The following is a 50,034-nucleotide window of genomic DNA, read 5'->3' as shown; positions in this document are numbered from 1 at the left end:
TCATCTCCCTCTCTTCCTTGCCCACGGAATCACCAATCCGATTCTGTGCAAAGCCCTCCTTGTGGGAGAAGGTGGCCGCGAAGCGGTCGGATGAGGGGTGCTCCAGCTGGGCATCGCCGTATTCCGTCCAACACCCCTCATCCGTCTCGGCGCTGCGCGCCGATCCACCTTCTCCCGCAAGGGGAGAAGGGAAGGCGCGATCTGGCCCTACACGCGGTGTCCGGAACCCGCTAATCTCGCCCCATGAATCAATACGCCAAGCTCAGGATCGGCCATTCGGCCTGTCCGCATGATTGCCCGTCGACCTGCGCGCTCGAGGTCGAGCTGCTTGACAGCAAGCGCATCGGCCGCGTCCATGGCGCCAAGGCCAACAGCTACACGGCTGGCGTCATCTGCGCCAAGGTCGCCCGTTATGCCGACCGCGTCCATCATCCCGACCGCTTGCTGAAGCCGCTGATCCGGGCGGGCGCCAAGGGTGAGGGCCTTTGGAAGGGCGCGAGCTGGGAGGCCGCACTCGACCTGGTCGCCGAAAAATTCATCGCGGCCGAGGCAAGATACGGCTCGGAGACGGTCTGGCCCTATTACTATGCCGGCACGATGGGGCTGGTGCAGCGCGACGGCATCGAGCGGCTGCGCCACGCGAAGAGGTACTCAGGTTTCTTCGGTTCGATCTGCACCAATCTGGCCTGGACCGGCTGGATGATGGGGGCCGGCGCGCTGCGCGGTCCCGACCCGCGCGAGATGGCCAAGTCCGACTGCGTGGTGGTCTGGGGCACCAATGCCGTGGTCACCCAGGTCAACGTCATGACCCACGCGATAAAGGCGCGCAAGGAGCGCGGCGCCAAGATCGTCGTCATCGACGTCTACGAGAACGCGACGATGAAGCAGGCCGATCTCGGCCTGGTGCTGAAGCCCGGCACCGACGGTGCGCTGGCCTGCGCGGTGATGCATGTGCTGTTCCGTGACGGCATGGCCGACCGCGCCTATTTGGCAAAATACACCGACGATCCACACGGTCTGGAAGCGCATCTTCAGACGAGGACGCCGCAATGGGCGGCTGATATCACCGGGCTTTCCGTCGATGAGATCGAGGCCTTCGCCCGTCTCGTCGGCACGACCAAGAAAACCTATTTCCGCCTCGGCTACGGTTTTTCGCGGCAGCGCAACGGCTCGGTCAACATGCATGCCGCCGCCTCGATCGCCGCGGTCACCGGCTGCTGGCAATATGAGGGCGGCGGCGCCTTCCATTCCAATTCGGGCATCTTCAAGCTGAACCAGGAACTGCTGGAAGGCACGCGGATGCGCGACCCGGCGGTCCGCCACCTCGATCATTCGCGCATCGGCCCGGTGCTGACCGGCGCTGAGGATGCGCTCTATGGCGGCCCGCCGGTGACGGCGCTGCTGATCCAGAACACCAATCCGGTCAATGTCGCGCCGGAGCAGCGGCTGGTGAAGCAGGGTTTTCTGCGCGACGACCTGTTTTCCTGCGTGCACGAACAGTTCATGACCGACACCGCAAAACTCGGAGATGTCGTGCTGCCGGCGACGATGTTTTTAGAGCATGACGACGTCTACAAGGGCGGCGGCAATCAGCACATCACGCTCGGGCCGAAGCTGATCGACCCGCCGGAAGGGCCGCGCAGCAACCATTTCGTCATCGAGGAACTCGGCAAAAGGCTCGGTGTTGGCGACAGGCCTGGCTTCGGCATGACCGAGCAGCAGCATATCGACATCATTTTGGGCAAGCGCGGGCTGGGCAGCTTTTCGAGCCTCAAGGAACAAAAGTGGCTCGATTTGCAGCCGGCTTTCGAAGCGTCGCATTTTATCGACGGCTTCGGCCACGCGGACGGAAAATTCCGCTTTCGCGCCGACTGGACCGGGCAGGCGGCGCCCAACCGGCCGCCGAAAAGCATGGGCCTGTTCGGGCCGGTGGCAAGCCTGCCGGAATTTCCCGACCACGTCGATCTGATCGAGGTGGCGGATGCTGCGCATCCGTTCCGGCTGGCCACCTCGCCGGCGCGCAATTTCCTCAACTCGACCTTTTCCGAGACGCCGGTGTCGAAGGCCAAGGAGGGCCGGCCGGAACTGCTTTTGCATCCGGACGATGCGGCAGCCTATGGGCTGGCCAATGGCGACCGCGTCGAGATCGGCAATGCGCGCGGCGAAGTTGTGCTGCACGCAAGATTGTTCGACGGCCTCAAGCGCGGTGTCGTGGTGGCCGAAGGCATCTGGCCCAACAGCGCCCACGAGCGCGGCGAGGGCATCAACGTCCTGACCGGCGCCGACGCGCCGGCGCCCTATGGCGGTGCGGCGTTCCACGACAACAAGGTGTGGCTGCGCCCGGCAAAGTGAAGCGTCGGAACGATATGCCCAACCAGCCGTTTTTGCGTGGCGGTGGAGACATGGTGATGGCAGAAGCGTTGGCAGCGCCGGCCCCCGTTGGAAGGACGCTTTCGCCCGGCGAACTCGTGACCACGATGGCGCATTTTCATCGCGCCGAGATTCTGCGCATGACGGGGTGGCGCGACCGCCTGGACCGGACGAGCAATTGGGCGATAACGGTCGTCGCGGCAATGTTGTCCATCTCGCTTTCGACGGCCAGCGCGCATCACGGCGTACTGCTTTTTGCCATGCTGCTTGTCCTGTTGCTGCTGTGGATAGAAGCGCGGCGATATCGCTTCTTCGACGTTTACCGGGCCCGCGTGCGCCAGTTCGAACGGCACTATTTCGCGCAGATATTCTCGCCGCAGCCGGACTTCGCGTCTGATTGGCTGTTGGTCGTCGGCGAAAGTCTGCGCACTCCAAAATTCCTCATTTCGCAACGAGCGGCGTTGGCGCGCCGTCTGCGTCGAAACTACATCCACATGCTGCTGATCCTGCTGTTAGCCTGGATCCTGAAACTGTCGACCCCCAGTCTTCTAACCGAAGGTGTCCGCATCGACTTCGTCAGTTCGGTGCGCGAGGCGGTTGCCGGCGCTGCTCTGGGGCCCATTCCCGGCCTGGTCATCGTCGTGCTGGTCGCCGCCTTCTATGCCGGTCTGCTGGTCACGGCGTTCCTGACCGCCAGCGACGACGGCGAACTCTCCTTTGGCGACGTGCACGTCTAGGGCGGCAGCGCAAAACCGGTAGATCTGCGATTCAGCTGTGCAGGAAATCGAACCGATCGGTTCGTTCTTGTTGACGCATTGTGCAAGACCAAGTGAACGTCGGCTCAGCAAACGGCCGGGCCACGCGGCAGAAATATTCGGCTAACGCATTGAGAAGAAAGTCAAAGATTGTGGCGAAGGAAGCCTTTGGCGGATTTCAAGCACCCGGTTCAGGGCGTAGCCGGAACATCTTTGTGATTGGAAACCGCTGCATGGCCAACCCACCTCGGTGTGGTCCGAGCGACGCGAAATCCTCCCAAGGCACGCCACGAGACGGACAACAACACTGAAAGTATGAAAGTACTGGAGTACCTGAAATGACCAAGATTGCTCTTACCGCTGCCGCCATCCTCATTGCCACAGGCAGCGCCTTTGCCGGCAGCGACCACTATGGTTCGGACGGCGTCAACCAGTCGGCCGCGCCTGTTGGCAATGCGGCTGTTGGAAATATCGACAGCACGTTCACGGGCTCGATTCGCAAGCCGTTTACGGCGGAGCACAATACCGTCAATACCAACGCGACGACCCAGCCCGGCACGACTGAACCGGTCGTGCCTCAGTCCGGCCGGGGCAACTGGGGCCGCTAAATCCTCAAGCTGCGGAACGCAAAGAGCGGCGGGCTTGGCCCGCCGTTCTTGCTTTTGCATATCAAGTCACAGCCCTCGTTTAGCGCAGATCCTTCGGCCAAACGCAGTGTGTCAGCCGCGCATCGCCGAGGGCCAGCCGCGCCCAGTCACCGTCGAAAACGAAGCGGGCGAGGGCTGCCGTCGGGAATTTTTCTTCAAGCTTTTTGAGTGCTGCGGCATCCGACCCGGCGCCGGCAAGTCGGCGCGCGAATTCCTCCAGGCCGGGATTATGGCCGAGCACCAAGAGACTGCTCGTTGCCGCATTTGCCTGCCGTACCTTGGCGAGAACGTCTGCCGCACTGGCCTCGTAGAGCGCCTGGACGAATTTGGCCGGCGTTTTCGCGGGCAGTTCCGCCGAAACCAGCCGCCATGTGTCGCGGCTGCGCAGCGCCGGCGACACCAGCGCCAGATCGGGCAGCCAGCCCTGGCTGGCCAGTTCGCGACCGACCAGCCGGGCGGCCTTCAGCCCGCGCCCGGAAAGCGGCCGGTCGAAGTCGATGAGGTCAGGATCGTCCCAGCTCGACTTGGCGTGACGCAGAAGAAGGAGTTGCTTCGTTGTCGTCATGCCAGCCTTGTCCTGCTCAGGGCGTGATGCGCGCCAGATGCTCGAGGTCGGTCTCCTCGCGCAGCGGATCGGGCGCCATGATCACGGAGGTGCTGTTGTCGGCATCGTCGGCGAAGTGGGCAAGCACGGTGCGGCCGCCTTCCATCCGCGCCTTGCCTTCGGCGACCAGCCCGAGCGCCAGCGGATAAAGCCGGTGCTCGGCCTTCAGCACGCGTGCGGCGAGCATGTCCTCATTGTCGCCGACCATCACCGGCACGGCAGCCTGGGCGATGATCGGGCCGTCATCCATATCCAGCGTCACGAAATGCACCGTGCAGCCATGGATGCGTATGCCCGCGCGCAAGGCGCGCGCATGCGTATCCAGCCCCTTGAAGGCGGGCAGCAGGGCAGGGTGGATGTTGATCATCCGGCCCAGCCATTTCTCGACGAAGCGCGCGCCGAGAATGCGCATATAACCGGCCAGCGCCACGATCTCGGCGCCGAACGAGGCAAGTGCGGCGTCGATTGCCCCGTCATGCGCTTCCTTGCTGGTATAGTCGGCCCGCGAAATCACCTTGGTGGCGATGCCGCGCGCCGCCGCGATGCCGAGACCGGCGGCATTGGCCCGGTCGGAAATGACGCCGACGATCTCGGCCGGATAGCCCGGATTGGTGGCCGCGGCGATCAGCGCCGTCATGTTGGAGCCGCGTCCCGAAATCAGCACCACCGTGCGTTTGCGCATGCTCATAGGCCGATCGCGCCCCGATAGATCACGCCGGCGTCGCGGCGCGGCACGATGCGGCCGATCGGCGTCACGCTCTCGCCGGCCTCCTGCAGCACGGCCGCGACCTGTGCCGCCTGGCCGGAGGCGACGGCGAGGATCATGCCGACGCCGCAGTTGAAGGTGCGCATCATCTCGTCGGGCGCCACGCCGCCGGTCTTGGCCAGCCATGAGAACACCGCCGGCACCTCGATGGCGTCGAGGTCGAGCTCGGCCGAAAAATCCTTCGGCAGGACGCGCGGGATGTTTTCCGGGAAACCGCCGCCGGTGATATGGGCCAGCGCCTTGATGCCATGCGTGTTGCGGATCGCCTTGAGGATCGACTTGACGTAGATGCGGGTCGGCTCGAGCAGCGCCTCGGCCAGCGTGGCTTCATCGTTGAAGGGCGCTGGATCGGTCCACGCAAGGCGGCTGGTGGCGACGATGCGGCGGACCAGCGAAAAGCCGTTTGAATGCACGCCCGACGAGGCCAGCCCCAACAGCACGTCGCCCTCGACGATGTCGTCGGTCGGCAGCAACTGGCCGCGTTCGGCCGCGCCCACGGCAAAGCCGGCGAGGTCGTAGTCGTTGCCGTGATACATGCCGGGCATTTCCGCCGTCTCGCCGCCGATCAGCGCGCATCCGGCCTGCCGGCAGCCCTCGGCGATGCCGCCGACGATCGCCGCACCCTGGTCGGGGTCGAGCTTGCCCGTGGCGAAATAGTCGAGGAAGAACAATGGCTCGGCGCCCTGCACGACGATGTCGTTGACGCACATGGCGACGAGGTCGATGCCGATCGTGTCGTGCTTGCCGGCATCGATGGCGATCTTCAGCTTGGTGCCGACGCCGTCATTGGCGGCGACCAGCACCGGGTCGGTGAAGCCGGCGGCCTTGAGGTCGAACAGGCCGCCGAAGCCGCCGATCTCGCCATCGGCGCCCGGCCGGCGCGTCGCGCGCACCAGCGGCTTGATCTTCTCGACCATGAGGTTGCCGGCATCGATGTCGACACCCGCCTCGGCATAGGTGAGCCCGTTCTTGCGCTTGCTCATCACTCTTTCCTGCTTTCCGGGGCTCTTCGCATGAACGGCTGCGCCTCGCAAGGATAACGGCTGGCTCAGGCACTTTCGGCATCACAAAATCGTGGACAGAGGGCCTCAGGCAAATCTCCAACATTGGCGATGGCGAAGGCCTTGAAGACAGCCAATCTCTCCCCACGAGTGAAGATTGGCAGCATCTGCGTCGCTCTGACTTGCCGTAGCCTCCCATCTCTATCATGTATCATCAAAACAGAAGCGACGGGACATGCGTTTGACCATCCCCAACATGATCACGATCATGCGTTTCGTGCTGGTGCCGGGCGTGGTGCTGGCCATGCTGCAGGGGCGCTGGGACTGGGCTTTCGCCGGCTTCCTGATCGCCGGCATTTCCGACGGCGTCGACGGCTTCATCGCCCGCCATTTCAACCAGTTTTCGCAGCTTGGCGCCTATCTCGATCCGATGGCCGACAAATTGCTGCTGGTCTCGGTGTTCGTGGTGCTGGGCTTCATCGGTGAATTGCCGCTGTGGCTGGTCGTCACTATGGTGTCGCGCGATGCGCTGATCGTCTGTGCCGTCGTTCTGTCTACCGTCATGACCCACCCGGTCGAGATGAAGCCGCTGTTCGTGTCGAAGGCCAACACCGCCGTCCAGATCGGGCTGGCGGCGGTGGTGCTGGGCGAACTGGCCCTCGCCATCGATCTCGATCCGCTCAGGCCGGTGCTCATATTGCTGTCCGGGGTCTTGACCGTGGCTTCGGCCGCGGCCTATCTCGTGGCTTGGCTGAGGCATATGAGCGGCTATGGCGAAGGCTCCAAACCGGATACCTGACCAGAACATCGACGCGGCAGCCGAAGCTGCCGCTGCCGATGCGGCCGCGTCTGGCGTGTTTCGGCGCCAAATCCGCTTCTGGCTGATCAGCGCCATCATCCTCGCGATCTTCCTCTATGTCTTCAGCGGCATCCTGCTGCCGTTCGTCGCCGGCATGGTGCTCGCCTACTTCCTCGACCCGGTCGCCGACCGGCTGCAGCGGCTCGGCCTGTCCAGGCTGATGGCGACGATTGTCATCCTGTTTGCCTTCATCGTCGTTCTGGTGCTGGCCTTCGTCATCCTCATTCCGGTGCTGGCTTCGCAGATGGCCGATTTTGCCAGCAAGCTGCCGGAATACCTGACCCGGCTGCAGTCCCTGATCACCAGCTTCGATCCGAGATGGCTGGAAGAGCAATTCGGCGTCGACGCCAATGGCCTGCGCGAAGGGTTGAACTCGCTGCTGACCTCCGGCTTCGGCCTACTGACCACGGTGTTCACCTCGATCTGGAGTTCCGGCGTGGCGCTGGTCTCGGTGGTCAGCCTGTTCGTCGTCACGCCCGTCGTCGCCTTCTACATGCTGCTCGACTGGGATCGCATGGTGACGATCGTCGACAGCTGGGTGCCGCGCGACTATGTTCAGACCGTCAGGGCGATCGCCAGCGACATCAACACCGCCACCGCCGGCTTTGTGCGCGGCCAGGGCACGCTGTGCCTGGTACTGGGCGCCATGTACGCCACCGGGCTGACGCTGACCGGCCTGAATTTCGGCATCCTCATCGGGCTGTTCGCCGGGCTGATCTCCTTTATTCCCTATGTCGGCTCGCTGACCGGGCTGGTGCTGGCTGTCGGCGTTGCCTTCGTTCAGTTCTGGCCGGACTGGACCATGGTCGCGGCGGTGGCCGGCGTGTTCTTCGTTGGCCAGTTCATCGAGGGCAACATCCTGCAGCCGAGGCTGGTGGGAAAAAGCGTCGGCCTGCATCCGGTGTGGCTGATGTTTTCGCTGTTTGCCTTCGGCGCGCTGTTCGGCTTCGTCGGCCTGCTGATCGCCGTGCCGGCCTCGGCCGCTGTTGCCGTCCTGGTGCGCTTTGCCATCGCCCGCTATCTCGAGTCGCCGCTCTACAAGGGCCACAGCACCGAACCTGTGCCGCCGCTGCCGGCGCGTCGCCGCGGGAGCGGTGGGCCGCGCAGTTGAGCCAGATGCCGGACAACAAGATCGACCCGCCGCGCCAGTTGCCGCTCGATCTCGGCCACGGAACCGGCTATTCGCGCGACGAACTCGTCGTCTCAGGCACCAACAGCCAGGCGGTGGCGCTGGTCGATCGCTGGCCGGACTGGCCGTCGCCGGTGGTCGTGCTCGCTGGCCCCGCAGGCTGTGGAAAAACCCATCTGGCGTCGATCTGGCGCGCCCGCGCCGGCGCAGTGAAGGTCGACGCCGGTCGGATCGGCGACTGCATGGCGAGCCTCGGCGCGCGGCCGGCCCTGATCGACGATGTCGATGCCGGTCCGGTCGATGAAGAGGGGCTGTTCCATCTGATCAACGCGGTGCGCGGGGCCGGCTCGACCTTGCTCTTGACCGCGCGGCGCTTTCCGTCCGCCTGGGGTGTCAGGCTCCCCGACCTCGCATCGCGGCTGAAGGCGGCGGCGATGGTCGAGATCCACGAGCCCGACGATCTCTTGCTGGCCGGTGTCATCGCCAAACTGTTCGCCGACCGCCAGGTCGAAGTCGAGCCGCACGTCGTGCAATATCTGGTGCGCCGCATCGAGCGCTCGCTGGCCACCGCGATGCGCGTGGTCGAGCGGCTCGACCGCACGGCACTGGAACGCAAGACGCCGATCACAAGGGCGCTCGCCGCCGAAACCGTCAGCGCCATGGATGAGGGGCAGGGCGAGTTCGAGATTTAGGCGGTGGGAGAACTTCCCTTCTCCCCTTGTGGGAGAAGGTGGACGCGAAGCGGCCGGATGAGGGGTGCTGGAAGAAATGAGGCGCTGGCGATCCTGTCGCAGTGCGCCCGATTTGGGCGAGGGTGTCCGCCAAGCTGGAACACCCCTCATTAGACCGAGCTTCGCTCGGCCACCTTCTACTACAAGGAGAGAAGGAAAAAGCTCCGGTCGGTGTCCCATTTCGGGAAACATTGACTGGCATCTCTCTTGCACATGCAAGCTTGCCGGCTAACCCCGGTCCTGATGCGTATCAAATCAGGTTGTAGGCTCGCCGGGAGATGAGGCGGTTGGGGTTCTCTTCCCGGCGAGCTTGCCTTCAACGAGGGGATAACTCAGCTCCCTACGCCCACCACCGCCGCTCGTTCCGCGCCAAAGCGCCTGCGGTAATCGCCCGGCGCCAGGCCGGTTACCCTGGCGAACACTTTGCGGAAGGAGCCGGGATCGTCATAGCCGACATCCCAGGCGATCTGGTCGATGGATCGGGTCGTCGCTTGCAGCATCTCACGCGCCTTGCCGACGCGCAGGTGCTGGCAATACTCGGTCGGCTTGAGGCCGGTGGCGTTGCGAAAGCGGCGCAAAAAAGTCCGCTCCTCCAAGGCCGCATGCTCCGCCATGGTGGCAAGCGTTACATCGCGAGCGCCTCTGGCCTGGAGCCAGTGCTGCACCTTGAGGATGGCCTCGTCGCCATGGTTCAGCTTGGGTGCAAAGGGGCTGTAGAAGCGTTGCTCGCGTCCCGGCGGGTCGACCAGCATGAAACGGGCGGTGTCCATCATCACGGTCGGCCCAAGCACCCGGTCGACGAGCTTCAGGCCAAGGTCGGTCCAGGCCATATAGCCGCCGGCGGTGATGATGTCGCCGTCATCGATGACCAGCTTGTCGGCATCGAGTAGGATGTCGGGAAAGCGCATCGCCAGCGCGTCGCGATAGGCCCAGTGCGTGGTCGCCGCACGACCCGACAGCAGACCGGCCTCGGCAAGCACGAAGGCGCCGGCGCAGACCGAGCCGAGCGTCGCGCCGGCAGCGTGGCGGGCCCTGAGCCAGTCGGCATAGGGCGCGGCCGCCTCGCGAGCGATCGGATCGCCCAGGGTCGGAGGCAAGATGACCATGGCAGGTCCATTGTCGGGGCCGGGCTCGCTGTCGAAGCTGCGGATGACGGTTTGGCTCGCTTCCTGCCACTGCCAATGGCTGACGCGAAGCCTCAGCGCGTCCGGCGAACGGTCGGCAGCCAGCCGGTTGGCCAGCTGGAACAGGTCGGTCAGACCGAGAACTGCCGCTTGCTGAACGCCGGGATACACAACAAGCCCGATTTCGACCCGATCACGCCCCGCATGCATCTGTCAGTTTTGCCACGTTCAATGTCTGTTTTGCCAATACTCACCATTACTCCGTTGCAATAGCTTGTCCACAGAAGGAACGAACCTTCCCCCCACCAAGCCAGCCAACTGCAGCAAGGAGCACGACGATGAGCACATTCACCACCCAGGACGGCACCGAGATTTTCTACAAGGATTGGGGCACAGGCCAGCCAATCGTGTTCCATCACGGCTGGCCTCTGAGCGCCGACGACTGGGACAACCAGATGCTGTTCTTCCTCGACAAGGGCTATCGCGTCATCGCGCATGACCGGCGCGGGCACGGCCGCTCGACACAGACCGCGACCGGCAACGAGATGGACACCTATGCCGCCGACGTCGCGGCTCTAGTCGCGCATCTTGATCTCAAGAACGCCGTCCATATCGGCCATTCGACCGGCGGCGGCGAGGTGGCGCGTTACGTGGCCCGCTACGGTGGCGAAGGACGCGTCGCCAAGGCGGTGCTGATCGGCGCGGTGCCGCCGATCATGCTCAAGACCGACAGCAACCCCGGCGGCCTGCCGATCGAGGTCTTCGACGGCTTCCGTGCCGCTTTGGTCGCCAACCGCGCCCAGTTCTACAGGGATGTGCCGGCCGGCCCGTTCTATGGCTTCAATCGCGAGGGCGCCAAGGTTTCGCAAGGGGCCGTCGACAATTGGTGGCGCCAGGGCATGATGGGCGGAGCCAAGGCCCACTACGACTGCATCGAGGCTTTTTCCGAGACCGACTTCACGGAAGACCTGACGAAGATCGACGTGCCCGTCCTGATCATGCACGGCGATGATGACCAGATCGTGCCGATTGCCGACTCAGCCCTGCTTGCCGCCGAGTTGGTGAGGCACGGCACGCTCAAGGTCTACAAGGGCCTGCCGCACGGCATGTGCACCACCCACCCGGAGATCATCAATCCGGATCTCCTGGCGTTCATCCAGGGCTGACGCTTCGCAAGCTTCAGGCGGGCACCCCGGGAAGTCCGGGCTGCCCGTTGGTCGCTTGGGTGCTTCGTCAGTCGCAGATGCTGTCCGGCGCAGGTGCGCCGGCAGCACGGCCGGTGATTTCCGGTGAATGGATGGTCGGAGTGGAGAGATTCGAACTCCCGACCCTCTGGTCCCAAACCAGATGCGCTACCAGGCTGCGCTACACTCCGAGTCCTTGGCGGCGTATAGGGTTACGGGCTTGGCTGCGCAACCCCTAAAAGACGAAAACGCAACAAACGGCAGGCCCGGGTCGAGAGCGGAGTCGGAAATGCCGGCCGGCGCAACGGTTTCGCGGCAGCGCCACCTCAGGCACCCAGGTTGCTGTCCAGCGGCACGCTGCCGTTAACCCGGATAAAACGTCCCCGCCGGGAAGAAAACGCCCGGCGCGATCTCGGTCGTCTTGTCCACGGCCGTCACCTCGCGCGATCATCGTCGGTGGCCCGCCGTGAAGGGGTACGGCAGGCTCGGCCTTGCCGCCGGCAGCATTGCGCAGTAATGACGGGAATACAGCGGCGGTGCCGCTTGCACGTAGCAACGAGGTGTTCATGTCCGCGCGCATTTTCAGCCCAGCCAAAACCGCGATGCAGTCAGGCAAGGCCAAGACCGGCCACTGGGTGCTGGAATTCGATCCCGAGATGCGCAAGAAAATCGATCCGCTGATGGGCTACACCACGTCAGGTGACATGCGGAGCCAGATCAGGCTCACCTTCGACACAAGGGAAGAGGCGGTGGCCTATGCGGAGAAAGAGGGGCTGGCCTATCGCGTCGAGGAGCCGAAGGAATCCAAGCGCCGCCAGATTTCCTATGCGGAGAATTTCCGCTATGACCGCAGGACGCCCTGGACGCATTGACCGGCAAATGCCGGGCAGCCGTCCCAGCGCATAAATTAGCCGGCCCTTGGCGTCGGCCAGCGGTCCCGTAGCTCAGCTGGATAGAGCACCGGCCTTCTAAGCCGATGGTCACAGGTTCGAATCCTGTCGGGATCGCCAGCATTTTCTGTGTCCAGCCCGGAGACATAGTATCGGCGATGCGCTGATCGGCCCGCGTCCTCGCCCGGAGGCGCGGGCTTTCATTTTTCAGCTTGGTGCTAAGTGCGACTAGCTCCAGGTGCCTCGTCGAGGAGATTTGGACCTTTACTCACAGGCATCTGGCCGTCGGGAGTAAGCTTGTCCACTGCGTCGGGCAGTTCACTTGTGAGCCGGTCGAGAAGTTCCTCGCGGGACAATCCGGTTTGCTCGGCGAGATCGCTCAACGTTTGCGGGTCGATCGCTTTCTCGACTTGGTCGCGCTGAACGGGGCGATTCGATCCTGTACCAACCCAAGAATCGACTTGATCGCCCGCACCCGCATTCTTGAGACGCTCCAGGATGTCGCCGAGCCCGCCGGTGGAGCCAGCGTTTTTGGCATCTGTCGAGTTCCTGCCGGCGATTAACTCGCCGATCTTATCCCTGTTCTTGTAGGCAAGCAGGCCAAGCAAGGCTATGGCGACTTTTCCTATATCAAGGCTCATTTCGCACCTCCTTCCATGAAGCACGGACAAGGCATGCGGCTTTGAAAGGTTCCACGGTTATTTGCTGCTGGGCTGGTTTTCAGTTCGGTTAAGGGCGATGGGGCTTCCCGGACAGGCCTCGCGCGGGCGGACTTGGTCAGCTGTGATTGTGGACCACTCGCCAAAACTGAGGAATGGCGGGTAGTCCTTATCAGCGCAGGAAGGGACGTAGCTGCGCAGATCTCGGTTCGTTCTTGGTCCAATCGTCAAAGTCCGGCCGATTCCCTGGCCAACGACCGTTTGCCAGGAACGTGATGGAGACGGCGAAGACCGCGGCGAGTAACCAGCGGGCTTGGTGGACGCCATTCTCCATCGGCTTCGTGAGCTCACAGCTAGCAACTGCTACGAGCAGCCGCAGTTCCGGGTGGCGCGGTGTCCGGGCTATTACGCGAAAACAGGTGAGACTTAGGTCCCGTCTCGAATCAGACCGAAGCCCAACCAAGGAACGTTTGCGGCTGCCCGAGGTTTGGTGAGCCTGGCGCGAAGACGATGCCGTTCAGCGCAATAGAGCTCACATAAAGGAGGCACTTATGAGTATGCGTCTTTCTACTGCAGCCGCGGGGCTTCTGTTGCTCGCTGGTATCGGCGCCGTTGCCGCTCAGGACGTCATCATCGAGCCTGAACAGGAGACCGTCATCAGGGAATATGTCAAAAAGCAGCCCCTGGCGTCGGTGAAAATCCCTGGAGTGGAACTCAATATCGGCTCAACCTTGCCCGAAACCGTCGAACTTCATGAAGTCCCCGACACAAAATACCGTTACGTGGTGGTCGACAACAGGACCGTTGTGGTTGACCCGGGCACGCGCAAGATCATCAAAGTCATCGAATGAGCTAAGCGACTGGACCCGCCGTGCCGAAAGGTGCGGCGGGAAGTCGAGCGACGAGGAATGTGATCACCATGTCGAACCGTGAGATTGGAGCGTCGCAGGCGCTGCGAATACGCGTGGCTGACCTCGCTGAGAGGATGCGCGGCGCCAGGATTACCGAGAACGAACTGAAGACCTTTCGAAAGGTCGCAGCAGTCCTGGAGGACGGCAAGGGTAGAATCGATGCCGACGATTTGATTGCCGCATCCTTCGTCGTCGATCCGCCGGACTGACAAGAAGTGCTGCAATGTCCCTGTCTCCCAGCCTATTCTCTGTTGGCCTGACTTTCCAATGCCCGCAGTGCAACTTCACCGTCATCAAGAACGGCAGGTGGTTTCAGGTCGTTTCCCATTACAAGTGCGAGGGATGCGGACGCGAGATCCGCATTACCTATCCCGACAAGATCGCGATCTTCCAGAAGCACGCGCACTTGGCCATGCCGCCGGGAGCGCGGTAGCTGTGGCAGATGTGCAGACCAACTTCTTCATTGCCAACCCCACATTGAAAGTGAGCTCGAATTGCCGGGCATGAGCGCGAGCGTAATGGTGACCTAGATAAACCAGGTCGCCACCAGCCCCAAAGACGCGGAAAAGATTGCGATCGTAGTAGCCCACCCCAGGGCGTTGGTTGTCCGGCTGTTGACCTTGTCTCCCATGATCCGCGGGTTGTTCGTCATCAGCATGATGAGAAGAAGCAGTGGCGGCGTGGAAAAGCCCTGCACGATACCGGACCAGACGAGCGCCTTCATTGGGTTGAAACCCAGGAAATTCAGGCCAACAGCAATCAGCGTGAAGGCGCCGATCGCGATATAGAACTTTGGCGCCTCACGCGGCTTGGCATGAAGGCTGTGCTCCCACCCGACCGCCTGCGCCAGATCGTATGCGGCACCTGTCGTCATGACCGGAACGGCAAGGAACCCGACCCCGATCACGCCGGCAGCGAACAGTACGCCGGCGGCTGCACCAGCGAGCGGCTTGAGAGCTTCGGCTGCTTGAGCGGCGGTCTCGACGTCGTGCTCACCGGCTTCATAGAGCGTAGACCCTGTCGACAGGATGATGAAGTACATGATGAGGTTGGAAAAAATCATGCCGATCAGGATATCGCGGCGGGAGCGGCGCAGTTCACCGTCCGTGGCGCCCTTGCGCTTCCTCAGCGTCGTTCTCCCCTCGGCAATCTCTTCCTCCACCTCCTCATTCGACTGCCAGGTGTAGAGATAGGCTGAAAGGGTGGTGCCGATGATGGCCACCAGAATGGACAGGAACTCGCGGCTGAACTGGATCTTCGGAACAAGGGTTCCCCACAGCACGGCTGCCGCATCCGGCTTCGCCATGATGGCCGAGCCGACATAGGCAAGCAGGGCCAGCGCGAGCCAGCGGAAGATGTTGCGTATGAGCGTGTAAGAGCCCCAAAGCTGGAGAGCAAAGATCGCGGCCGCGACTACAATCACAATGAGGGGGATCGGAACAGGAAGGAAGATGTTGATGGATGCAGCCATGCCGCCGAGATCGGCGGCTGCTTCGATCGTGTTGCCGATCAGCACGCCCACCAGGACAGCCCAGAGCAGCCATCGGGGATAGAAGTCCTTGATCGCATGAAAGAGGCCGCGGCCCGAAACCTGTCCAAGCTTCGACGAGAGATACACGACCGTGTACATCATCGGCAGCGTTACAGGAGCGGTCCAAAGCAGGTCCGGGCCAAAGCGCGCGCCGGCACTTGCATAGGTGCCGATCGCCGAGCAATCGTCGTCGGCGGCGCCGGTGATAAGGCCGAGTCCAAGTGCTCGCCCTATGCCGTCCTTCTTGTCTTCCCGTGGTGAAGTGGCGTTACGATCGCGCTGCGTCATTGCGGCCACGCCGCGCAAAGAGCGTCACGCGCAAGCACGAGAAAAACGTCGCGAGCAATTATCCTATAAATGTACTGCAGCACGGGAGTGGGTCTCATACCGGCAAACCTCTACCGCCGTTCCAACTCCGCAATCGGCTGCTTGTTCCCCGCGTCAGCCGAGTGTTCAGGGCATGATAGAGCCCACGATTTCGATGAGCTTGGGCGTCTTCCAAACCTTTCATCTTTTGACGGAACCCTACCCGGCGTTTTACGAGATATTCTGCCCGTGTGATTGTCTGTTGGCCGATGTGCGCCAATGGTTCGACGGCGCGCGCGTCACATCAATCTTTGATGTTGCCAAAAGGCTCGCTCGATCGGATTGAGTTCGGGTGAGTATGGCGGCAGGAATCACAGCTTGCGCCGGCTGCCCTTAGGGCCTGGGGCAGGGCGGATCTGAACGGGGCTTTTCCACGAATGACTTTGATGGGCGCGGCGGCACTGCTGATCCTGATCCTGACCTATGCCGGCGTCGCCGTCGGCAGGTTCCCCCGGCTTGCGCCTCGACCGGGCAGGCATCGCGCTGCTCGGCGGTGCGGCGATGATCGCCATCGGCGCACTCAGCCTGGAGGACGCATACCGCGCCATCAGTTTCGACACGATCACGCTGTTGCTCGGCATGATGATCGTCGTGGCGCATTTGAAAGTCTCGGGCGCCTTCCGTGCGCTCGGCGCCATTGCCATCGAGCATGCGCATGCGCCGTTCATGCTGCTTGTGATGGTGACGCTGCTGACCGGGGTGCTGTCGGCGTTTCTGGTCAACGACGCGATCTGCCTGGTCATGGCGCCGATCGTCGTCCACGTCACCCGCGTCATCAACCGAAACCCTGTCCCCTATCTGATCGCCACCGCTACGGCGTCGAATTGCGGCAGTGTCGCCACCATCACCGGCAACCCGCAGAATATGGTCATCGGCGCGCTGTCGGGGATTTCCTATCCGGCCTTTTCGGCGGCCCTGGCGCCGGTCGCGCTGTTCGGCCTCGTCGCCGTCGTCGTCATCGTGCGCATCGTCTATCGCGCCGAGTTCGCGCGCAAGGCCGAACTCAGCCCCGAAGTCTATCGCGGCCGCATGTTGCCGGGCCAGGTACTCAAGGCGGTGGTGGTCTGCATCGGACTGGCGATCGCCTTCTTTGCCGGCGTTCCGGTCGCCAAGGCGGCGCTCATCGGCGGGGCCATTCTTCTCGTGACCCGTGCCATAAAGCCGGCGCGCATCTACCGCGAGATCGACGGGCCGTTGCTGTTCATGTTCGCCGGCCTGTTCATCGTCGTCGCCGGCGCCGAGAAGACGCTGCTCACGCCCGACATCATAGCCTCGGCAAAAGGCCTCGGGCTGGACGACGTCTGGCGGCTGTCCGGCTTCACCGCGGTGCTGTCAAACATCATGAGCAATGTTCCGGCCGTGCTGGCGCTGCGGCCGTTCATACCCGGCTTGGAAGACCCCGAGCGCGCCTGGCTGGTCGTCGCCATGAGCTCGACGCTGGCCGGCAATTTCACGCTGCTCGGTTCAGTCGCCAATCTGATCGTCGCCGAGTACGCGCGGGTCTCCGGCACACCACTGTCGTTCGCCGCCTTTTTCAAGGTCGGCCTGCTGCTGACGCTGGTTACGCTGCTTGCCGGGACGGCGTGGCTGGCACTCGGGTTCTAGGCGGCACGGATCGTTGCGGCAGCACTGCGAGCCGATCATCATACGCTGTTTTGGGATCTCGCCCGAACAAGCGTCGAGGCGGCATGCCCCGCCGCCTCGATATAGTCGGGGTTGCGGTGGATCAGCATGATCGAGAAGGCGCCGTCCATGAGAAGGACGATTTCGCGCGCCAGGGTCTGCGCCTCCAAGGTGCCGCGGCCTGACAGTTCGCCGGCCAGCCATTTTTCGAAATTCGCCTTGTGTCGCGACCCGACCTTGATCGCCGGGTGCCCGGGCGTGGCGGCGAGTTCCGCGGCCGTTCGCAGGAAACCGCATCCTTTCCACTTGGGATGGCGTGCCACGCGTGCCAGATTGGTGAAGATCGCTTCGACCTTGCGATCGGGACCGCCTTCGGCGGCGTCGAACCAGCCCGCAATCTGCTTCAGGTTCGGCTGGTCGCGGCCATCGAGATAGGCAGCGATCAGGTCGTCCTTGCTCTTGAAATGATAGTAAAGCGTGCGCTTAGTGAGGCCTGCCTTTTCGGCGACGGCATCGACGCTGACGCGGCCAATCCCCTCGGAATAAAAGAGCTTCGTCGCGGCGTCGACAATGCGTTTGCGGGTAGGGCTGGGCGCTTGCGGCATAGGAAAGGTATACCGACTAGTGAATATACAAACAATCGAAAGCCTGATCCTTTCCTGCCACCGTATACGAGAAAGGAAGCCAAATGACCGAACTTGTCCTAGGCGAGGTTCGCGACGGAGTTGCCGTGCTGACCCTCAATCGTCCTGAAAAACTCAACGCGCTGAACTACGCCTTGATCGACCGCCTGCTGGCCATCCTCGACGCCGTCGAGATCGATGGCTCCATCCGGGCAGTCATCCTCATCGGCGCAGGCGAGCGGGCGTTCTCGGCGGGCGGCGACATCCACGAATTCTCAGCAAGCGTGGCGCTTGGCGCCGATGTCGCCTTGCGCGATTTCGTCATGCGCGGGCAGCGATTGACGGCGCGGCTGGAAGCGTTCCGCAAACCTGTCATCGCCGCCGTCAACGGCCTTGCCTTTGGTGGAGGCTGCGAAATCACCGAGGCCGTGCCACTTGCCGTCGCCAGCGAGCGCGCCTCATTCGCCAAGCCCGAAATCATTCTCGCCATGCCCCCGACCTTCGGCGGCACGCAGCGCCTGCCGAGGCTCGCTGGACGCAAGCGGGCGCTCGAATTGCTGCTGACCGGCGAGGCGTTCTCGCCGCAACGCGCACTCGAACTCGGCCTCGTCAACCAAGTGGTTCCACACGACGACCTGATACCGGTTGCACTGGATCTCGCTCAGCGTATTTCCCAGCACTCACAACTGGCCGTCGCCAGTATCCTTAGCGCAGCGACGCGCGGCCTCAACCAGTCCATCGCGGAAGGATTGCTGGTTGAGGCCGAACAGTTCGCCCGCATGGCGCCGACCGCCGATCTGCGCGAAGGGCTCGATGCCTGGATCGCACGCCGCAAGCCGAGCTATTCCGGTTCATGGACGCGCGTTGCTACTGGCGAGTGAAGCGCAAGTGGATTGTCACCTCGCTGGAGCCGGCGTCAAACAGCTGAACAGACGTCGGTAGTTCCGGAGGTATTGAAGGCGTTCGATCGTTCAGAAAGCCTGATCGGGCTATTTGGCGTGGGTGGGCCAAAAAACCCAGATCAGCAAAGCTGCCAAAGCCAGCCAGAGTGCCACGATGAAGAACATTCCCGTCCTGCTTTGCGGGCGTGTTTCGAGCGCGGCAGCCTGCGCTCGAAACTCGTCCATCAGCGACGGCGGAACAAGCCTTATGGCCAGGATTACGCCGAGCGGTACTATGACTAGGTCGTCGACATAGCCGAGCACCGGAATAAAATCCGGGATCAGGTCGATTGGCGAAAGCGCATAGGCGGCCACCATCCCCGCCACGAGTTTCGCGGACCAGGGCACCCGAGGATCGCGTGCGGCGAACCACAAGGCGACGACATCGAGCTTGATGTCGCGCGCCCGGCTCTTTGCCGCTTCCAGCCATGCTTTCATAGGGTTACTTTAGCACAGATTGTCGTCCGCCTGCATTCGAGCGGCGGTCGCTGGTCGTAGAAAGACTAGACCAGACCGTCCGTGGCGCGTCCCAGAGGATGCGCGGCGCTCTAACGCTCCGACGATTCGGTGCTGCCCGCCGGCTTCGAAACATAGGCGTCGAGAAAGTCCTGCGAGGCGACATCGTCGGCGAGGCTCCTCAGCTTTTCGGCCGCGGCCGCCCCCAAAGTCGCCTCGACGCGCCGGTTGGCCTCGACCCACACGACATATGCCTGCTGGTATCGCGCTTTTCCGAGTGGCGTCAGCACAGCATGTTTCGTTCGCCGATCATGGGCATCCTGGCGGACCTCGACCAGACCGTCGCGCTGTGGGAAACCTACGACGCCGCCCCCACCGCCCTGTTCGCCGCGACGCAGACCGGCGAGCCGGCGCCTCGCTACCAGGCGGCTTGACGCCGCCCGACCGCCCTTGCGCGCGCAGGGCGGTCCCGCTGGCACGGCTAGGGCGACGTCACCGTCAGATGGCCTTTCATGTTGGGGTGGAAGCGGCAGAAATAGTCGAACGCTTCCGCCTTCTGAAGGGCCATGCTCGCTGATGTCTTCGGCGGGATAACCACCTCCCAGCCGCCTTTGACGGTCGCCGTGTGGGCGAACACGTCCTTGTTGACCCACTCTATCGTATCGCCGACCTGCGCCTCGATGCTTGCGGGCGAAAATACAAGCTTCTCGATCGTCACCTCAATCGTTTCGGCCTTGGCTGGTGCGGCAGCAATACTCAACGCCATTGCAATCCACAGATGCCGTTTCGACACCGTCGGTGCTGTTCTCATTTCAGCATGCCGGCGACATGTTCGGCATGCTGTTCATGGCCCTGGAATAGCTTCAGGCCGGTCTCCAGCAGGCTCTTCAGTTTGGCATTCTCGGCCGAGGGGATCAGCAGAGTTTCGAGCGCGCCGTTGACCTGCTTGTGATAGGCAACCTCGTTGTCGACATAGGCCTTGTCGAACGCGGTGCCGTCGAGCTTGGCGAGCTTCGCCCGTTCCTCGGCCGCCGCCTTGGTTAGCGCCTTGCTGGTGGCGTTGTCCTCTGGCGTGACGTTGAGCTTCTTGACCAGGTCAAGCGCCTGTTTGTTCACGGCTTCATGGTCTCGCACCATGTCTTTGGCGAAATCGAGAATCTCCTTGTTCTTCGATTTCTTCAGTGCTTGCATGGCCGCCTCGACGTCAAGCACGCCGGCTGTGTAGGCGATGTGCGCGATCTGCGGGTCGCTCGGCTTGTCGGAGGCTTGCGCCGACGTCGCTGCGCTGAGCAGGAAAAGCGCGGCCAGTGCGGTGGTCGATCGAATAAACATGACGTTCTCCTTCGCCGGATGCGGTTGGCTCCGGGCATTTTCAGTTGACGATGATTGGATGCCGGAAGGGAGCAAACGTTCCCGGGAATTCGGGAAAGTCAGTCTGTAAAGCCAAGCCGCTGCATCACCGCGGCGGTCAGCCGTTCACACCGGCGGCCGGCGAAGGGGAAGGCATCGAGCAGCACCGGGCCGATCTGATCGGCCAGCGCCTTGCGCACGAGGGCGCGGGCGCGGTGCAGCCGGGTCTTAACGGTTTCGGGCCGCACATCAAGCAATTCGGCGGTCTCGTCTATGCTGAGACCTTCGATCACCCGCGCCACGAATACTGTCCGGTAGACATCGGGAAGGCGATCGGTCGCCCGTTCGACAAGCTCGAGGATCTGCCGTTGCGCCATCATCCGCTCCGGATCGTCGCTGGGATTGAGGGGGAACTTGATGATTTCGGCTTGTAGATTTTGCGGCATCGCTACCGTTCGCCGCCTTTTGCGCAAACGCCCAAGCGCCTCGTTGATGACGATGCGCGACAGCCATGTGGCGAGAGAGGATTCGCCGCGAAAATCCCCGAGCTGGGCAAAGGCCCTGACATAGGCCTCCTGCACGATGTCTTCAGCCTCGCCGTCGTTGCGGACGACGCTGCGGGCGATACGATAGAGTCGCTGGTTGTGCATTTTGATAATCGTGTGGAAGGCTCCGCCCTCGCGCGCCAGCGCACGGCCGACAAGCTGCATCTCGCCAGATGCGGCGGGCATGACGGTCGCAGATATGGCCGGTTTCCTCATCGCGAGCCAATCTCATGACCGGAAGCAAATCCTCCGATCGAAACATTGGACGGGCTAACCGCGAAAAGGTTCCCGAACATTTTTCCCGGCGGCCGGCACCGCTTACGCTGCCGCTTCCGCCAACGCCTTGTCGCCAGCTTGCGCGCGTGCCGTTGCGGCCAGCAGATCGGTCTGCGTGAGGAGGCCGAGGATGTGCTGGTTGTCGTCTACGATGACGACGGCGTGGCTGCGGCCGTCGGTAAGCACCGGCAGGAGGCCCATGGCCGGCGCGCTCGCCGAGGCAGTCGCCACGGCCTTTGTCACGCTTTTCACCGCTTGCGCCGCCCGCGCCAGTTCGCGCAGTCCGACGGCGCCGATAAGCTTGGCCTCCGCGTCGACGACCGGCAGCATCCGGATATTGTGATCGAGCAGCAGATGACGCGCCTCGTCGGCATCAGCATGCTCGTCCACGGCAATCACGTCGCGCGACATGATATCCTCGCACAGCAAGGTCCGGTGCGTGCGACGCACCATCGCCTGTAACTCCACCTGCCGCAGTAGCCGTTCGAGATCGTTGCGGTCGATGTCGAACGTCTCCTCCAAAGCGCCGAGCGCAGCATCGATGTCCTCGGGCCGGAAGCCGATACGCTCCTGCGCCGGTGGATCGATGGTGCCGTGGCTGTTCTTTGACGCAGCGGTGGTACCATGCGGGTAGGTCCGTCGCGTCAGCTTGTGAAAACCGTATCCGAGCGCCACCAGCACGATCGAGTTCAATGCCACCGGCACGAACGGAAACAGGAAGCCGGCGTCGATGACGGCCGGGCCGCCGAACACCGCCGTGAGAGCCGCCGCGCCGCCTGGTGGATGCAGGCAGCGTGTGAACGACATTGCGGCGATGGCCAACGATACCGCAATGCCCACCACAAGGACGGGCTCATGTATGAAACGCGCCACAATCACGCCGACGAGCGACGATATGGTGTTGCCGCCGATGATCGACCAGGGTTGCGCCAACGGGCTCGCCGGCACTGCGAACAAAAGCACGGCCGAGGCACCCATCGGCGCCACGAGCAGCGGCACATGCGGGCCGCTGCCGAGCACGAGGCCACCCATCGCGCCGGTCAGCGCAATGCCGATCGTCGCACCGAAACAGGCGATCATGCGCTCGCGCAGTGTCGCGCCGGCCAGTATGGGAGAAAAAAGACGAAAGGCCATGGGTGCTCTGGGGTTTATCCCACTCTGGGGTTGATCCCCGAGGAGTGTTGAACTTTGAAACGCCTTGCAATGACGCCAGACTGCTGAATTCGAAAGCCAAACCAATCCGAGAAATAGCGGATTTGGGAAATATTGTTGCGCGACGCGGGTAGATCAGGCGAGGTCCGGCCGCCAGCCGGAGCAGCTACACAGCGTGATCCGGCTAGTCTTTTCAAGAGGTTGAGCGCGTTTTCTGAATCGGTGTTGGAAGCTCGCTACCGTAGCTCAACCCGCCGCCGCAGTGAGGCCGCGCGCCAGATCGGCCTTCAAATCCTCGACATCCTCAAGCCCGATCTGCAGGCGGATGAGCGGGCCATCATAAGGACCCTTGGCGACGACGCGGTCGCCGAGGAAGACCGGCACAGCAAGGCTCTCATAACCGCCCCAGGAATAGCCGAGGCCGAATATCCTGAGCGCGTCGAGGAAGGCATGCTGCTGTTTCTGGCCGCCGCCCTTGAGCACGATCGAAAAAATGCCGCTCGAGCCGCAGAAGTCCCGCTTCCAGAGATCGTGGTCGGGATGGCTGGCAAGCGCTGGATGCAGCACCCGCGCCACGCCCGGCTGGCCCTCCAGCCAGCCGGCGATGGCCAGGGCGCTGCGCTGATGGTGGTCGAGGCGCACACCCATGGTGCGCAGGCCGCGCAGCACCTGATAGACGTCGTCCGGCCCGGCGCAGCAGCCCATCGTGTAAAATGTCTGGCAAAGCTGTTTCCAGCAGGCCTTGTTGGCCGACGCCGTGCCGAGCAGCACGTCGGAATGGCCGGCCGGATATTTCGTCGCCGCATGGATCGAGATGTCGACGCCGTGGTCGAGCGGGCGGAAGTAGAGCGGCGTCGCCCAGGTGTTGTCCATCATCACGATCGCACCTGCGGCGTGTGCCGCGCTGGAAATGGCCGGTATGTCCTGCACCTCGAAAGTGTTGGAGGCCGGCGATTCGGTGAACACGACCTTGGTGTTGGATTTGATCAACGCCGCTATACCGGCGCCGACATGCGGATCGTAATATTCGACCTCGACGCCTAGCCGTTTCAGCATCGTGTCGGCGAAATTGCGGGTTGGGTGATAGACGGAATCGACAATCAGGACATGGTCGCCCGCCGACAGGAAGGCGAGCAGCGGCACTGTCACCGCCACCAGGCCGGAGGGCACCACAATCGTGCCGGCCGAGCCTTCCAGTCCGTCGATGGCGCTGGCAAGGGCGTCGGTGGTCGGCGTGCCGCGCGTGCCGTAGGTGTATTTCTGGCCGCGTGCCGCCATCGTCGCCGCGTTGGGAAAGAGCACGGTCGAGGCATGCACGACCGGCGGGTTGATGAAGCCGAAATAGTCATGCGGATTGTTGCCCGAGTGGGCAAGCCGCGTGTTGATGCCCATTTCATTGCCGTCTTTTGCCATTGCGCTTCGCCTCTGATGAAGCGCTAGCCATAGTGCGGCGGCATTGGCCGCGCAACCGTTCGCCAACCGCCAGCCGGCGGACTGGTTGTGCCAATCGCTCCGATGGCTTTCCGGCGCGGCGCTGCCTCCCCGAAGACGGATTTTAGAAGCCAGCTCCGATTCGCGTTGGCCGGACCTCGCAGTTGCTGGCTAATTTTCGGGCGCGTTTGTCTGCAATTCAGGCATTTGCGGCAAATGGTTTGAAACTCTTTGGGTTTCGGTCATTTTCCTTGACCTCACTGTGATAATCGCCTTCGATGCAGTTCGTGAATGGGAGGCAGCGCGTCGGTTGCGATGCGGGTTCCGGTAATGGGCCGGAACGGGAAGCTGCGTTCACACGGAAAAAAAAGTCAGGTTCGCCTGAAAAAAACAGAAAAGGGTCTGTGGGTTATGAAACACATTGCAATCGGCATTCTGGGCGCCGCCGCGCTTGGATTGGTGGCTTCGGCCGCGTCGGCGGCCACGCTCGACGACGTCAAGGCCAAGGGCTTCATCCAATGCGGCGTGTCGACCGGTCTGGCCGGCTTCTCGGCGCCGGATGACAAGGGCGACTGGCAAGGCATCGATGCGGACTTCTGCCGCGCTGTCGCGGCCGCCGTGTTCGGCGATGGCACCAAGGTCAAGTTCACGCCACTCAGTGCCAAGGAACGCTTCACCGCACTGCAGTCAGGCGAGATCGACGTTCTGTCGCGCAACACTACCTGGACCATCAACCGCGATACGGCACTTGGTCTGAACTTCGTCGGTGTCACCTATTATGACGGACAAGGCTTCATGATCAACGCCAAGAAGCTGCCGGGGGTGAATTCCGCGCTGCAGCTTTCGGGCGCGGCGGTCTGCGTACAGAGCGGCACCACGACCGAACTCAACCTCGCCGACTACTTCAAGACGAACAAGATGGAGTACAGCCCGGTCGTCTTCGAACAGCTGTCAGAGGTCGACGCGGCCTATGACGCCGGCCGTTGCGATGTCTACACCACCGACCAATCAGGTCTCTACGGCATCCGGCTGACGCTGGGCGCGCCCGCCGACCACGTCGTGCTGCCTGAGATCATCTCCAAGGAACCGCTCGGACCGGCCGTGCGCCAGGGCGATGACCAGTGGTACCACATCGTCAAGTGGACCTATTTTGCGCTGTTGCAGGCAGAGGAACTCGGCATCACCAAGGCCAATGTCGAGGAAATGAAGGCCTCGGACAATCCCGAGATCAAGCGCGTGCTCGGCCAGGAGGCCGATACCAAGATCGGCACCGATCTCGGTGTCTCCAACGACTGGGTCGTCAACATCGTCAAGACCGTCGGCAATTACGGCGAAATGTTCGAACGCAATGTCGGGTCGGGCAGCCCGCTGAAGATCGCGCGCGGCATCAACGCGCTGTGGACCAAGGGCGGTCTGCAATACTCTCCGCCGATCCGCTGATCGAAATGTGATCCGGGAGGCAGATCGTCTGCCTCCCGGTTTCTCTTTCCAGGGGATGGTCGAATGGCATCGCAGGAAATTCTTCGCGAGGAGCCAAGCCGCGGCTCCTTCATCAATGATCCAAAGGTCCGCGGCATAGTCTTCCAGGCGGTGGTCGTCATCGTGCTGGTTGCGTTGGTCTGGTGGATCGTCCAAAACACCATCGACAATCTGACGCGCCTGCGCATTGCGTCAGGCTTCGGCTTCCTCAGGGGTCGCGCCGGCTTCGACATCAGTGACAGCGCCATCGCCTATTCGTCGGATTCGACCTATGGCCGCGCCATCGTGGTCGGCTTTATCAACACCCTCATCGTTGCCGCCGCCGGCATCGTCACCGCCACCATCATCGGCTTTATCCTCGGCGTCGGCCGGCTTTCGCACAACTGGCTGATCCGCAAGATCTGCATGGTCTATGTCGAGGTCTTTCGCAACATCCCGCCGCTGCTGGTCATCTTCTTCTGGTATTCCGGCGTGCTTTCGGTGCTGCCGCCGCCGCGCGAAAGCATCAATTTGCCGTTCAGCTCCTTTCTCAACCAACGCGGCTTTTATTTTCCACGAGCCGTATGGGGCGAAGGCTCCTGGCTGATCCTGGTCGCTTTGCTTCTCGGCATCGCCATGGCGTGGTTCGTCGCCCGCAAGGCGCGTCAGCGGCAGATGGCGACCGGCCAGCAATTCCCTGTGTTCTGGACATCGGCGGCTTTGATCATCGGCTTGCCGTTGCTGGCCTACGCGCTCAGCGGCTTCCCGCTGAGCTTCGATTATCCAAAGCAATCGACCTTCAACCTGACTGGCGGCTTTCAGGTCAAGCCGGAGTTCCTGTCGCTCTACCTGGCGCTGTCCTTCTATACGGCGGCCTTCATCGCCGAAATCGTGCGGGCCGGCATCATGGGCGTCAATAAGGGTCAGACCGAGGCAGCCGGTGCGCTCGGGCTGCGGCCGGGATCGATCCTGCGGCTTGTCGTCATTCCGCAAGCCATGCGGATCGTCATTCCGCCGCTGACCAGCCAATATCTGAACCTGACCAAGAACTCGTCGCTGGCCATCGCCATCGGCTACCCGGATCTGACTGCGACGACCGGCACGGTGCTGAACCAGACCGGCCAGGCTATCGAGTGCGTGCTGATCATGATGGTGGTCTATCTCGCACTCAGCCTGTTGACGTCGGCGGTCATGAACGTGGTCAACGCCAGAATGGCGCTGGTGGAGAGGTAGAGACATGCAGGAGCACGATCTTTCCTTCGTCCGCGTCGAAATGGCGCTGGCACAGTCGGCGCCTGCAAGCGAGCGCGGCCTGGGCGCCTGGATACGCAAGAACCTGATTGCGTCGACCGGTGACACGATCCTGACCATCATCGGCATCGTGCTGGTCGCGATGATCCTGCCGCAACTGCTCAGCTGGGCCTTCATCAACGCCCAATGGACCGGCGCGGACCGTACCTTTTGCGCCACGGCGGCACAGGGCGGCATCCAGCCGGACGGCTGGTCCGGCGCCTGTTGGGCCTTCGTCAACGCCAAGTTCGGCCAGTTCATGTTCGGCCGCTATCCGATCGATGAGCGCTGGCGGCCGATCCTGGTCGCCATCCTGTTCGTGGCGCTTCTGGTGCCGCTGCTCATCCCGAAGGTGCCGCGCAAGGGGCTGAACGCCATCTTGTTCTTCGGGGCGCTGCCGATTTTTGCCTTCATCCTGCTGGTTGGTGGCGTGTTCGGCCTGCCGCATGTCGAAACCCCGCTATGGGGAGGGCTGCTGGTGACGCTCACCCTGTCCTTCGTCGGTATTGCTGTGTCGCTGCCGCTCGGCGTCGTGCTGGCGCTCGGCCGGCGCTCGAAGATGCCGATTGTCAAGATGCTGTGCGTCATCTTCATTGAGACGGTGCGCGGCATCCCGCTGATCACCGTGCTGTTCATGGCCAGCGTCATGCTGCCGCTGTTCCTGCCGGCCGGCGTCAGCTTCGACAAGTTCCTGCGCGCGCTGATCGGTGTTTCGCTGTTTGCCGCTGCCTATATGGCCGAAGTGGTGCGGGGCGGCCTGCAGGCGATCCCCAAGGGCCAGTATGAGGGTGCGGATTCGCTCGGCCTCGGTTACTGGCAGAAAATGGGCCTGATCGTGCTGCCGCAGGCGCTGAAGCTGGTCATTCCCGGCATCGTCAATACCTTCATTGGCATGTTCAAGGACACCAGCCTGGTCTCGATCATCTCGATGTTCGACCTGCTCGGCGTCGTCAAACAGAATTTTAACGACCCCAACTGGGCAACGCCGCAAACGGCCAGGTCCGGCCTGGTGTTCGCTGCCTTCGTCTTCTGGCTGTTCTGTTTCGGCATGTCGCGCTATTCGATGTTCACGGAACGCCGGCTCGACACCGGCCACAAGCGCTAAGAACAAAAAAGGGAACCTTCCATGACAATAGAAAATGCAGTCAGTGCGGAAGAGATCAAGGTCAATGCCGCCAAGATGCAGGTTTCCACCACCGATGTCGCCATCGACATCATCGCCATGCACAAATGGTACGGCGAATTCCATGTGCTGAAGGACATCAACCTGAAGGTGATGCGCGGCGAGCGCATCGTCATTTGCGGCCCTTCGGGCTCGGGCAAATCGACGATGATCCGCTGCATCAACCGGCTGGAAGAGCACCAGAAGGGCAAGATCATCGTCGACGGCAAGGAATTGACCAACGATCTCAAGAAGATCGACGAGGTGCGCCGCGAGGTCGGCATGGTGTTCCAGCACTTCAACCTGTTCCCGCATTTGACCATCCTGGAAAACTGCACGCTGGCGCCGATCTGGGTGCGCAAGACGCCGAAGAAGCAGGCCGAGGAAATCGCCATGCACTTCCTCACGCGTGTCAAGATTCCGGAACAGGCCAACAAATATCCCGGTCAGCTTTCCGGCGGCCAGCAGCAGCGCGTCGCCATCGCCCGCTCGTTGTGCATGAATCCGCGCATCATGCTGTTCGACGAGCCGACCTCGGCGCTTGATCCCGAAATGATCAAGGAAGTGCTGGAGACGATGGTTGGCCTCGCCGAAGAGGGCATGACCATGCTCTGCGTCACCCACGAGATGGGCTTTGCACGCAAGGTCGCCAACCGGGTTATCTTCATGGACCAGGGCCAGATCGTCGAGCAGAACACGCCAGCCGAGTTCTTCGACAATCCGCGCCACGAGCGCACAAAACTGTTCCTGTCGCAAATCCTGCACTGATTGCTCTCACGCGAATCAAAAGAGCCCGGCCGAAACCCTGCCGGGCTCTTTTGCGTCTGAGCCGTCAGCAGGCGATTGCGCCCCGATTGCGAGGCCGTCCCTCATGAAAAAGCCGTCCCTCGTGAAAAAGCTTGGGCGTTTTCTCGCCATTCTGGTGGTGGCAATCGTGCTTGCCGTGGTTCTGGGCACATTCATTCCACGGCCGCTCTTGCCGGCGGCCGCCGCCGATCCCGCCGCCACCAGGCACGTCCTGGTGCTGAAAAATCCGATCCACACAGATATCGCCATCCCGGTCGATGACGACGTGCGCAAGCGCTTCCATTTCCTGGTCGGTGGCGGCCTTCCGGCCGACATGGCTGGGGTCCGCTACATCGTCTTCGGCTGGGGAGGCCGCGCCTTCTATCTGGAGACGCCGACCTGGTCGGAACTGAAGGCGGCGCCGGTGATGAAGGCGCTGACATTGGACGCATCGGTGATGCATGTCGATGTCGCCGGCAACATTGTCGAGCCGCACCCCGACGTCGCCGGCTTCGACATCAGCGAGCAGCGTTTTGCAGCGCTGCTCGACTTCATCGCGGCGAGTTTCCAGCAAGGGCCGAACGGTCCGATCCTGATCGAGAATGCCGCTTATTCCAAGTTCGACCGCTTCTACGAAGCCAACGGCCATTTCAATGCGCTGGTTGGCTGCAACACCTGGACAGCGGCGGCTCTGCGTATCGCCGGCCTGCGGACAGGCTGGTGGAATCCACTGCCGGCCTCACTCGACCTGTCGATGCGGATTTATAATTGATGCTCCGGGTAATCAGCGCCTCATCCGGCGCGCCCTCTCTGTCCTGCCGGACATCTCTCCCACAAGGAGGCCCAAGGAGGGAGATATTCAGTTTCGGCGCCGCGCTTCATCCTGCAACGTTGGAGATTGGCAAAAGCCGAGGTGACGGCCGATCTCCCCCCAAGTGGGGGAGATGCCAAGTTTTTGGCAAAGAGGGCAGGACAGAAGGGGGCGCTGTCCTGCCAACCGGTCGAGCTTTCATTGCCGATCGCCATCCGGCGGCCGCCAGCCATAGAGCCAGTCGAGATCGGCCGCGAGCTTTTCCGGCGAGCGCCACTTCAGGAACAGGTTGCGCGCGACGGCCACCGGCCCCGCTGCATGCCAGGCGAGCCGGTTGACGGCACCGCGGCGGGCGACCTTGGCGACACGCGGCCGCCGCATCTTCTCCCAGGCGGCAAGCGCGCCCCAGGGATCGGCGGGTGAGGCGGCGACAAAGCCGGCAAGGGTTGCGGCATCCTCGATCGCCATCGCCGCCCCCTGCGCCGCGAACGGCGTCATCGCATGCGCCGCATCGCCGATCAGCGCGATGCCGGCGGGCGTCGTCCATGGCTGTGCCTGGTCTACCGTATGGATCGGCCACGCAGCCCACGGGCCGGCATCCTCGGCAAGCCGGGCCAGTGCTGCCGCCGTGCCACGCATGGCGCCGAGGAGGATATTGGGGTCGGCGTGGCCCGACCAGCGCTCGGCCATGATCTCGCCCCTGGTGAAGGCAGCCAGGTTGAACGCCGTGCCGTTGCTGACCGGATAGGCGACGAGGTGGAAGCCGGGATGCAGGAAGGTGGTCACGCAATTGGCGGCGCCGACCGCCGCAAGGGCTTCTCCTGCGACACTGTCTGCACTGATCGTAGCGCGCCAGGCAAGCTCGCCCGAAAACCGGCTTTTGGCCGCAAACCCGCCAAAAGCCCGGATCGCCGACCAGACGCCGTCGGCGCCGATCAGCAGAAAGCCGCCGGCTTCGACTGTCTTGCCGGCAATCTCGACTGTTGCCGTGGCATGGCGCGGTCCTGTGGCGATGCCGCCGACGCGCGCGCCAGTGACGAGACTGATGTCCGGCCGTTCGGCAAGGCGCGCCTTCAGTGCATCTTGCAGGTCAGCCCGATGAGCGACGAGATAAGGCGCCTGCCAGCGCCTTTCGGCCGCTTCGCCAAGCGGCACCCGCGCCAGCTCACGCAGCGTGGCGGCGTCCTTGAGCACGACCGCCTCCGGCCGCACCGCCGCCGGCAACAGCCGGTCGAGCACGCCGAGCTGGCGAAGGATGCGCGTCGCGTTGGGTGAGAGCTGGATGCCGGCACCGGCCGCTTCGAGGCGCGGCGCCTGTTCGAACAGCCGCACCAGATAGCCGCGCTCGGAAAACGCCAGTGCCGCGGTCAGTCCGGCGACGCCGGCTCCGGCGATAACGACCTGCCGGGACCGGGTGTCGTCCATCGGATGGCGTGCGCGTCAGGCGGCCTGGTGGATATAGAGGCATCCGGCAGGCTGTGTTTCCGTCGCCTTCAGCTTTGGCGAATAGCGAAAAAGCGTGGAGCAATAGGGGCAGACCTTTTCATTGTCGTCGCCCATGTCGAGAAACACATGCGGATGGTCGAAGGGCGGGTTAGCGCCGGTGCACATGAATTCCTTGACGCCGATGTCGATTGCCGGATAGCCCGCATCGTTCTGGAAATGGGGAATGGAACCGCCTGCCATCGTCGTCTCCTATATTTGCCGCATGACCCCGGATCATGTGCAAAATCATAATTCCACCGCGTCCTTTGCGCGTCCAAAGGACGCGCCGCGCTGTACGTGGATTGCATCTGGATCATAAGCAGTCTCTTTGCAAGATCGATGAAATCAAACTGTCGTAAAAGCCTGTCACAGGATAAGCTAAGCCGGTTAAGGCATGGCCCCGAAACCGAATTCGGTTTTGCTGGGGATCATGCGTAGCTTAAGTGGTGGGAGCGTCCTTTTGCGCGTCCGCAACGACGCGCGACGCTGTGGCCAGCGGGTGCGAAACGAGCAGGAACCATGAACGAACTAAAGCCGGTGCAGAGCGAATTCACCACTGTCGAGGTGGCGAGCCCAGAGGGCGGCAATCCGGACCGCTTCGTCAACCGCGAGTTTTCCTGGCTGCAATTCAACCGCCGCGTCCTCGAAGAATCGCTGAACGCCAACCATCCGCTGCTCGAGCGGGTCCGCTTCCTGTCGATTTCGGCCGCCAATCTCGACGAGTTCTTCATGGTCCGTGTCGCCGGCCTCGCCGGCCAGGTTCGCGAAGGCATCACGCTGAAGAGCGCGGACGGCCGCACCCCCGAACAACAGCTGGAACAATTGCTGCGCGAGGTCGAGCGCCTGCAGGAGGACCAGCAGAACAGCCTATCCGCTCTGATACTGCTGCTCGACAAGGAAGGCATCGAGAGCATCAGCCGCGATGGGCTGACCAAGGACGAGAAGACCTGGCTCGAGGATCATTTCCAGGAGCAGGTGTTTCCGGTGCTCACACCGCTGTCGATCGACCCGGCGCATCCGTTCCCGTTCATTCCCAATCTCGGCTTCTCGATGGCGCTGCAACTGCGCCAACGCAGGAATGGCGAGGAGATGAGCGCGCTGTTGCGTCTGCCGGTGGCGCTGAAGCGCTTCATCCGCTTGCCTGACCGCAAGCATCATGTCCGCTTCATTCCGCTGGAAGAAGCGGTCGGCCTCTATATCGGCAAGCTGTTCCCCGGCTACGAGGTCAAGGGCTCCGGTACGTTCCGCATCATCCGCGACAGTGACATCGAGGTCGAGGAGGAGTCCGAGGATCTCGTGCGCCTGTTCGAGACGGCGCTGAAACGGCGTCGTCGCGGCTCGGTCATCCGCATCGAATTCGACAAGCTGATGCCGGCCGAACTGCGCGAGTTCGTCGCCGGCGAGCTTGGCGTCTCGTCGAGCCGGATCAGCGTGCTCACCGGTCCGCTGGCGCTCAGCCAGATTTCCGAGATCGTCGCCATCGCCCGCGACGATCTCAAATTCAAGCCTTACAATCCGCGCTTTCCCGAACGCATCCGCGAGCACGGCGGCGACTGTTTCGCCGCCATCCGCGAGAAGGACATCATCGTTCATCACCCCTACGAATCCTTCGACGTGGTGGTGCAGTTCCTGCGCCAGGCGATGGCCGATCCGGAAGTGGTGGCGATCAAGCAGACGCTCTATCGCACCTCGAACGACAGCCCGATCGTGCGCGCTTTGGTCGACGCGGCGGAGGCCGGCAAGTCGGTGACCGCGCTGGTCGAGCTCAAGGCGCGTTTCGACGAGGAAGCCAACATCCGCTGGGCGCGCGACCTCGAGCGCGCCGGCGTTCAGGTCGTGTTCGGCTTCCTCGAACTGAAGACCCACGCGAAAATGTCGCTGGTGGTGCGGCGCGAGGACGGCAAGCTGCGCAACTATGTGCATCTCGGCACCGGCAACTACCATCCGGTCACCGCGCGCATCTACACCGACTTGTCCTTCTTCACCACCGCTCCGACAATCGCCCGCGATGTCGCTCAGCTGTTCAATTTTATCACCGGCTACGCCGAGCCGGCCGAGGAGATGCGGCTGGCCATCTCGCCGTTCACGCTGCGCAAGCGCATCCTCAAGCACATTTCGGACGAGATTGGCCATGCGCTGGAGGGCAGGCCGGCCCGCATCTGGATGAAGATGAATTCGCTGGTCGACCCGATCATCATCGACGCGCTCTATGACGCCAGCCGCGCCGGCGTCGAGATCGATCTCGTCGTGCGCGGCATCTGCTGCCTGAGGCCCCAAGTGCCGGGCCTGTCGGAAAACATAAGGGTCAAGTCGATCGTCGGCCGCTTCCTCGAACACAGCCGAATCTATTGTTTCGGCAACGGCCATGGACTGCCGTCGGACGGGGCGATCGTCTACATCTCATCGGCCGATTTGATGCCGCGCAATCTCGACCGCCGCGTCGAAACCATGGTGCCGATCACCAATCCAACGGTGCATGAACAAGTCCTCGGTCAGATCATGCTGGGCAACATCATGGACAACCAGCAAAGTTTCGACGTATTGGCTGACGGAACCTCCCGGCGCGCCACGCTCGAGGAGGGCGAGGAACCGTTCAACGCGCAGGAATATTTCATGACCAATCCGAGCCTCTCCGGACGCGGCGATGCGCTGAAATCGCATGCGCCCAAGCGCATCGCGCAGTTCAAGCGCCGCAAGAAAAACGCCGCAGCGACCGGCTGATGATTTCAACGTCCCAGGGCCGGCTTCAGGACCGCCGACCGCTGTCCATCATCGACATCGGGTCGAACTCGATCCGGCTTGTCGTCTATGAGGGGCTGGCGCGCTCGCCAACCACGCTGTTCAACGAAAAGATGCTGGCCGGCCTCGGTCGCGGCATCGTCTCGACCGGAAAGCTCGATCCCGAGGCGGTGACCCGTTCGATGGAGGAGTTTCGGCGTTTCCGTGCGCTGTCCGAGCAGGCCGGCGCCGAGCATATGTATGTGCTGGCGACCGCCGCCGCCCGCGAGGCGGTCAACGGCCCCGATTTCATCCACCGCGCCGAAGATGTGCTCAAGACCGAGGTCCAGGTCCTGAGCGGGCGCCAGGAAGCCCACTATTCCGCGCTTGGCGTCATTTCCGGCTTCCACCCGGCCAACGGCATCGCCGGCGACCTCGGCGGCGGCAGCCTCGAACTGGTCGACGTCGATGGCGAGGCAATCGGCGACGGCATCACGCTGCCGCTGGGCGGCCTGCGCCTGCAGGACATGGCCAAGAACTCGCTGGCCCAGGCGGCAAAGATAGCGCGCGACGAGCTCGCGAAGGCAAAGCTGCTGAAAGGCGGGCAGGGCAGGCCGTTCTATGCGGTCGGCGGCACCTGGCGAAACCTCGCCCGGCTGTACATGGAAATGACCAGCTATCCGCTGAGTGTCATGCATCATTACGAGATCGGCATCGACAGCGCTGCGAACTTCCTCAAGCAAGTCGCCAAGGGCGAGATCGAGAAGATAAGGGGTATCGAAGGCGTCTCGAAGAACCGCCGCTCGCTGCTGCCTTATGGCGCCATCGTGCTGCAGGAGATCATGGCGGCGATGCAGCCGTCCAGGATCATCGTCTCGGCACTTGGCGTGCGCGAGGGCTTTCTCTATTCGCTGCTCGATAAAGCCGAGCAGAAGGCGGATCCGCTGATCTCGGCCTCGGAAGAACTCGCCCGGCTGCGTTCGCGCTCGGTCACCCACGCGCATGAGCTTGTCGAGTGGACGGGCAAGACCTTCGCCGCCTTCGGCATCGAAGAGACGGTCGACGAGGCGCGCTACCGCCAGGCCGCCTGCCTGCTTGCCGACATCGGCTGGCGCGCGCATCCCGAATACCGGGGCAAGCAATCGCTCAACATCATTGCCCACGCCTCCTTCATCGGTGTCGACCATCCCGGCCGCGCCTTCCTGGCGCTGGCCAACGCCTACCGTCATGAGGGCATCTTCAACGAATCGATTGCGCCGGAAATCAAGGCGCTGGCGACGCCGCGCTATATCGAGCGCGCCCGTGTGCTGGCCGCGGTGATGCGCGTCGTCTACCTGCTGACGGCGGCAATGCCTGGGGTCATGCCGCGGCTGAAATGGGAGAGGCGCGGCAATGGCGTGCTGGCGCTGGTGCTGCCGGCGTCGCTGGCCGATCTTTACGGCGAGCGGCCGGCCGGACGACTGGCGCAACTGGCGAGGGTCACCAATCGCCGGCTGGTGCTTGCGGTCGAGGGCGGCCCCACTATGCCAGCCAAGTAATCTGGGTCAGTCAAGTATTCGGCTCAATCCGGCAGCTTGTGTCGGTCAAGTCGTTTCAGCGCCGATCCGAAGCATCCGTCCGTCGATCGAGTAGGCGCCGGCGCCTGCCATTGCCAGCGCCAGAAAACCGCCCGATAGCGCGATGTCCTTCATCAGCATCTGCGAATGCATGAAGGTCAGCGTCGGATCGTCGCCGCCCTGGCCATAGTGGCCGATGAAGCCTGCCGCGATGCAGAAAGCGGCAAGCAGGAGCGCCACGATCGGCGTCTTGAGGCCGACGAGGATGAGCAGTCCGGCGATCATTTCGAACAGGCCCGTCGCCCAGGCTGCGAGTGTCGGCAGCGGCAGGCCAAGGCCGGAAAAATACCCCGATGTGCCGGCAATGTCGGTAAGCGCGTGAAAGCCGGACGGAACGAATAGAGCGGCGAGCAGCAGCCGCGAAAGCAGAAGCAGCGCATTGCGGGGCATTGGTCACCTCCGACGTCGGCGGCGGTTGGCTTCACCCCGACACCTCATCCTAGCAGAAAGTCCGGCCGGCTGATCGACGGGCATAAACCGACAACGAAAAAGGGACGCGGAAAATTCCGCGCCCCTTGCTGCAAGTGGTTCCTGGACTGCTTCAGCCGCGCTTGGCGTCGACCGAATAGGCGCCGGCGCCCGAGGAAGCCAGTACGAGGAAGCCGCCGGCAATCGCCAGGTTCTTCATGAAGCTGATCATCTGCATCTGATCGGCCCAGCCGGTGTGGGCGACCAATCCCGTGGCGACGGTGAAGATTGCCAGCACCCAGGCGGTGATCCGGGTCTGAAAGCCAATGAGGATGGCGAGGCCGCCGAGCAGCTCGAGCAGACCGACGACAATCGCCGTCACGGTCGGCATCGGCAGACCCATGCTGTCGAAGTAACCGGCGGTGCCGGCGATCGCAGTGAGCTTGCCGAAACCGGAAAGCACGAAGATGACCGAAAGCAGGATACGGCCGAGCAGGATGGTGCCTGAGGCGTTGGAAGCGGCGTTCGAAACGGTGCCGGAACCGGCAACGGACGTGTTGGTGGACATGATGGGCTCTCTCCGGGAGGGGTTGTGGTGCCCATCCACATAGAGCAGGGCGACTGTTCACCAAAGATGCAGATTTGGTTACAGATTGTTCACCGCAGTAAAGCGATCAGCGCAAGATCATCCCGGATGCGTCATCTCCTCCGGCCGAACCAGGCGGTCGTAGTCGGCTTCGCTGACCAGCCCGGTGGCAAGCGCTTCCTCACGCAAGGTTGTGCCGTTCTTGTGAGCGGTCTTGGCGATCTTGGCGGCGTTGTCGTAGCCGATGGTCGGCGCCAGTGCTGTCACCAGCATCAGCGAACGGTCGAGGGCGGCCTTGATATTGTCTTCCCGCGCCTCGATGCCGACGACGCAATTGTCGGTGAACGAGATGGAGGCGTCGGCGAGCAGTTGCACCGACTGCAGGAAATTGTAGGCCATCAGCGGGTTGTAGACGTTGAGTTCGAAATGGCCCTGGCTGCCGGCGAAGGTCACGGCCGCATTGTTGCCGAACACCTGGATGCAGACCTGGGTCATCGCCTCGCACTGGGTGGGATTGACCTTGCCCGGCATGATCGACGAACCCGGCTCGTTTTCCGGCAGCGACAGTTCACCAAGGCCGGAGCGCGGGCCGGAGCCGAGCAGACGAATGTCGTTGGCAATCTTGAACAGGGCGCCGGCGCAGGCGTTGATGGCGCCATGCGAGAACACCATGGAATCATGCGCCGCCAGCGCCTCGAACTTGTTTGGCGCGGTGATGAAGGCGATGCCGGTGATCGCGGCGATGCGATCCGCCACTCTCTCGGCAAAGCCGACCGGCGCGTTGAGGCCGGTGCCGACGGCCGTGCCGCCTTGCGCCAATTCCTGCAGGCCGGGCAGCGTCATCTCGATGCGTTTGATCGAGGAGGCGACCTGCGCGGCATAGCCTGAGAATTCCTGGCCAAGGGTGAGGGGCGTCGCGTCCTGCGTGTGGGTGCGGCCGATCTTGACGATGTGGGCGAATGCTTTGGTCTTGGCCTCCAGCGCGGCGTGCAAATGCCCGAGCGCCGGCAACAAATCGTGCACGATGCGCTCGGCGCAGGCGATGTGCATGGCCGTCGGATAGGTATCGTTCGACGACTGGCTCATATTGACGTGGTCGTTGGGATGCACCGGTTTCTTCGACCCCATGACACCGCCCAGCAGTTCGATCGCCCGGTTGGAGATCACCTCGTTGGCGTTCATGTTGGATTGCGTGCCCGAGCCGGTCTGCCAGACGACCAGCGGGAAATGATCGTTCAGCTTGCCGTCGATGACTTCCTGAGAGGCTTCGATGATCGCGTTGCCGATGGCCGGGTCGAGCCGCTTCAGCTCCATATTTGTTTCGGCCGCCGCCTGCTTGACGATGCCGAGCGCGCGAACGATCGACGCCGGCTGCTTTTCCCAGCCGATTTTGAAATTGCCCAGCGAACGCTGCGCCTGCGCGCCCCAGTAACGATCGGCGGCGACCTCGATGGGGCCGAACGTGTCGGTTTCGGTTCTGGTCTCTGGCGCGCTCACATGTCTCTCCGGTCTGTCGAACCCGGCACCGGCGTATCGCGTTGCACAAATGGCTTCAAGCGGAGATTGCGGGCGACAAGGATGCAAATCGGTTGAAGGAGCGCCTCTCACCGCCCAAGCAGCGACTGTGAGGTTGGAGATAGGCGCAAGGTCTCGGTCGATCTAGCCAGACATGACTGGGCATCCCGCTCGAATGCCTGCCACTCCGGGGAACCGGCAAGGACTGCCTCGTGGCGGGCATGGGCGTCCGCGCTGTCGAAGGCGGCGACGCTGATGAAGACATTTTCGCCTGATCGTACCGGCAGGCGGGGAAAGCTGTTTTCGGCATGTTCGGAGACAAACGCAGCAAGTGGCCGCGCGCCATGTGCCGCCAACACGGCAATCGCATCGGCTTCGAAGCGGCTGGCGAAGCCGGCTTCGGCGCCGGGCCGCAGATGATGAATCTTGATAGCAACAATATCCGACAAGCGATTGTCTCTGCTTGGCTTTTCGTGACCCGGCAAGGCCGCCCGTTGTGCGCCCGACAGTTCGAAGCCGGCGCCCGGCCATGCCGGTTTCAGCAACAGCACGTCGTCGGAGGAAATCATCGTGGCGTTGGCGGCGTCGCGCCAGGCGGCCCATACGGGTCCCTCATAGAAAGCGGTCAGTGCATTTTTCCGCGCGACCATGCCGTCGAAGCCGCGCAGCCAGATGAACATGTCGGGCCGGTCGAGATCGCGAAACTGACCGATGATGGTCATGTCAGCCGCTTCCTGACCCTCGATCAGATGACCGTCGAAGATGCCGATCAGCGTGTCGCGCCGGCCAGGTTTCAGCGTGTATTGCCTGAGTTCGACGACCGGCGAAGCGTTGAGGCCGGATTTCGACGCGGCATTCAGGGGCAGGCTCATCGCGCAATCTCCAAAACAGGGCATTCGTCCTGTTTTAAAAACAGACCGGTTGTCCTGTTTTGTCAATCTGCTATCGTTGGAAAATGTCAGCAGAGATGACCGCTCGCCCAAAGGGGCGGCCCGGCAAACGCACCAACGACCCGGAAGGCCTGCGCAAACGCGTGCTCGATGTCGCCGAAGCCTCGTTTCAGGCGCGCGGCTACCACGCTTCCAGCCTCGGCGACCTGATGGCCGCGGCAGGCGTCACCGGCGGCGCGCTGCATCATCACTTCCCGACCAAGAAGGCGCTGGCCCTGGCGGTGATCGAGGAGCGGGTCGCCGCGGCCGTCGAAGCAACATGGATCGCGCCGGTGCAGGCGGCAGGCTCGACGCGCGAGGGCGTGCGCAGCGTGTTCGAGGCCGTGGCCGCGGAACTGGAGCAACAGGGTTTCGTGCGCGGCTGCCCGCTCAACAACCTGGCGCATGAATTGTCGCTTGCCGATCCGGATTTCCGCACCGCCCTTGCCGGCATTTTTTCGGCGTGGCGCCAGGCGATCGCCGACAAGGTCGGGGCCGACCAGCAAGCGGGCAGGGAGCAGGACACCGATCCGCAGCGCTTCGCCGCGCTTGCGGTCGCGACCTATTCCGGCGCCATGTCGATGGCCAAGACGACGCAGGATTCTGCTGTGCTGCGCGATTGCCTGAACGCGCTGGAGCAGGAAGTTTCCTCAGCAAGAGCGAAGCGACGTCGCAGGGTGCTGCGCCAGTACAAAGCCTTTTGATGCCGGAGCGCCAGTCGCCTTCTCCCCTGCCGGGAGTTAATTCGGGAGCGGTTTGATGACCTCGTAGCCGACCACGCTTTCGGCGTTGGTGCCCTCGTCATAGCGCCTGGCCAGAACCGCCTGCAGGTCGGGAGCGTAGAGCGCGGTGAATTCATCCTGGGTCTTGCCGGCCTCGTTCTTGATCGTCTGCCTGACCGCCAGCACGTTGTATTTGCAGTCGCCCAGGCTGAACGTCTCCTTGCCTTTTACGTTGATCTCGAGCGTCTCGGTGCCCTTCGGCTGTTTGTTTGCAGCGAGGCGGACGAAAACGGTCGTGCTTTTCGCCCCGGCCTTGAGAGGAAACAGCTTTCTGACATCCGAAAACGGGATCATCGCAAGCTGACCGGTCTCACTGTCGCGAAACACCTCGATCAGACCGCCGAACAGAAACTGCGTCTGCGGCGATTGGGATTGGTATTCGTTGGCGACCGACACCATTCCACCCGCCGCCGGTCGAAATTCGCTGTGGATGCCGGGCCTTTCGAGAATGAATCCGGCCTTGGCGGCTTTGGCGTCGATGCACTCGGCACCATGAGCGGCGCTCGCCAGGATGGTAAGTGCCGTCGCGATGGATATAGTCTTCATAGCGTTTGCCCGCGCAAGTTGAGTCCTGACCTGAAAGCAATGCCAGACCTGCGGCAGCGTGTCGACATACCGTTCGCGGCAACTGGACGAAGAGGCGCTGGCTGTGCTGAATCTCACGCCATGAATCGCATCTCGGCAGGATCACTCTCCCGGCGCCGCTTCATGGCTAAGGCGGCTGGGTTTGCTGCGGCCGGCGTCCTTGCGCGACCGGCGCTCGGACAGACCGGGCAGCGCATTGCGCCTGTCGACGCCACCTTCCTGTTCGTCGCCGATGTCCATGCCTGCCGCATGGCCGGCGGGCTGAGCCCCAATTGCCAGCAGGAAGGCAAGACCGACGCCGCCTTGCTGCGCAGTGTCGCCGCGTTGAACGCCATTGGCGAGAAGCACTGGCCGGCCGAAATCAACGGCATCGCCACCGGCCTGCGCTCAGCCGGCAGCCGCATCGACACGCCGCTCGGCCTCGTCGTCGGCGGCGACATGACCGACGACGGCGGCGGCCAGGTCATCCAGCCCAGCGAAGGCACACAGTTGCTCCAGTTCAGCCAGCGTTTCCAGCAGGGCGTCGGCCCCGATCGCGTGCATGTGCCGGTCTATGTCGGCCTCGGCAACCACGATCTCGACCAGAACGGCCCGCCAAACCACGTCGACTGGTACCGCCGCGAAATGCGGGACTATGTTGAGGTCAACCATCGTACCGGCGTGTTCTTCAAGCCGCCGGTGCCGGTGACCAGTTACGATGTCGACACCGACTGCTACTCGTGGGACTGGGGCGGCCTGCATCTCGTCCAGACGCACCGTTTCGCCGGCGACTCCGGCCATGACGCGGTCTCCGGCCTGCCATGGCTGAAGCAGGATCTGGCGACCTATGCAGCGGACGGCCGCCCCGTCATCCTGTTCCAGCACTATGGTTGGGATGTTTTCTCGATCGAACGGTGGGATGCCGCCAAAGGAACCTTCGACGATGAAGGCGCTGGTGCGCCGCACTGGTGGAGCGAGGCGGACCGGCAGGCGCTGCTGGCGGCGCTGAAGGGCTACAACGTCATCGGCATCTTCCATGGCCACCAGCACGAGACAGCGATGATCTACCGCGGCGATGGGCTCGACCTGTTCAAGCCGAAGGCCGCTTATATGGGCGGCTTCGCGCTGGCGCGGGTGAGCGGCGACAGCATGGACGTGGCGCTTGGCGAAGCCGTTGGCGACCATGGCGAGATCGCCTTCACCAACGCTTTCTCAAAGAGCCTGAATTTCTAACGGCAACTGAAGCAGACAGCGGACCGCTAAACCGCTTTCCTCATCGCTATCGAAACAGCAGCGCAGGGGTCAGATCACCTTCCTGAACTTGTCCTTGATGTCGCCATAGGCCTTCTGCATTTTGCCGGCGATCTTGTCGGCCACGCCTTCAGCCTGGACGCGCCTGTTGCCGGTGGCCTTGCCGGCGGCTTTCTTCACCGAGCCCTTGAGCTGCTTGGCTAGGCCCGCAATCTGACTCTTGTTCACCATGGCCGCATCTCCCGGAATCAATCTGCTGTTTGGGAAACGGGTGGCTGGGTTTTCGGTTCCGGAGCCCTGCCTCGTCGGTCAATCAACAGGCCACGGCCTTTGGCCCTGACCGCCATGGCGATTGCTACTCGGCATAAAAGAACGCCCCTCGCGCGTTTTATTGCACGGGAGGCGTCCTTTGTGTCAGCCTTTCCTGAGATTGCTCTCATGAACTGCTGGCGATATTTAAAATGCACGGATGCCAAGATGGTTCCCGGCATGGCGCAATTTTTTTACATTTTTAACAGCTGGCGCTGGGGCCGGTTTTCGGCGTCAGATCCGCCGTCGAATTGCCTGCGCAGCCAGCGTGCCGCCATCGGCCGCCGACGACGAAAGCAGACGGTGAAAGCAAAAAATTGACACGGCGCCAAAAGAAGTCTAAAAGCAATTCGTCGATATTTGTTTGACCGACTTTTGTTATCCGCGTGTCCAGGCGCGCCTTTGACGAACTTCCCCCATCAAAATCGAGACAAACGCTGTTGTGCATTCGCATGACGGTGAACGAATATTTGCCACGGAAAGGGTTCGTTATGAGCACAGGCACAGTTAAATGGTTCAATGCCACCAAGGGTTTCGGTTTTATTCAGCCTGACGACGGCTCGGCCGACGTTTTTGTCCACATCTCGGCCGTAGAGCGCGCCGGAATGCGCGACATCGTCGAGGGCCAGAAGCTCGGCTACGAGATGGTCCGCGACAACAAGTCGGGCAAGATGTCCGCCGATCAGTTGAAGGCGGCCTAAAACGGAATTCAGCCTCGCCGGTGACCACGGATGTACTGGCACCGGTGAACGGCAAATTCCAGCGCATGACCCCGGAAACATCAGTTTCCGGAAAGGATCATGCGCAGAATGAACAAGTGCACGCGCGTTCAACCGGACGCGCGGCGCTCCAGCGGAGGTCAGGCAATGCCTGGCCTTTTGCGTTTCGGGCGCCGCAAAAGTTCGAAAAGAGCACCGCGCGTTCGCTTGAACGTGCTAAGGATGCTCCAGCAATTTGAATCCGACTGCCGTATTGCTTTGTGCGTGGTCCTGGTCGAAAGACCAGTCTCGCCATTTTCGGCATTACGCTCCGAACCGGGAGAAAGACCTTGACCGCCACTTCGAAGAAATCCCGCGACCAGGCCGAATCCATCTTCAGCAAGTCCCAGACCCAGTCCATGTCGCTCAACCGCATTATTTCCGAGCAGGATGCTGTCAGCCAGGCCCGGGAAGCCAAGACCGCGCGGCTGCGCGAACTGCGCCTGGAGAAAGAAGCCGACGAACTGGCTGCAGCCGCCGCGCTCGCGGCCGCGCCGAAGCGCGTGGGCAAACGCTGATGGCCACCAAGCGCGTCCCGCAAGAGGCGATCGCCGCCGATTCGACCATCGCCGATGTCGTGGGAGCCCTCGACAAGCCGGTCGAGTATGTCCGGCGCGTTCTCGAAAAGCTCGAGCGCTGCAAGCGCGCCCATGGCGATGCCCAGGTCAGGCTCGGCGTGCGTGGCCGCTCCGAATGCCCGAACTATCTGATCGAGTATGTCCGCGAAAATGCCAAGACCCGTGAGCGCGTCACCCATCAGGATGCCGCCTATAGCGGCAGCACGCATCGCGAACTGGCACCCCGGCACATTGAGGAGGCCAGGAACTGGTCGCCCGAGGAAATGAACATCACGGCGGTCTCGGCGCTGATCGGCCGGCTTCGCAACCCGAATGCGCCATCATCGCGTTTCTCCGACGAGGATTGATATGGCCATAAAATTTTCCGCCAAGGATCAGCCGGCAGCAGCCGCTGCCACCGCAAAGCTGGCCAAGCCGGCCGCCGCGCCGAAAGCCGATGTCGCCGCCGAGGCAGCGACCGACCTGTTCAAGTCGCCGGCGGACGTGGCGTCGCGCAAGACCAGGAAGAAAAAATAGCGCCCTTGCCGATCAACGCCGGTATGAATTCTGTTGCGTCAGGGCTGCTCGCCCTGGCGAGCGCCGGAGACTTTTCATCACTGGAGGAGCGCGCCGCCCCTCTCTTCGACTGCCAGAGCTGTGGCGCCTGCTGTTCCTATTCATCCGAATGGCCGCGCTTCTCGACCGAAGATGACGCGCAGCTCGACCGGATCCCGCAGAAATATGTGGCTGCCGACGAAGCCGGCATGCGCTGCGACGGCGTGCGCTGTTCGGCACTTTCCGGCGAGGTCGGCAAGTCGACCATTTGCGGCATCTACGAGGTCAGACCGGACGTCTGCCGCGCCTGCATGCCCGGTGGCGACGACTGCCTGATGGCGCGCAAGGCGCATGGTCTGCCGGCGCCCTGATAACGGGTCTCGATAGGTCTCAGTTTGAATTTCCACCTCCGGTGGGAAGCCGCCATTCCTGGTCGCTCGGCTGTGGAATTCCAGCGCTCTGCGGCCAGGCCATCGGATGCGTCGAGTAGAGACGGGCGGCTCAGTCGTTCCTCACTGAGTCAGCGTGTTTTTGTAGATCAGGCCGTCCTTCATGATGATTTTGAAGTTGTTGGCAGGATCGCCCACCAGGTCGAGGTTCTCCAGCGGATTGCCTTCGACGAGCAGGAGGTCGGCGAGCGCGCCCTCTTCGATCACGCCGAGCTTTCCCGGATAGGGATTGCGAAGGCCCGACAGCGCGAGCAGCTCGGCATTGGTCCCGGTCGCCATGACGAGTGCTTCGGCAGGCGTGTACCAACGCACAAGCGACGCCAGGATTGCTCCCTGCTGCTTCGCCAGCGCGCGGGAGAACAGGACATCGGTGCCCCATGCCGTCTTGATCTTGTATTTCTTCGCGAGTTCGTAGGTCCTGCCGATGCCCGGCCACACCTCATCGGCCTTGGCTCGCTCGACCGAACCCTCTCGGAGGCCTGTCCTCATCAATTCGGGAAGCGGCTGCAAGCTCAGCCAAACGTCCTTTTCGGCGATCAGCTTGGCGGTTGCCTCGTCCATGAGGAAGCCGTGTTCGATGCACTTGACGCCAGCCGCGACAGCCTTCCGGATTGCATCCGAGGTGAAGGCGTGCGCGGCGACGTAGGTGCCCCAATTCTCGGCAATTTCAACGGCGGCCCGCAGTTCGGGCTCGGTGAAGGTGGTGACGTCGAGCGGGCTGTGGGGCGACGACACTCCACCGCCCGCTGTCAGCTTCAGCAGCGCGGCCCCCTGCATGAATTGCTCGCGGGCACGCAAACGCACCTCGTCGGGGCTGTCCACGACTATGCTGCCGCCGTTCCTCTCCATGGGGGTGAACAAGCCGCCGATCGTCCGGGGCAAGTCGCTGAGCTGGCGGAAATCCCCATGTCCGCTGGTCACGGTGATCATGGCTCCGGACGGATAGATGCGCGGTCCCGCGACGATGCCTTGATCTATCGCGCGCTTGAGGCCGAACACCGGCCCGCCCACGTCGCGAACGGTGGTGAAGCCGCGCATCAGCGTATCCGTCGCCTCGTCGCCGGCCGCAAGATTGGCGAAGCCGATGTCGCCCATCGCCTCTGCCGGGGTGGATGCAATCAGCATTGCGTGCCAATGCGCATCGATCAGCCCCGGCATCAGCGTTCGCCCGTTGCCGGCGATGCGCTGCGCGCCCTCGGCCGCGATGGGACTTGTCGAAATCCGCGCGATCAGGTTGCCCTGCACCAGCACACTCGACGGAGCCGAAAGTGCGGCGCCCTTCCCGTCGAAGATACGGACGTTTTCGAAAAGCACGTCATCGGCGCTCGCGCTGGCGCAAAGTCCAAGCAGGAGAGCCGCCGCAAGCATTTGTCTGCCAGAGCGAAGCATCGTGAAAACCGGGCGCGCAACAAAGAACAACACAGCGGCGCAGGACAGGGCATGCGCCGCAACCTTGCCTTTCGTCAGCTCCTGCGATCCAAAGGATTTGTGACACATGACGATTATCCCGCTTCAGGAGAGGTGGTCACGGCGCAAGGACAAGTTTGTAGCTTACACGGCATCGGGTCAAGAAGTGTTCCGGACTGGCACCGGACTGGCCTCGTTCGCAGTGAAGGTGGTTTCCAAAGTCAGGCCAATGCGATGACGGCAGGGCCAGCAGTGCAAGGTTTGCCTTAGGAAACGAGCTGACGATTCTGACGAAACGTCGCCTACGGGAGTTGGTTTTAAAATCCCGCCGAGGGATACCGCCTTGGGTCGTGACCCGAAATTCGAAATGAGGCACTAACGGTCTTCGGGCTGGCTTGTGCCCGCGCGTTTCGCTGGCTACCTTGCCGGCGGCAGGTCACCGGAGGACGCATCGTGAGCATCGAATTCTTGTTGACGTCGCTGATCGTCGTGGCTTCGCCTGGCACCGGCGTTCTCTATACGCTGAGCGCCGGACTTTCGCGTGGCGCGCGCGCCAGCATCATCGCGGCTTTTGGTTGCACGCTCGGCATCATTCCGCACATGGCGGCCGCCATCACCGGTCTGGCGGCGCTGCTGCACACCAGCGCGCTCGCCTTCGAGACGCTGAAATATCTGGGCGTCGCCTATCTGCTCTACATGGCATGGAACACGCTGAAGGAGAGCGGTAGCTTGAACGTCGGGCAGGATGCCGCGCCGCGCTCGGCCGGCAAGGTGATCACCTCTGGCATCCTCATCAACATCCTCAACCCGAAGCTGTCGATCTTCTTCTTCGCCTTCCTGCCGCAGTTCGTCAGCACCACCGAACCGCATGCGCTGTCGAAGATGCTGGAGCTCAGCTCCGTCTTCATGCTTTTGACCTTCATCGTCTTTGTCGGCTACGGCATCTTCGCCGCCTCGATCCGCAGCCATGTCGTGTCGCGGCCGATGGTGCTCACCTGGATGCGCCGCACCTTCGCCGGCGCCTTCGTCGCGCTCGGCGCAAAACTGGCGCTGACCGAGCGGTAGAGCCGCCGGTGCTACCCCTTCATGTAGCCATCGCCTCGACGATCCGCCCGTTCCCGACGCGCATCAGGTTGACGCCGCGCAGCGAGTTGCCGTCGGCCATGAAATAGCGCCAGATGGAGGCCGCTTTGCGCCCGAAGATAAGAGCACGGTCGCTTGCAAGCGAGTCTGCCCGCGAAACATCAAAACGTTATCGCTAATGCCTCAAAGCGTGGTTGGGTGCCGGGATGCGCACGCCCTGCACTTCGATCGAGCCGCCGAGGGCGCTGGCTCCTCGATCAAAGGGTTACTATTGCGTCGATGCTGTTTCAAATGACGTCGTGATCCATCCTTACAGCGGCAGCGGCTTGCCAGCCTGCTCGGCCACCATGTACTCGGCATACCAGTCCGGCCAGTTCTCATCACGCTGGCCGCCTGTCCGCTTCTCGTGCTCGCCATGGGCCGCAGACGCACGCCGGAGCGCGGCCGCGAGTTCGGCCGGCGAGACAAATGTGGTGTCGTCAGCGTCGACGCGGCCGGGCGCTCGCGCAGTGACCTCCTGCAACAGCCAGACATTTCCGGACGGATCGCTGAAGGAGGCCCACGAGGAGTAGCTGCGCCGCTCAGGGTCCGGACCGCTGACACGGCCTTCACTGCCGGCATAGTGGTAAACCTCGCTCACGTCGACACCGCGATCGGCGAGTTCGGCGCGCGCTGCCTCGATGTCTGACACGACGAGCTCGCCAACACTTTCGAGGACATCGAGCTCGACCCGGGGGTAGGGCCCTGGGGTGACCCCTGAGCCGAAGACTATCGAACACGAGGAGCCCGGAGGCGTAAACTGGATGACACGAAATTCGTCGCCTGTGATGTCGGCGTCGAGCCTCCAACCCAAGCCGCCGTAAAATCGCTTGGCTCGATCGACGTCCGAAACGGGGATGACGGCGACTTCGAGCTTGATGTCGACCCTTCGCGCTGACGGGGTTGCGATTGCGGCTTCGCCGCGCTCCTGAATATCATTCATGACGATCTCCTTGGGTTTGGATGCGTTGCGTTATCTTCAACGTCGCGCGCTGGCCGGTGCCCGTGGTGGCTGTTCATGCATGCAAACGGGATTTGAGGCTACGGGGCCGCACCTATGCCGCCGAACCTCGCGATGCTCTTCTGGATGTGCACATATCCGGTAGCGCGAACTCGCGCCCGCTAATCCGAGATGGACTTCGCGGCGGACGAACGCGCCCTACGTTTTGGCAGGCTGATCGCTGATCGGCAAAAAATATTGACGACTAAATCTGGTAGCATTCTTATTGTATTGCAGCAAATCAACTCCCAAAATCAAGTCCAATCGAGGACGAGCGAACTTCCGCTGCGGGTGATGGACACACCCTGCTGCAGAACCCGGCAAAGACCACACGTCAGCACCACCGAGCCGCACGCACTGTCGAAGATGCTGGAGCTATCGAGCGTCTTCATGCTTTTGACCTTCGTCGTCTTTGTCGGCTACGGCATCTTCGCCGCCTCGATCCGCAGCCATGTCGTGTCGCGGCCCGTAGTGCTGACCTGGATGCGCCGCACTTTGCCGGCGCCTTGGTCGCGCTCGGTGCAAAACTGGCGCTGACCGTGCGGTAGCACCTGTTGGCGCTATCCCTTTACATATCCCATCGCTTCGACGATCAGCCCGTCCGCTACGCGCATCAGATTGACGCCACGGATGGAGTTGCCTTCGGCGGGCCAGTAGCGCCAGCGGATTGTCGCCCGCTCACCGGCGACGAACGTTTCTTCAACGTCGAAGCGGGTGCCGGGTTCGCTGGCGATCGCCGACCACAGCCGCACGCATGCCTCCCGGCCGGCATGGCGGGCGCCATCCGGCGCCGGCACGGTGTTTTCGATGACGCAGTCTTCGGCCACCAGCTCGGCGAGTGCCGACGGATCATGAAGTTGGAACACGTCGTTGAAGCGCCGCATGATCTCGGCCGTCTGTCTTGATTGGTCGTCGGGATGGACGACAATGATGCTATCCCGTTCCATCTCGGTACCTCCTGATTTCATTTTTCCGTAGCGGCGGCCGTGACGAGGTCGGCCCTGAGCCTGATATCAGCCACGCCTGCCAAAGCCCGGGAAACGAGGCAAGTTGCTTTCGCCGATTGGGCAAGGCGCTGGAATTCCTCGGGCGCCAGGCCCGGGATTTCGGCTTCCGTTTCAAGGTCGATGCGGGTGAGCGTCGGTCCTGCCGTGCTCGTGCCGAGATGCACCTTGGCGACGGTGTGAATCCGTACGGGGACATGGCCGCCGCTGCCCAGTATGGCGCTCAGCGCCATTGAAAAGCAGCCGGCATGTGCCGCCGCAATCAGTTCCTCGGGATTGGTGCCGGGACCGTTTTCGAAGCGCGACGGGAAGGAATAGGCGCCTTCGAAAACGCCGCTGCCGAGCCGCAGACGGCCCGAGCCTTCTTTCAACGAACCCTGCCATTGGGCCTCTGCTTCACGGATGGTCATTTTGTCATTCTCCTCTTCGATAAAACGCCGAATATATAGACTGATCTACATACTATATAGACCGATTGTCATATTCGGCGCAAGCCTATAAAGCTCACTCCTGACAGAGGTTGACATGGCGAACGACACCCGCATCCGCATGATCGAGGCGACGGCGCTGCTGCTGAGGCAGCGCGGCTATCACGGCACCTCGCTCAACGACATCTTGAGCGCCTCCGGTGCGCCAAGAGGATCGCTCTACTTTCATTTTCCGGGCGGCAAGGACCAATTGGTCATCGAGGTGACGCGCGACAGCGTGGACAAGGTGTCCCGATGGCTTGGCGAAGAACTGGCCGCCGAAACGGATCCGGCGGTGGCTGTCCACCACATCTACCAGTCGGTCGCACGCATGCTGGAGGACAACCAGTTCACGCTTGGCTGTCCGATCGCACCCGTGGTGCTGGACTCGCCGGCCGACGTGCCGGAACTGGCCGAACTGTGCCGGTCGGCTTTCGAGCAATGGGTAGGCCTGCTGCAGGCGGCCTTCGTCAGGGCAGGGGTGCCTGAGCGCCGCGCCCGCGCCCTGGCGCTGCTTGTCGAATCGTCACTGGAAGGGCTGATGGTGATCGCGCGCGCCAGCCGCGACCGCGCCCCGGTGCTGGCGGTGGCCGATGAAGTCGCTGCGCTGATTGAAGGTGCCTTGCCTGCCAAAGGGGAACTGACACGGCGCATTGACGCCGCCGTCTGAGCCGGGCAGCCCGCTAAATAAAGCAAACAAAAAGGGCGCCTTTCGGCGCCCTTTCCGTGAATGCGAGGCAATGCTGGATTAGAAATCCATGCCGCCACTCAAGCCCGCTTGCGGGCTTGAGCAACTTAGATTCATGGGCGTGCTTATGGACTTCTTAGAAGTCCATGCCGCCCATGCCGCCCATGCCGCCGCCGCCCATGCCGCCTGGCATGCCGCCGCCAGCCGACTCCTTCTTCGGAGCCTCCGCGATCATGGCTTCGGTGGTGACCAGCAGGCCGGCGACCGAGGCCGCGTCCTGGAGAGCCGTGCGAACGACCTTGACGGGATCGACGATACCCATGGCGATCATGTCGCCATATTCGCCGGTCTGGGCGTTGAAGCCGAAGGTCGGGCCCTTGTTCTCGAGGATCTTGCCGGCAACGATCGATGCTTCCGCACCGGCGTTGGCCGC

The 50,034-nt window shown here is 62.6% G+C and carries 58 protein-coding genes, 2 tRNA genes and 3 pseudogenes; 34 read left to right on the top strand and 29 right to left on the bottom strand.

Annotated elements, in window-relative coordinates:
• Nucleotides 1–243 precede the first annotated feature (243 nt).
• The 3 genes from AC0L3O_RS32490 (at nt 244) to AC0L3O_RS32480 (ending at nt 3,733) form a co-directional block, all read left to right on the top strand.
• Nucleotides 244–2,352 carry a molybdopterin-containing oxidoreductase family protein gene (locus AC0L3O_RS32490; RefSeq protein WP_473617693.1) on the top strand — a complete coding sequence of 703 codons (2,109 nt, stop codon included), beginning with the start codon at nt 244–246 and terminating at the stop codon, nt 2,350–2,352.
• A gap of 56 nt (nt 2,353–2,408) precedes the next feature.
• Nucleotides 2,409–3,107 (top strand): DUF2270 domain-containing protein, encoded by a 699-nt coding sequence (locus AC0L3O_RS32485; protein WP_023800651.1) that lies wholly within the window; start codon nt 2,409–2,411, stop codon nt 3,105–3,107.
• A gap of 356 nt (nt 3,108–3,463) precedes the next feature.
• Entirely contained in the window at nt 3,464–3,733 is a 270-nt protein-coding gene (locus AC0L3O_RS32480; protein ID WP_473617692.1) for a DUF680 domain-containing protein, read from the top strand.
• 79 nt (nt 3,734–3,812) lie between these two features.
• On the opposite strand, the gene AC0L3O_RS32475 is transcribed toward AC0L3O_RS32480, so the two are convergent.
• Genes AC0L3O_RS32475 through purM form a run of 3 tightly spaced genes read right to left on the bottom strand, consistent with a single transcriptional unit; the run spans nt 3,813 to nt 6,125 of the window.
• Nucleotides 3,813–4,337, bottom strand: a complete 525-nt coding sequence (locus AC0L3O_RS32475; protein ID WP_473617690.1) for a SixA phosphatase family protein — start codon at nt 4,335–4,337, stop codon at nt 3,813–3,815.
• A gap of 16 nt (nt 4,338–4,353) precedes the next feature.
• Nucleotides 4,354–5,064 (bottom strand): phosphoribosylglycinamide formyltransferase, encoded by a 711-nt coding sequence (gene purN, locus AC0L3O_RS32470; RefSeq protein WP_128185530.1) that lies wholly within the window; start codon nt 5,062–5,064, stop codon nt 4,354–4,356.
• Nucleotides 5,061–6,125 (bottom strand): phosphoribosylformylglycinamidine cyclo-ligase, encoded by a 1,065-nt coding sequence (purM, locus tag AC0L3O_RS32465; protein WP_128185528.1) that lies wholly within the window; start codon nt 6,123–6,125, stop codon nt 5,061–5,063. The genes purN and purM overlap by 4 nt, the downstream gene beginning before the upstream one ends.
• A 259-nt stretch (nt 6,126–6,384) precedes the next feature.
• Here purM and AC0L3O_RS32460 point away from each other — a divergent pair, with 259 nt between their 5' ends.
• From AC0L3O_RS32460 to hdaA, 3 genes are read left to right on the top strand one after another with little or no spacing between them, the layout of a single operon-like run.
• Nucleotides 6,385–6,942, top strand: a complete 558-nt coding sequence (locus AC0L3O_RS32460; protein WP_287053933.1) for a CDP-alcohol phosphatidyltransferase family protein — start codon at nt 6,385–6,387, stop codon at nt 6,940–6,942.
• A complete protein-coding gene (locus AC0L3O_RS32455) occupies nt 6,914–8,113 on the top strand; it encodes an AI-2E family transporter (protein WP_473617689.1) in 1,200 nt (399 codons plus the stop codon). The genes AC0L3O_RS32460 and AC0L3O_RS32455 overlap by 29 nt, the downstream gene beginning before the upstream one ends.
• A 5-nt stretch (nt 8,114–8,118) precedes the next feature.
• Complete coding sequence (gene hdaA / locus AC0L3O_RS32450) at nt 8,119–8,823, top strand: DnaA regulatory inactivator HdaA (RefSeq protein WP_287216659.1); 705 nt, start codon at nt 8,119–8,121, stop codon at nt 8,821–8,823.
• A 371-nt stretch (nt 8,824–9,194) separates the two neighbouring features.
• On the opposite strand, the gene AC0L3O_RS32445 is transcribed toward hdaA, so the two are convergent.
• Complete coding sequence (locus AC0L3O_RS32445) at nt 9,195–10,196, bottom strand: GlxA family transcriptional regulator (RefSeq protein WP_473617688.1); 1,002 nt, start codon at nt 10,194–10,196, stop codon at nt 9,195–9,197.
• Between the two features lie 128 nt (nt 10,197–10,324).
• On the opposite strand from AC0L3O_RS32445, the gene AC0L3O_RS32440 reads away from it, so the two are divergent.
• Complete coding sequence (locus tag AC0L3O_RS32440) at nt 10,325–11,152, top strand: alpha/beta fold hydrolase (protein ID WP_027152616.1); 828 nt, start codon at nt 10,325–10,327, stop codon at nt 11,150–11,152.
• A 132-nt stretch (nt 11,153–11,284) separates the two neighbouring features.
• Here the strand turns inward: AC0L3O_RS32440 and AC0L3O_RS32435 are convergent.
• A tRNA-Pro gene (locus AC0L3O_RS32435) sits at nt 11,285–11,361 on the bottom strand.
• 375 nt (nt 11,362–11,736) lie between these two features.
• Between AC0L3O_RS32435 and AC0L3O_RS32430 the strand changes: the two genes are divergently transcribed.
• Both AC0L3O_RS32430 and AC0L3O_RS32425 read left to right on the top strand, forming a co-directional pair.
• On the top strand, nt 11,737–12,042 hold the full coding sequence (locus AC0L3O_RS32430; protein WP_027152615.1) for an ETC complex I subunit: 306 nt from the start codon (nt 11,737–11,739) through the stop codon (nt 12,040–12,042).
• A gap of 61 nt (nt 12,043–12,103) precedes the next feature.
• A tRNA-Arg gene (locus AC0L3O_RS32425) sits at nt 12,104–12,180 on the top strand.
• A 98-nt stretch (nt 12,181–12,278) separates the two neighbouring features.
• On the opposite strand, the gene AC0L3O_RS32420 is transcribed toward AC0L3O_RS32425, so the two are convergent.
• Nucleotides 12,279–12,701: a YidB family protein gene (locus AC0L3O_RS32420; RefSeq protein WP_027152614.1), complete on the bottom strand. Its 423-nt coding sequence runs from the start codon at nt 12,699–12,701 to the stop codon at nt 12,279–12,281.
• Between the two features lie 569 nt (nt 12,702–13,270).
• On the opposite strand from AC0L3O_RS32420, the gene AC0L3O_RS32415 reads away from it, so the two are divergent.
• The 3 genes from AC0L3O_RS32415 (at nt 13,271) to AC0L3O_RS32405 (ending at nt 14,063) form a co-directional block, all read left to right on the top strand.
• A complete protein-coding gene (locus AC0L3O_RS32415) occupies nt 13,271–13,570 on the top strand; it encodes a DUF1236 domain-containing protein (RefSeq protein WP_473617686.1) in 300 nt (99 codons plus the stop codon).
• 68 nt (nt 13,571–13,638) lie between these two features.
• Nucleotides 13,639–13,839 carry a hypothetical protein gene (locus AC0L3O_RS32410; protein WP_023800633.1) on the top strand — a complete coding sequence of 67 codons (201 nt, stop codon included), beginning with the start codon at nt 13,639–13,641 and terminating at the stop codon, nt 13,837–13,839.
• Nucleotides 13,840–13,853: 14 nt separating this feature from the next.
• Nucleotides 13,854–14,063, top strand: a complete 210-nt coding sequence (locus AC0L3O_RS32405) for a hypothetical protein (protein WP_023800632.1) — start codon at nt 13,854–13,856, stop codon at nt 14,061–14,063.
• Nucleotides 14,064–14,156: 93 nt separating this feature from the next.
• On the opposite strand, the gene AC0L3O_RS32400 is transcribed toward AC0L3O_RS32405, so the two are convergent.
• Nucleotides 14,157–15,449 (bottom strand): Nramp family divalent metal transporter, encoded by a 1,293-nt coding sequence (locus AC0L3O_RS32400; protein WP_473617685.1) that lies wholly within the window; start codon nt 15,447–15,449, stop codon nt 14,157–14,159.
• Between the two features lie 341 nt (nt 15,450–15,790).
• Nucleotides 15,791–15,879: pseudogene (locus tag AC0L3O_RS32395) on the bottom strand (transposase); the annotation flags it as partial.
• A gap of 25 nt (nt 15,880–15,904) precedes the next feature.
• On the opposite strand from AC0L3O_RS32395, the pseudogene AC0L3O_RS32390 reads away from it, so the two are divergent.
• A pseudogene (locus tag AC0L3O_RS32390) lies at nt 15,905–17,132 on the top strand (anion transporter).
• A 38-nt stretch (nt 17,133–17,170) separates the two neighbouring features.
• Here the strand turns inward: AC0L3O_RS32390 and AC0L3O_RS32385 are convergent.
• Nucleotides 17,171–17,755 carry a TetR/AcrR family transcriptional regulator gene (locus tag AC0L3O_RS32385; protein WP_287053766.1) on the bottom strand — a complete coding sequence of 195 codons (585 nt, stop codon included), beginning with the start codon at nt 17,753–17,755 and terminating at the stop codon, nt 17,171–17,173.
• Between the two features lie 83 nt (nt 17,756–17,838).
• Between AC0L3O_RS32385 and AC0L3O_RS32380 the strand changes: the two genes are divergently transcribed.
• Nucleotides 17,839–18,654, top strand: a complete 816-nt coding sequence (locus tag AC0L3O_RS32380; RefSeq protein ID WP_287053769.1) for a crotonase/enoyl-CoA hydratase family protein — start codon at nt 17,839–17,841, stop codon at nt 18,652–18,654.
• 108 nt (nt 18,655–18,762) lie between these two features.
• Here AC0L3O_RS32380 and AC0L3O_RS32375 read toward each other — a convergent pair whose 3' ends face one another.
• Together AC0L3O_RS32375 and AC0L3O_RS32370 are read right to left on the bottom strand one after the other, a co-directional pair.
• Nucleotides 18,763–19,152: a YkvA family protein gene (locus AC0L3O_RS32375; RefSeq protein ID WP_287053770.1), complete on the bottom strand. Its 390-nt coding sequence runs from the start codon at nt 19,150–19,152 to the stop codon at nt 18,763–18,765.
• A gap of 110 nt (nt 19,153–19,262) precedes the next feature.
• Nucleotides 19,263–19,460, bottom strand: coding sequence for a hypothetical protein (locus AC0L3O_RS32370; protein ID WP_473617683.1), 198 nt, complete (start codon nt 19,458–19,460; stop codon nt 19,263–19,265).
• Nucleotides 19,461–19,463: 3 nt separating this feature from the next.
• On the opposite strand from AC0L3O_RS32370, the gene AC0L3O_RS32365 reads away from it, so the two are divergent.
• Nucleotides 19,464–19,604, top strand: a complete 141-nt coding sequence (locus AC0L3O_RS32365) for a hypothetical protein (RefSeq protein WP_023800627.1) — start codon at nt 19,464–19,466, stop codon at nt 19,602–19,604.
• Nucleotides 19,605–19,651: 47 nt separating this feature from the next.
• On the opposite strand, the gene AC0L3O_RS32360 is transcribed toward AC0L3O_RS32365, so the two are convergent.
• The 5 genes from AC0L3O_RS32360 to AC0L3O_RS32340 all read right to left on the bottom strand — a co-directional run bounded on the left by AC0L3O_RS32360 (nt 19,652) and on the right by AC0L3O_RS32340 (nt 23,906).
• Nucleotides 19,652–19,981 (bottom strand): cupredoxin domain-containing protein, encoded by a 330-nt coding sequence (locus AC0L3O_RS32360; RefSeq protein WP_023800626.1) that lies wholly within the window; start codon nt 19,979–19,981, stop codon nt 19,652–19,654.
• Complete coding sequence (locus tag AC0L3O_RS32355; RefSeq protein ID WP_473477469.1) at nt 19,978–20,502, bottom strand: DUF4142 domain-containing protein; 525 nt, start codon at nt 20,500–20,502, stop codon at nt 19,978–19,980. The genes AC0L3O_RS32360 and AC0L3O_RS32355 overlap by 4 nt, the downstream gene beginning before the upstream one ends.
• Before the next feature lie 98 nt (nt 20,503–20,600).
• Nucleotides 20,601–21,281: an RNA polymerase sigma factor gene (locus tag AC0L3O_RS32350; RefSeq protein ID WP_473617682.1), complete on the bottom strand. Its 681-nt coding sequence runs from the start codon at nt 21,279–21,281 to the stop codon at nt 20,601–20,603.
• A gap of 102 nt (nt 21,282–21,383) precedes the next feature.
• Nucleotides 21,384–22,475, bottom strand: a complete 1,092-nt coding sequence (locus tag AC0L3O_RS32345) for an HPP family protein (protein ID WP_473617681.1) — start codon at nt 22,473–22,475, stop codon at nt 21,384–21,386.
• A 264-nt stretch (nt 22,476–22,739) separates the two neighbouring features.
• Complete coding sequence (locus AC0L3O_RS32340; RefSeq protein WP_473617679.1) at nt 22,740–23,906, bottom strand: cystathionine beta-lyase; 1,167 nt, start codon at nt 23,904–23,906, stop codon at nt 22,740–22,742.
• Nucleotides 23,907–24,335: 429 nt separating this feature from the next.
• Here AC0L3O_RS32340 and AC0L3O_RS32335 point away from each other — a divergent pair, with 429 nt between their 5' ends.
• From AC0L3O_RS32335 to AC0L3O_RS32315, 5 genes are all read left to right on the top strand, one after another.
• Nucleotides 24,336–25,364: an amino acid ABC transporter substrate-binding protein gene (locus AC0L3O_RS32335; RefSeq protein WP_023800623.1), complete on the top strand. Its 1,029-nt coding sequence runs from the start codon at nt 24,336–24,338 to the stop codon at nt 25,362–25,364.
• Nucleotides 25,365–25,427: 63 nt separating this feature from the next.
• Entirely contained in the window at nt 25,428–26,615 is a 1,188-nt protein-coding gene (locus tag AC0L3O_RS32330; protein WP_023800622.1) for an amino acid ABC transporter permease, read from the top strand.
• A gap of 4 nt (nt 26,616–26,619) precedes the next feature.
• The gene (locus AC0L3O_RS32325) at nt 26,620–27,777 is read left to right on the top strand and encodes an amino acid ABC transporter permease (RefSeq protein WP_473617678.1); all 1,158 of its coding nucleotides are present in this window, start codon (nt 26,620–26,622) and stop codon (nt 27,775–27,777) included.
• 21 nt (nt 27,778–27,798) lie between these two features.
• A complete protein-coding gene (locus tag AC0L3O_RS32320) occupies nt 27,799–28,602 on the top strand; it encodes an amino acid ABC transporter ATP-binding protein (protein WP_023800620.1) in 804 nt (267 codons plus the stop codon).
• A 103-nt stretch (nt 28,603–28,705) separates the two neighbouring features.
• A complete protein-coding gene (locus tag AC0L3O_RS32315; protein WP_473617676.1) occupies nt 28,706–29,392 on the top strand; it encodes a TIGR02117 family protein in 687 nt (228 codons plus the stop codon).
• A 237-nt stretch (nt 29,393–29,629) separates the two neighbouring features.
• Here AC0L3O_RS32315 and AC0L3O_RS32310 read toward each other — a convergent pair whose 3' ends face one another.
• Complete coding sequence (locus AC0L3O_RS32310) at nt 29,630–30,856, bottom strand: FAD-dependent monooxygenase (protein WP_473617674.1); 1,227 nt, start codon at nt 30,854–30,856, stop codon at nt 29,630–29,632.
• Nucleotides 30,857–30,871: 15 nt separating this feature from the next.
• Nucleotides 30,872–31,117 (bottom strand): zinc-finger domain-containing protein, encoded by a 246-nt coding sequence (locus AC0L3O_RS32305; RefSeq protein WP_023800617.1) that lies wholly within the window; start codon nt 31,115–31,117, stop codon nt 30,872–30,874.
• 318 nt (nt 31,118–31,435) lie between these two features.
• Here AC0L3O_RS32305 and AC0L3O_RS32300 point away from each other — a divergent pair, with 318 nt between their 5' ends.
• Complete coding sequence (locus AC0L3O_RS32300; protein WP_473617673.1) at nt 31,436–33,637, top strand: RNA degradosome polyphosphate kinase; 2,202 nt, start codon at nt 31,436–31,438, stop codon at nt 33,635–33,637.
• Nucleotides 33,637–35,172 (top strand): exopolyphosphatase, encoded by a 1,536-nt coding sequence (gene ppx, locus AC0L3O_RS32295; RefSeq protein WP_473535508.1) that lies wholly within the window; start codon nt 33,637–33,639, stop codon nt 35,170–35,172. The genes AC0L3O_RS32300 and ppx overlap by 1 nt, the downstream gene beginning before the upstream one ends.
• Nucleotides 35,173–35,217: 45 nt before the next feature.
• Here the strand turns inward: ppx and AC0L3O_RS32290 are convergent, their stop codons facing one another.
• The 4 genes from AC0L3O_RS32290 to AC0L3O_RS32275 form a co-directional block, all read right to left on the bottom strand.
• Complete coding sequence (locus AC0L3O_RS32290) at nt 35,218–35,640, bottom strand: DoxX family protein (protein WP_128169204.1); 423 nt, start codon at nt 35,638–35,640, stop codon at nt 35,218–35,220.
• Nucleotides 35,641–35,791: 151 nt separating this feature from the next.
• Nucleotides 35,792–36,226 carry a DoxX family protein gene (locus tag AC0L3O_RS32285; RefSeq protein ID WP_287395108.1) on the bottom strand — a complete coding sequence of 145 codons (435 nt, stop codon included), beginning with the start codon at nt 36,224–36,226 and terminating at the stop codon, nt 35,792–35,794.
• A gap of 117 nt (nt 36,227–36,343) precedes the next feature.
• Nucleotides 36,344–37,741, bottom strand: coding sequence for a class II fumarate hydratase (fumC, locus tag AC0L3O_RS32280; protein ID WP_128169203.1), 1,398 nt, complete (start codon nt 37,739–37,741; stop codon nt 36,344–36,346).
• A gap of 107 nt (nt 37,742–37,848) precedes the next feature.
• On the bottom strand, nt 37,849–38,631 hold the full coding sequence (locus AC0L3O_RS32275; RefSeq protein WP_473617672.1) for an NIPSNAP family protein: 783 nt from the start codon (nt 38,629–38,631) through the stop codon (nt 37,849–37,851).
• A 95-nt stretch (nt 38,632–38,726) separates the two neighbouring features.
• Between AC0L3O_RS32275 and AC0L3O_RS32270 the strand changes: the two genes are divergently transcribed.
• Complete coding sequence (locus AC0L3O_RS32270) at nt 38,727–39,392, top strand: TetR/AcrR family transcriptional regulator (RefSeq protein ID WP_473617670.1); 666 nt, start codon at nt 38,727–38,729, stop codon at nt 39,390–39,392.
• Between the two features lie 36 nt (nt 39,393–39,428).
• Here AC0L3O_RS32270 and AC0L3O_RS32265 read toward each other — a convergent pair whose 3' ends face one another.
• Entirely contained in the window at nt 39,429–40,016 is a 588-nt protein-coding gene (locus AC0L3O_RS32265) for a hypothetical protein (protein ID WP_473617669.1), read from the bottom strand.
• A gap of 162 nt (nt 40,017–40,178) precedes the next feature.
• Here AC0L3O_RS32265 and AC0L3O_RS32260 point away from each other — a divergent pair, with 162 nt between their 5' ends.
• Nucleotides 40,179–41,267, top strand: coding sequence for a metallophosphoesterase (locus tag AC0L3O_RS32260; protein WP_473617668.1), 1,089 nt, complete (start codon nt 40,179–40,181; stop codon nt 41,265–41,267).
• A gap of 69 nt (nt 41,268–41,336) precedes the next feature.
• Here AC0L3O_RS32260 and AC0L3O_RS32255 read toward each other — a convergent pair whose 3' ends face one another.
• Nucleotides 41,337–41,516: a CsbD family protein gene (locus AC0L3O_RS32255; RefSeq protein WP_091590669.1), complete on the bottom strand. Its 180-nt coding sequence runs from the start codon at nt 41,514–41,516 to the stop codon at nt 41,337–41,339.
• 99 nt (nt 41,517–41,615) lie between these two features.
• On the opposite strand from AC0L3O_RS32255, the gene AC0L3O_RS32250 reads away from it, so the two are divergent.
• The 7 genes from AC0L3O_RS32250 (at nt 41,616) to AC0L3O_RS32220 (ending at nt 43,835) form a co-directional block, all read left to right on the top strand.
• Nucleotides 41,616–41,915, top strand: coding sequence for a hypothetical protein (locus tag AC0L3O_RS32250; protein ID WP_473617666.1), 300 nt, complete (start codon nt 41,616–41,618; stop codon nt 41,913–41,915).
• 170 nt (nt 41,916–42,085) lie between these two features.
• Nucleotides 42,086–42,295, top strand: coding sequence for a cold-shock protein (locus tag AC0L3O_RS32245; protein WP_010915421.1), 210 nt, complete (start codon nt 42,086–42,088; stop codon nt 42,293–42,295).
• Between the two features lie 20 nt (nt 42,296–42,315).
• Nucleotides 42,316–42,552, top strand: a complete 237-nt coding sequence (locus AC0L3O_RS32240) for a hypothetical protein (RefSeq protein WP_473617665.1) — start codon at nt 42,316–42,318, stop codon at nt 42,550–42,552.
• Nucleotides 42,553–42,642: 90 nt separating this feature from the next.
• On the top strand, nt 42,643–42,870 hold the full coding sequence (locus AC0L3O_RS32235) for a hypothetical protein (protein WP_473617664.1): 228 nt from the start codon (nt 42,643–42,645) through the stop codon (nt 42,868–42,870).
• A complete protein-coding gene (locus AC0L3O_RS32230) occupies nt 42,870–43,277 on the top strand; it encodes a hypothetical protein (protein WP_473492436.1) in 408 nt (135 codons plus the stop codon). The genes AC0L3O_RS32235 and AC0L3O_RS32230 overlap by 1 nt, the downstream gene beginning before the upstream one ends.
• A gap of 1 nt (nt 43,278) precedes the next feature.
• Nucleotides 43,279–43,446 (top strand): hypothetical protein, encoded by a 168-nt coding sequence (locus AC0L3O_RS32225; RefSeq protein WP_287120983.1) that lies wholly within the window; start codon nt 43,279–43,281, stop codon nt 43,444–43,446.
• A gap of 23 nt (nt 43,447–43,469) precedes the next feature.
• Nucleotides 43,470–43,835 (top strand): YkgJ family cysteine cluster protein, encoded by a 366-nt coding sequence (locus AC0L3O_RS32220; protein ID WP_287216633.1) that lies wholly within the window; start codon nt 43,470–43,472, stop codon nt 43,833–43,835.
• A 141-nt stretch (nt 43,836–43,976) separates the two neighbouring features.
• On the opposite strand, the gene AC0L3O_RS32215 is transcribed toward AC0L3O_RS32220, so the two are convergent.
• The gene (locus AC0L3O_RS32215; protein ID WP_473617662.1) at nt 43,977–45,281 is read right to left on the bottom strand and encodes a metal-dependent hydrolase family protein; all 1,305 of its coding nucleotides are present in this window, start codon (nt 45,279–45,281) and stop codon (nt 43,977–43,979) included.
• Nucleotides 45,282–45,773: 492 nt separating this feature from the next.
• Here AC0L3O_RS32215 and AC0L3O_RS32210 point away from each other — a divergent pair, with 492 nt between their 5' ends.
• Nucleotides 45,774–46,385, top strand: a complete 612-nt coding sequence (locus AC0L3O_RS32210; RefSeq protein WP_473513684.1) for a LysE family translocator — start codon at nt 45,774–45,776, stop codon at nt 46,383–46,385.
• Nucleotides 46,386–46,713: 328 nt separating this feature from the next.
• Here AC0L3O_RS32210 and AC0L3O_RS32205 read toward each other — a convergent pair whose 3' ends face one another.
• Nucleotides 46,714–47,385, bottom strand: coding sequence for a VOC family protein (locus AC0L3O_RS32205; protein WP_473513686.1), 672 nt, complete (start codon nt 47,383–47,385; stop codon nt 46,714–46,716).
• 390 nt (nt 47,386–47,775) lie between these two features.
• On the opposite strand from AC0L3O_RS32205, the pseudogene AC0L3O_RS32200 reads away from it, so the two are divergent.
• Nucleotides 47,776–47,990: pseudogene (locus AC0L3O_RS32200) on the top strand (LysE family translocator); the annotation flags it as partial.
• Nucleotides 47,991–48,002: 12 nt separating this feature from the next.
• Here AC0L3O_RS32200 and AC0L3O_RS32195 read toward each other — a convergent pair.
• Together AC0L3O_RS32195 and AC0L3O_RS32190 are read right to left on the bottom strand one after the other, a co-directional pair.
• Nucleotides 48,003–48,389, bottom strand: coding sequence for a nuclear transport factor 2 family protein (locus AC0L3O_RS32195; protein WP_473617661.1), 387 nt, complete (start codon nt 48,387–48,389; stop codon nt 48,003–48,005).
• Between the two features lie 17 nt (nt 48,390–48,406).
• Entirely contained in the window at nt 48,407–48,856 is a 450-nt protein-coding gene (locus AC0L3O_RS32190) for an OsmC family protein (RefSeq protein WP_236371434.1), read from the bottom strand.
• A 115-nt stretch (nt 48,857–48,971) separates the two neighbouring features.
• Between AC0L3O_RS32190 and AC0L3O_RS32185 the strand changes: the two genes are divergently transcribed.
• Nucleotides 48,972–49,583: a TetR/AcrR family transcriptional regulator gene (locus tag AC0L3O_RS32185; protein ID WP_287256067.1), complete on the top strand. Its 612-nt coding sequence runs from the start codon at nt 48,972–48,974 to the stop codon at nt 49,581–49,583.
• 154 nt (nt 49,584–49,737) lie between these two features.
• On the opposite strand, the gene AC0L3O_RS32180 is transcribed toward AC0L3O_RS32185, so the two are convergent.
• A partial coding sequence (locus AC0L3O_RS32180) for a TCP-1/cpn60 chaperonin family protein (protein ID WP_473617660.1) occupies nt 49,738–50,034 on the bottom strand: 297 nt, incomplete at its 5' end.

It is taken from the genome of Mesorhizobium sp. WSM4810, from assembly GCF_055811235.1.
This window is presented reverse-complemented; position numbering and strand designations above follow the sequence as displayed.

Bases quoted from the DNA above. Each gene is read 5' to 3' on its own strand.
- AC0L3O_RS32490 (WP_473617693.1), top strand. From the start codon at position 244: ATGAATCAATACGCCAAGCTCAGGATCGGCCATTCGGCCTGTCCGCAT.
- AC0L3O_RS32485 (WP_023800651.1), top strand. From the start codon at position 2,409: ATGGCAGAAGCGTTGGCAGCGCCGGCCCCCGTTGGAAGGACGCTTTCG.
- AC0L3O_RS32480 (WP_473617692.1), top strand. From the start codon at position 3,464: ATGACCAAGATTGCTCTTACCGCTGCCGCCATCCTCATTGCCACAGGC.
- AC0L3O_RS32475 (WP_473617690.1), bottom strand. From the start codon at position 4,337: ATGACGACAACGAAGCAACTCCTTCTTCTGCGTCACGCCAAGTCGAGC.
- purN (WP_128185530.1), bottom strand. From the start codon at position 5,064: ATGAGCATGCGCAAACGCACGGTGGTGCTGATTTCGGGACGCGGCTCC.
- purM (WP_128185528.1), bottom strand. From the start codon at position 6,125: ATGAGCAAGCGCAAGAACGGGCTCACCTATGCCGAGGCGGGTGTCGAC.
- AC0L3O_RS32455 (WP_473617689.1), top strand. From the start codon at position 6,914: ATGGCGAAGGCTCCAAACCGGATACCTGACCAGAACATCGACGCGGCA.
- hdaA (WP_287216659.1), top strand. From the start codon at position 8,119: ATGCCGGACAACAAGATCGACCCGCCGCGCCAGTTGCCGCTCGATCTC.
- AC0L3O_RS32445 (WP_473617688.1), bottom strand. From the start codon at position 10,196: ATGCATGCGGGGCGTGATCGGGTCGAAATCGGGCTTGTTGTGTATCCC.
- AC0L3O_RS32440 (WP_027152616.1), top strand. From the start codon at position 10,325: ATGAGCACATTCACCACCCAGGACGGCACCGAGATTTTCTACAAGGAT.
- AC0L3O_RS32430 (WP_027152615.1), top strand. From the start codon at position 11,737: ATGTCCGCGCGCATTTTCAGCCCAGCCAAAACCGCGATGCAGTCAGGC.
- AC0L3O_RS32420 (WP_027152614.1), bottom strand. From the start codon at position 12,701: ATGAGCCTTGATATAGGAAAAGTCGCCATAGCCTTGCTTGGCCTGCTT.
- AC0L3O_RS32415 (WP_473617686.1), top strand. From the start codon at position 13,271: ATGAGTATGCGTCTTTCTACTGCAGCCGCGGGGCTTCTGTTGCTCGCT.
- AC0L3O_RS32410 (WP_023800633.1), top strand. From the start codon at position 13,639: ATGTCGAACCGTGAGATTGGAGCGTCGCAGGCGCTGCGAATACGCGTG.
- AC0L3O_RS32405 (WP_023800632.1), top strand. From the start codon at position 13,854: ATGTCCCTGTCTCCCAGCCTATTCTCTGTTGGCCTGACTTTCCAATGC.
- AC0L3O_RS32400 (WP_473617685.1), bottom strand. From the start codon at position 15,449: ATGACGCAGCGCGATCGTAACGCCACTTCACCACGGGAAGACAAGAAG.
- AC0L3O_RS32385 (WP_287053766.1), bottom strand. From the start codon at position 17,755: ATGCCGCAAGCGCCCAGCCCTACCCGCAAACGCATTGTCGACGCCGCG.
- AC0L3O_RS32380 (WP_287053769.1), top strand. From the start codon at position 17,839: ATGACCGAACTTGTCCTAGGCGAGGTTCGCGACGGAGTTGCCGTGCTG.
- AC0L3O_RS32375 (WP_287053770.1), bottom strand. From the start codon at position 19,152: ATGAAAGCATGGCTGGAAGCGGCAAAGAGCCGGGCGCGCGACATCAAG.
- AC0L3O_RS32365 (WP_023800627.1), top strand. From the start codon at position 19,464: ATGTTTCGTTCGCCGATCATGGGCATCCTGGCGGACCTCGACCAGACC.
- AC0L3O_RS32360 (WP_023800626.1), bottom strand. From the start codon at position 19,981: ATGAGAACAGCACCGACGGTGTCGAAACGGCATCTGTGGATTGCAATG.
- AC0L3O_RS32355 (WP_473477469.1), bottom strand. From the start codon at position 20,502: ATGTTTATTCGATCGACCACCGCACTGGCCGCGCTTTTCCTGCTCAGC.
- AC0L3O_RS32350 (WP_473617682.1), bottom strand. From the start codon at position 21,281: ATGAGGAAACCGGCCATATCTGCGACCGTCATGCCCGCCGCATCTGGC.
- AC0L3O_RS32345 (WP_473617681.1), bottom strand. From the start codon at position 22,475: ATGGCCTTTCGTCTTTTTTCTCCCATACTGGCCGGCGCGACACTGCGC.
- AC0L3O_RS32340 (WP_473617679.1), bottom strand. From the start codon at position 23,906: ATGGCAAAAGACGGCAATGAAATGGGCATCAACACGCGGCTTGCCCAC.
- AC0L3O_RS32335 (WP_023800623.1), top strand. From the start codon at position 24,336: ATGAAACACATTGCAATCGGCATTCTGGGCGCCGCCGCGCTTGGATTG.
- AC0L3O_RS32330 (WP_023800622.1), top strand. From the start codon at position 25,428: ATGGCATCGCAGGAAATTCTTCGCGAGGAGCCAAGCCGCGGCTCCTTC.
- AC0L3O_RS32325 (WP_473617678.1), top strand. From the start codon at position 26,620: ATGCAGGAGCACGATCTTTCCTTCGTCCGCGTCGAAATGGCGCTGGCA.
- AC0L3O_RS32320 (WP_023800620.1), top strand. From the start codon at position 27,799: ATGACAATAGAAAATGCAGTCAGTGCGGAAGAGATCAAGGTCAATGCC.
- AC0L3O_RS32315 (WP_473617676.1), top strand. From the start codon at position 28,706: ATGAAAAAGCCGTCCCTCGTGAAAAAGCTTGGGCGTTTTCTCGCCATT.
- AC0L3O_RS32310 (WP_473617674.1), bottom strand. From the start codon at position 30,856: ATGGACGACACCCGGTCCCGGCAGGTCGTTATCGCCGGAGCCGGCGTC.
- AC0L3O_RS32305 (WP_023800617.1), bottom strand. From the start codon at position 31,117: ATGGCAGGCGGTTCCATTCCCCATTTCCAGAACGATGCGGGCTATCCG.
- AC0L3O_RS32300 (WP_473617673.1), top strand. From the start codon at position 31,436: ATGAACGAACTAAAGCCGGTGCAGAGCGAATTCACCACTGTCGAGGTG.
- ppx (WP_473535508.1), top strand. From the start codon at position 33,637: ATGATTTCAACGTCCCAGGGCCGGCTTCAGGACCGCCGACCGCTGTCC.
- AC0L3O_RS32290 (WP_128169204.1), bottom strand. From the start codon at position 35,640: ATGCCCCGCAATGCGCTGCTTCTGCTTTCGCGGCTGCTGCTCGCCGCT.
- AC0L3O_RS32285 (WP_287395108.1), bottom strand. From the start codon at position 36,226: ATGTCCACCAACACGTCCGTTGCCGGTTCCGGCACCGTTTCGAACGCC.
- AC0L3O_RS32275 (WP_473617672.1), bottom strand. From the start codon at position 38,631: ATGAGCCTGCCCCTGAATGCCGCGTCGAAATCCGGCCTCAACGCTTCG.
- AC0L3O_RS32270 (WP_473617670.1), top strand. From the start codon at position 38,727: ATGACCGCTCGCCCAAAGGGGCGGCCCGGCAAACGCACCAACGACCCG.
- AC0L3O_RS32265 (WP_473617669.1), bottom strand. From the start codon at position 40,016: ATGAAGACTATATCCATCGCGACGGCACTTACCATCCTGGCGAGCGCC.
- AC0L3O_RS32260 (WP_473617668.1), top strand. From the start codon at position 40,179: ATGGCTAAGGCGGCTGGGTTTGCTGCGGCCGGCGTCCTTGCGCGACCG.
- AC0L3O_RS32255 (WP_091590669.1), bottom strand. From the start codon at position 41,516: ATGGTGAACAAGAGTCAGATTGCGGGCCTAGCCAAGCAGCTCAAGGGC.
- AC0L3O_RS32245 (WP_010915421.1), top strand. From the start codon at position 42,086: ATGAGCACAGGCACAGTTAAATGGTTCAATGCCACCAAGGGTTTCGGT.
- AC0L3O_RS32230 (WP_473492436.1), top strand. From the start codon at position 42,870: ATGGCCACCAAGCGCGTCCCGCAAGAGGCGATCGCCGCCGATTCGACC.
- AC0L3O_RS32225 (WP_287120983.1), top strand. From the start codon at position 43,279: ATGGCCATAAAATTTTCCGCCAAGGATCAGCCGGCAGCAGCCGCTGCC.
- AC0L3O_RS32220 (WP_287216633.1), top strand. From the start codon at position 43,470: ATGAATTCTGTTGCGTCAGGGCTGCTCGCCCTGGCGAGCGCCGGAGAC.
- AC0L3O_RS32215 (WP_473617662.1), bottom strand. From the start codon at position 45,281: ATGCTTGCGGCGGCTCTCCTGCTTGGACTTTGCGCCAGCGCGAGCGCC.
- AC0L3O_RS32205 (WP_473513686.1), bottom strand. From the start codon at position 47,385: ATGAATGATATTCAGGAGCGCGGCGAAGCCGCAATCGCAACCCCGTCA.
- AC0L3O_RS32195 (WP_473617661.1), bottom strand. From the start codon at position 48,389: ATGGAACGGGATAGCATCATTGTCGTCCATCCCGACGACCAATCAAGA.
- AC0L3O_RS32190 (WP_236371434.1), bottom strand. From the start codon at position 48,856: ATGACCATCCGTGAAGCAGAGGCCCAATGGCAGGGTTCGTTGAAAGAA.
- AC0L3O_RS32185 (WP_287256067.1), top strand. From the start codon at position 48,972: ATGGCGAACGACACCCGCATCCGCATGATCGAGGCGACGGCGCTGCTG.